Here is a 46,384-nt window from a genome sequence, read left to right on the forward strand (position 1 = left end):
TGTTTATTCCTCCTTGCTGTTGTTTTATACAGCTCTCTTAAAATGTATATTTTACCTTCCTGGTTTTCAATCCATTAGCTTTTGTATATCCGCTTTTTCCGCACCCATACCGATAAGCAGCAAGGTACAATAGCCGATGATGTCTGCCACATCATTGACGCGTGGAAGTTGATCATTGTTTTCCATAACGCGGCTCAATTTATCGTCAAGCCGAATAAGAATTGAACTAACCACATTTCCTTTATGAAAAATACGCTTAGGGTGTAGCGCACTATCTCCGTATTTTTCATTTTTGTATAAAAGTAACTCGCGCATCGCGTCTGTTATTTCAATAATTTTCTGTTGTGTTTCAGTGCGTTCTGTCATGGTATTTCTCCCTATTTTGACCAAGTAAATTTTTCTCCGCAAAACGGGCAAAACTTAAAAAGTCTGCCTTTACTTTTTGCACAAGTTTTGTAAAAGATAGCGATGACCGGCGCATCTGCAATGCTGAATTGTTTAGAAAACATCATTTCCTGCGTAATACCGTGCAGCACTTTTATTCCTTTGCCACCATCAGTGCTGTCAATGGCATTGAGCAATTCGTCGCATAGTCCGTTTTTAGTACATTTATTTGTTTCTGTCATTTTTCTGCCTCCTATCTTACGTCTTTAAAATGGATTGCATAAACCGGTTTATCTATGTGTAAATCCGTATCTTTGCCGTCTACCACCTGAAGCAACGAAATATAAGCTGTCATTATTTTTCTGGTATATCCAAGCCGTAACGCACAACAAGGCATGGCGCAAGCATCAAATTGTTTTGAAAATCCCAAAGATGAAACTTTCTTAAAAACTTCTTCCGGTGAATATAAGCCGAACATCGGACAAAAAAAATTGAGCACTATTCGCTTTGTCCAATATGGTTTTACTTCACGATACTCTATTGTTTTCTCACCGCTTTTGATTTTTTCGTACCATTCTTTTTTCACTGGAAAGGTTAGCATTTCTATTCCCCCGTTGTTTTATTGTGCGTGCGAGCGTTTCTTACTTGGTGCAGATATGCCGTTGGTAAAAATATATGTTGAAGCATACATTCAGAACTGCAATAGTACAGAGAAATACGCAGCTTCCCGTCAGCTGGTACCCATTCGCCGCTTTCTTGTTTTCCTTTCGGAATAGGGCTACCACAGATGGTGCAATATCGTTGTTCCATCATTTTTCTTTATCCCCTCCTCTCTAAATCGCTTCCGCTTCCCGCAGCTTCGGGCGGTAGCTTTCCCAAAAAAAATTGAACGATTTCCCTTTTTCTGTTAGCCGGTCAATTACCGAGCTATCGAGTATAGTTTTTACCCACTCGTAATTACAGTTACCTGCAAGCCAGAGCGGGCGCTTCCGTTCATGCCGCTCGCGGCAAAGAAGCGATAAATAGCGCATCTTTGCGTCTTCATTCTTACCCTTCTCAACTTCATCGATAACAAGGAATGGAATGGTACAATAATGAGTAATAAGCTCGTATTCTGTTTTCTTTGCTGCGAAACTATTAAATGTTGAGCGAATTTCCATGTCTAAAAATTCCCATGTCGTATATATTCCCTTGTTGAGCATCACCGCTGCACTTGCAAGGTGGCTTTTGCCCGTGCCGCTTTTCCCATAGAGCAATACGAACGTATCGCGCGGATTTTTAGCAAGCTCATACAGATCATGAAGGTATTGCACTGCTTTTTCATTTTGAGGAATGTAGTTTATAAAACTTGCATTTAAATATCTGTCACGGATCCCCATTGCTGTGAGCTTTTGCGCTCGGAGCGCTTCACTTTTTTCCCGCTTTTCTTGCTCTTCCTGCTCTTGGATACACACAGGGCATTCAGGCGGCTTGGTTGATCCGTCTAGGTGCATAACCTTGACATCCCCGTGCTTTTCGCAGTGAAAGATTGCCTCTTTGCCGTGAAAGGCAGGCACATACCTTTTTGATTGCTTTATTGCACACGTGCGCATAATTCCTCCTTGCTCTTAAAACGGCATTTCTTCTTGAGTGCCGGTTACGTTGTAATCAAACCGTTTATTTTTCCCTTCCGGTGGGGAGCGGCTGTGTTGCTGCCGCTCTTTGATTTCCCAAGTACGGATAGCAGCTTTCCAGTTTTTCATTTTGTTTTTCCCAACATACCAATCCTTGCTTTCGTAAAAGTTAAAGAATGCGTCAGGATCAATAATACTGCTGATTGAACGACAATACGCAGCTATTTCTTCTACGGTCGGTTTTATAAACCGGGAAGATTTTTTTTCATGCTGTATTTTTTTAGGGGAAGGTTGCGCCGGTCCTTCCGGCGCAGGCGGCTTGTCCGCCGTTTGTTGTTTTTCGCAAACGCCCCCTCTCTCTAGGTGAGTTGATATATCTAAGCTATTTAAGCTATCTCTCTCCAAGTCTAAGTCAAAGTCCAAGTCGTGAGCCGATTTTGACGGAATTAAGGGGTGCTGGGTGGGTACTCCCCCCACTTCTGGGGGTACCGCCTCTTGTTGACAATGCAAGTCAGGGGTGCTTGTATTGTTTTGCATGATAGTTTTTTGCGCTGGTATATCGCTTGATCGAGTATTACCGGCGTTATTTTTATCAGTATTTTTGTCTTCCGTTGCTGGTTGCACCTCTTTCGTTTTTATGCCGAGAAAAATATCAACATCATAATAAAAATGATGCGGCTCTCTTAAAAAGGCGATGATATGATCCGGCAGCGCTTTTAATGCCCGTATGGTGCCGAGTCTTACGCTTTCATTATTGAGGTGCTGATGCTTGAGCCAATTCGGTAAAATAATATATTCATCCACATAATACGCTTTTTTATCAGCTGCAAACTTTTTTAAAATATCAGTAATTTCTTGCCGTGAAATTCCCGTATCGTCTTTAATTCGCTTGACCGTTAGTTTATACACCCCACAAATTGAGGTACTATCATTCGTAAGAAGATATACGTATACGAGCTTTTCTTTCACGTTTAAACCATCAACCCAATCATCACTCCAAAATGAAGATGATATATATCGCTGTACTGCCATTTCTTTTCCCGCCTTCTTTCAGTGACTTGCGTAATTATCTTTGTAAAAAGTTTGTAATTGTTTCTTTATGTCGCGGTGTATCTGCCAAATTCTCGACTCAGATACTCCAAATACTTTACTAATAGCTCTGAACGTCATATTGTGATAATAGTACATGATGAATATTTTTCTTTTTCGTTTCGGAAGTGTACGAATGAATTGTTTTAGGCTTTGTATTATATCGTCTTGTATTACTGCTTCAGGATCACAGTAACCATGTGCTTTTAAGCGATCCTCAATAGATAAGCGATACGGCTTGTCTTCTTTAACATCTGTGAATAAAACTGTATCTGACCGTATGATATGTATACAAATTTGTTGAAATATTTTGTCGCTCATTCCCATTTCTTGAGCGACTTCTTTTTGTGTTACCGTACGCCCAAGCCGCGTTTCCAATACTTCACGTGTTTGCTCAATTTTTTTTGAGAGCCTTCGAGTCCTCCTTGAAGCATAATCGTAAGCACGAATACCGTCAAAAATCGCACCTTGTATGCGATAGAACGCATACGTAATAAACCGGTTGTCTTTTTCAGGATTGTATTTGTTGATTGTGTCAATAAGTCCTATTACGTCATAATTAAAAAGATCATCGTTTTCCATTCTATGCGTTTTCTTGGTGCCAATTTTGCCGATGATATGTTTAATAATCGGGCTATGTTTCATCACCAGAAAATTGCGCAGTTCTAGGTCTTTCGTTTTTCTATACTCATTAAATAGTTCTTGTTCCGGCATCTTTTCAAAATCACTGTACTGCATATGTTTTATCCTTTATCTCGTGTCATGGTCTATTTACAATCCAACCACACAACAATGCTTGCTTATTGCCGCATACGCCGCTGCCGCAATGTCATACTGCGGCAGCGCTCCTTTTATGCAACATCATCGCCAAAGGGAAGTTCAGATGCTTTTTCTTTTGCACGTTTTGCCGCCTGCTGCTCTTTGACGTTTTTCCAGTAGTACAGCTCTTTAATCTCAGTCTTTATCCATGTAAAGCCGCGGTGCCAGCCGCGAATCCAGAATAGATCACGCGCTGATTTTGCTTCGCTGTACAGAAAATCCTTTTTTGCCCTGATACTACTTTTTATTATTTCTTCAAGTTCAGTATAGCTGTCGCTTGTCGTAAGCAAATCAAGAGTACGAGAAAATTCAATCAGCACATCCAGCTCAAGGGTACATTCCATATCGCCGTCATCTTCTTCGCTATCGAGTCGCCTTATCCACGGCTCCATTCTATTTGCCGTGTCAAATAACGCAGGAGGCACCACAAAGCCTGCCTTATTCGCCGTGCTTTTGAAGTTCCGGATTCCGGCGCAGAATCCTTGAAGCTCTGCAACGCTATTGCTTTTCTCTTCTACTTGCAGATGCGCCTCCGCTTCATGGGCGGCATGATTTGCTTGCTGCAAAAGCTGATTAAACATACTCTGCATGTCCAGCATATCCGTGTCTGAGTGCTCTCCGGTTCCCTGCTCACTAACAGCCGGAGCGACACTTATTACCAATCCTTTACTTACATCATTGTTCATATATTCCTCCTAAAAAAATTATGATGTTATTCCGATACCACTTATATGAGTGGTAGTATGAATAACAAGATGCCAAAATGTCCGTCTTGCGGAGAATCCGTTTTTAACGCAACACGTCATCTCGTTCCTAACAGCTTTATGGTATATTTCATCACTTGTACAAGCTGCGGGACTGTTGTCGGTACTGTCGACAAAAAAATAGATGAAATATATCGAAAACTTATTCACTCCTGATAATTCTGTTCTTCATCGCCAATCGGCTCTGCTTCTATCATAAAATGCTTTGACGAAGGCATTAGCTCGATGAAGAACGCCCTATATCCAATCTTTTCAAGTGTCTCTCTGATAACTGCTTTTTCATGCTTTAATGCGGCATCAAAGGTGGTAAAGGCTTTTTTTATTTCTTCTGTCATACATTCCTCCTAAAAATTTTATTTCCGGCTGCACAGCCGTTTGAGGGCTTGTGCCGGGCGGAAGCGGACTGTCCGTTTTGCACAAACAGTACCGACTCCCGGTAGATTGCTTTTATGCGCTTGCCTTTCAACAATATGGAAGGTACCGAATCCCCGCAGCTCTACGCACTCCCCTGATGCAACTGCGTTTAAGAGCCACTCAACCGCATAGAGCGCACATTGCTCTGCCTCTTGCATGGTACCGCCGGTACGCTCACGTATGTACGCTGGCATATCGGATCGAGTGTGCGTCATAGACTCTCCATTGCAATTTTCTGTTCAATCATCGCCTTGACTTCGTTTGAGTGGGTGATGATTACCGTATGACGGAGCTGTGCCGCTTCGTGGCTTGCTTCAAGCATTCGGCAGTAGGCGGTCTTCGCTGCTGCGTCAAGGGCACCGTCTGTCTCATCCTGAAAGCAGGTAAGGAAGGCAAAGCCGGTGTTACGTCTGCGGATCACTGCAAAGGCATCGTAAATAGCCCGCTTAATCCACACCGCCTCACCACCGGACTTATTCTCTAACGCAGTCGCTTCCCCGTCTGTGCTATCCGTTACCATAATTTTGAAGTCTTCAATCTGCTTGCGGGCTTTACCCTGCCCACCGATTCGGGTGGTTTCGATACTGATACAGAACCGGTCTCCGTATGCGCTTTCAAGCAGCCGGTTTGCTGTCTCGGAAATACCGGGCGCAAGCGCATCAAGTTCAAGCGCCTGTATACCGTCGCGCCCGAACGCCTTAGCAAGGAGCTCCCATTCAGTAGCCTCGATTTTTGCCGTTGTACTTTCTGCCCGTGCAGATACCAGCGCCGATTCTTGCGCTGCAACTTCGGCAAGGTTTTTCTGTGTGCTTTCAATCGTTGCCTCTATTGCAGCAATAGCCGACTTAATCGCAGTGTATTGTTCTGTAAGCAAATCAAGCTTTGTTTGTGCCGCACTCAGCGCGGATAACGCCTCAGTATCACCGTGTGCAGCAAGCGCGGCTGCTTCTTTTTCTAAGGCGCTCATAAGCGCTCCCTTATCCGTAAGCTGCGCATTGATCCCTTCAATACGGATTGCCGCTGTCTTTGCCGTTTCAAGCTCCGAACGGGCACGGGCAATATCAATGGTGTGCAGCTTTGCGCTTGCACTATTTTCAATATGAGAATCAAAGTGCTGCTGCGTGGGTTTTGCAGGCTCTTCAAAGGCGAGCGCTGCTATTTCCCGTGTAAGCGCTTCAATGTCCGCATCAACAGCAGTCAGGCGCTTTTCACATTCTGCAAGAGAGCTTTCACTTTCTTTCATTGTCTCAAGCGCCGCGGATCGTTTGTTTTCAAGCTCTGCGATTTTGTCAGCGGGGAGTTTTTGCCCGCACGTTGGGCATACATCGTTTATTTCTGCTGCGTCGCGTTCGTGTAGTTTTACCGTATTTTGTGCAGTCAGTATTTCGCGCTCAATGATACTGCGCTGATCTGCAAGGCTATCACGCTGTTTTTCAAGTGCCATAACTTTCTGATCAAACGCTGCTTTGTCTGCAAGGTATACACCCATCCGTGCGCTATTTGCCTCGTTTACTGCGTTGCGTTTTTTCTGCTCTGCATTGATAATATCTTGGAATTGTTCATACTCTTTGATACACGCTTCGTTTGCTTCACGGCTGGCTGCTGCTGCCTCGTTTCGTGAACGCTCTTGCTCAAGTGCAGAAATTTCCTGCCGGACGGTACCTATGCTTTGCTGAGCTTCCGCATACCGGCGGGAGCGCTCACGTTCTGCATGAGTTCTTTCTTGCGCTGTATTCAATTCCACGCGAGCTGCCTTACCGCCGTCCGTTACCGTTACTAATTCGCTCTGTTTTTCGGTGAGCTGTTTTTGCGCATCGGTAAACGCTGATTCAAGTTCCTGTTTCCGCGCTATAGCGCTTTCTAACAGCTGTACTTTTATTTCCGCATCATGCGCTGCTTGACTGTTGAGCTTTGCGCGTTCATTTGCAGCATCAGAAAATTTTTGGAGATAGTCGATACCGGCAAGTTCTGCAAACAGCGTTTTTTTCTCTCCTGCCGTTGCATCCGTTAAATCGGGGAGGTTTTTTGTCGAGCGCTGAGTAATAAATGCTGTACGCAAAAACAGTTCCATTGCGCCGAACGTTGCCGCGACAAAATCCTCATACGGCTTGCTGTTCTTATCCACGCTGGGTACCGCTTCCCAAGAAGCACCCTTGTCATGCGAGGTAAACGCAAAATAGTTACACGAACCGCTCTTTGTTGCACCGTCAATCTGGATCAAGCACTTTACCATCCGCTCAGTTTCACGGTCTCGATAGATGACTTCACGGAAACTATCCCGCAAACAAAAATGATCCTGTAGTTTCCCCTTTCGTGTTAAAAGCTGCGGATACGGATGACAGTTTTCAATCAGCGTTGTTTTGCCCTTTCCGTTTTCCCCCGTCAGTGCGATAAGCCCGCTATCGTAGCTGTCAAAGTCAATGGTAATTTCATCTTTGCCAATACCTTTTTTAATACCCGTAGCTCCGCGGAGTTTCAAACTGACAAGCTCCCATGCACCGTGCGCTTTTGCACTATCGGCTTTAATTTCCACATCAAGAACCGCGACTTTCCGTATGATGGAATCTTTTACTTCAATCCCGGAATTATCAGCCCACACCTTGTATTTTTCGCTTACGCTTGCAGCTTCCGTAATTTCCGCCGCACGGACTGTTTCAACAGGAAGCGCAGAGACGGTAACACGGGAGGATTCTACTGCTCCTCTTTGCAGTAACGCAGCACGGAGTGCCTCACTATCAATAAAGACCTGCTCTTCTTTTGTGCAGGTAATATCCAACCAAACCCGCTTCCCGGCAACATCATAGGTTTCAAGGTTGCAGTTTGTACCTGCTTCAATTTTGATATTTTGCGGATGAGGAAAGTTTACGCGCTCAACACGGGCAGGGCTTCCCGCCCCGTCAATTTCTACCACATTGAAGCCTGCCTGATGGGTTTCTCCAAAATCTTTCGGATAGATGCTTCCTACATAATAGGCAGGCAGTGTGCCGATTTGCTGCGGTTTATGGATATGCCCCAGTGCATAGTAATCAGCGCCGATATCCGCAAGATCGTTGATGGTAATACTGATTCCAGTCCCGCGCTCTATTGTGCGGTCATTTTGCAATGTGCAGCCTGCAACCTCTCCATGATAGAGCATAACACACGGAAGCGCGGCATATTCACGCCGTTTTGCTGCAAGCAAAAAGCAGAGTTTTTGCATGGAAGTACGCAGCGCCGCTTCCGTTTCATCTTTACCCGCCGTGCTATTTGCAAGCAGGTACTTTTTACGCGGTTCGGGAATACCGAAAAGTACCGCCTTTGCCGTCGCAGGAACGCTGCCTGAAGCAACGGCTATTGTTCCGCTGTCAAGTAACATATAGGCTTGCGCAGCATCTAAAACTGTGATAGAATGTTTCGCAGTGATTTTACGGAATACCTCCAGCGACCCGTCGGTATCATGGCTCGGTGTCCCGTAGATCATGGCGACAGGGGCTGTGTTTGCGATGTCTTGGAATGCGTCGATGAAGCCGTTGAAGCCGCTTGCTTCGGTGTTCAGCATCGAGGCGTCCCATGTGTCCCCCGCTATGACTGCTAAATCACAGGGGGACACTTTTATATACTCAGCAAAGTACCGCAGCGATTTCATCGCCACTTCTTGGTGTTCCCTGCAACAATGCAAGTCTGCAATATGCGCTATCCTTATCATATTCTCACTCCGTTTGCTTCAAGATATTTTTTAATACGCACAATCATTGCCTTACGTGTTTCAACCGTTGCGGCAAAGTTATTGGCATCTAATTCAGCCTGCGCCAGCTGGTAAGGGTTTGATCCGTTTTTAAGCGTTACATTCAGCAGCTCTCTATATGCCTCACACCATTGATCAAGCGCTTCGGTAAGCGTTTCAAATTCACTGTTACCGTTTGCTCTTTCTGGGGCTTGTTCAGCCGAACCGGCAGGATCAAAAAGCTCTTTTTCCTCAGAACCGTTTGTACCCTGCATATCTGCTGTATAAGAAGATTCGTCAGCGGAGGTCTGTGCCTCCAGCAGATACGTCTCTTCGTTTTCAGCTTCACCGGCTGCACTCAGCGCTTCCGGCACCGGCTGAGCGGACACAAGGGCTTCCTGCTCAGCGGCGGGAAACTTTCTGCCGCCAAAGAGCGCCGCGACATCAATACCAAGTGCTTGCGCAGAAGCCATTGCGCGACCTTCCGGTGTTTGGAGGATGTAGTCCGTATTCTGCGCAATTCGACCGAATATAAGCGGCTTTGCCGCGTCTGTTTTTGAGAACGCCGTCGGCATATTGGTAAGCTCACGGATGACACGGAGCCGTGCGCCTGTTTCGGCACGTTGGCGGGCAACCTTGGTGTTTTCAAGGATAGTCTGCGCAAGGGTCTTGCCGCCGTCGCGCAGTTTCGTTTGCTTGGTCCCGGCGTTCAGTTCGGTTACGTTAAAATCGACCATTGCACGAAGTACGGGGTCAAACTCATAGGTCTGTACGCTTGAGGTACGGAATGAACCGTCACTCAGCCGCTTTTTTGCCTGCTGTTCACTCATAAAGACCGTGCGCTTTCCTGCAATGTCATCTTCTCGCAGTTCAGTCCATGTCCTGCAGCCTTCGCGGATAAAGACAAGCCCTGTTGCTTCTCCGATCCTGTCTACAATCTCACGTTTGGGCATATATTTTCCCTGAATGTCATACACATCAGCGTCATTGTCATACTTTGCTTTGGGAAGCCGGAGATTGATAACGGTTACTTCCGGCTTATAAAGCGGCGTTACTCCGACACAATCCTCTCTGGTTACAAAGACGAGCGCCCCTTTCTGCTGTGCGTTGTCGATAACTGCAATGGCTTTTTTTGCACTTTCTGTCATGCGGAAACCTCCTTGAGTCCTTTTTCTGCAATAACGGCGCGTGTAGCATCGATCGCTGCCGATAATGCCGCCTTCGTTTCTTCTACCGTTTCACATTCAGCGGTAATGTCGAACTGAATAAGTCCTTTTGCCGTTTCTGAGAGGTTAATTCTCACCCGTTTGTTTGTTGCCTGTTCTGTAGCCATCATCGTACTCCTTTGCATCCGTGCTCTGTTAAACTGTCCGCGGTGTCTCTTTTTATGATCCTTACAAACTGACGTTTGTAGGTTTAGCCTTTGTTAGTGGTATTTCCGCCGTATTGTGTGCGGAGCCACATCCATATTTTTTCAAGCTCACACTGCCGCATCTGCGCAAGCGGCTTTTCAACCACCAAGCGCATCCTCCGGTAGAGCATCTTACTGTATGCCTGTTTACTTCCTGCATTCACAGAGTCAAGATAGGCGCTAATAATCCCGTTGATATTCTTGCGCAGTATCTTTTCTGCTTCGCTCGGTGTACACGGCGGTATCACCGGTCGTAATGGACCCGCTTGCGCTGCTCCTTCCGCACTGGAGGACAGCGGGATGATCCACGGCTTTGCCCCGTTTGCCCTCATGCCGCCATCACCGCCCTTGCCGTTATCTCCGTTAAAAAGCGTTTGCTGCCCATCCGATAGCGGTACGAGTTCTTCACGCTTAATCATTGCAACGGCTTTTTTGAATGCCCAGTCTGCAGGGGCAAATACCACCGCGCGGCTTTTCCCTTGCGCTAAGCGGTTTGCCCGTGCAAAGCACTGTTCAAGCCACGGCACACTCCGTATATGTGAGAGGCAGCAGATGACCGATACCTCCGGTACATTTAAACCTTCATAAGCCATTGCAACCGTAACAAGTATGCGGTATGTACCCCGCTTAAAGTCTTCAAGATTCCGCTGTGCAAGCGGTGTGTCTTCGCTTGTTGCAATACGCGATACGTACCCAGCCGAGTCAAGATATGCGTGGTATGCTTTTGCAATCTCGATATTCGGCGCAACTACCAGCATTTTTGCCGGGGGGTATTCTTGCAGCAGTACTGCAAATTCCGAAAGGGACGCATCCAAAAGATTATGAGCAAAGCCCGTCCGCAGGGCGGTAAACAATGCTTTTGCACTTTCTTCTCCGGAAAGCATTGATGAGCCGGCAGCGCCGTCTTGTTCTTCCCATGAAGCTTCCCCGTCTATCGTGCGGAACTCCACCGGCAAAATTGCGCCGTCGGTAATCGCCTTTTTTCGTCCGTATACAATGACGCGCCGCTGATCCGTGTTACTGACCGCAGGGGTTCCCTCCGTATATTCCATAAAGGCTATTTTCTGCCCGTCCCCGCGTGAAAGCGTTCCGCTTGCCTTTACCACAAGCGCTGCCTGTTCAACCATTGACCTCAGCGCCATATCCCATAAAGAACCGTCTGCCACGTGATGACATTCATCCAAAAACAGGATATAACGATGCCTGCCAAACTCTGCGGCGTGGCATTCGGGATTTATGCCCACTGCTTGGTAGGTTGTTACATACCCGTCAAGTCCGCGCGTTAAATCCATACCGTTATCCGCAGCACGGACCCGCTTGAGCGTTTCCCAGCGCGGATCGATAAATTCAGCCTCCCCTTGATACTTTAAGGCGTTCCGCGGCACTACCCAGCAGATTTTTTTCGCTATTGCCGGGATGAGATTTTCTGCAAGAATAACCGGTACGAACGACTTACCGCCGCCGGGGGTTACCGACAAAATTATCTCCCTGATAAGCGCACCATCCAGTATTTCGCGGCACACATCGACAATAGCCTGCTGGTGATAGCGCAGCCGAAACGCTCCTTTCATAATAGCCCCGCCGCCTTCAGTTGGGTTTCAAGACTTTCGATACCGTTTACTACGATACCAACCGCGCCGTTTCGGTTCATTGCGTCAAGGAATTTCCGTTGACCAGCTGAAAGTTTGCCGCCAACGGGGCGCTTGCATTCAATCCAAATTGAAACCCCATTTTTAATTGCGTAAATGTCCGATACACCAACAACCGCACGACCTAAGCAGGTAAAACTACGCATAAACCGACCGCTTTGTGCCTTGCCTGCTGCATTGTTGCACCGCATGTGCCATATCTGCTGCGCAGATAGCCATTGTTCAACCTGTTTGAGGATATCTGCTTCCCGTACGATGCGGATAAACCCGCTTTTTTCGCGCGTTCGCATTCTTCGTACCGCTGCCATTACATCCTTCCCTCTAAAATTTTATTAGCTTGTTCATACAGATCACTGACCGAAGGGGTGAAGCTTTTCATTATCCACTCTGTTACTTCACTCTCAAAAAATCGAAGAGTGCCTTTGCTACCGGCATCGCCCCGCTTATGAAAGGGTATTTTTCCCCTGTGTACGAGCTGATAGATATAGTCCTTTGAATAGCCGGTCAGATCCGCAATGCGGGCAACTTTGACCGGACGCTCATTTAATTTGACGCTGCTGTTTACCATCGCTTATCTCCTCGTATGCCAGTACGGTTAAAAGCTAAATCTACCAGACGGCGAAACGTCCATACCATATCTGAGACCGCACCCCTTACCAAAAGACCACACCAGTCAATGCAGTCTTTTTTGATAAGCGCCGTTACACCACGGTAGGTAATATACATGCCGAGGGCATTTGCCGTTATTTTGCAGTCATAGCTCATACCGTGGACTTTTTGCCACCCGGAAAACTGCGTGATAAACTCAGCTCTGGTGCAGTCCCCTTTCGAGTATGCGCCAAAAATCCCCATCGGAAAGTCTCCTGTTTTTTCTGTCATCTGGTACCTCCTTGTCCCCGCTTGTGCGCTCAAAACGCTTTATGCGCCGATCGTTTCCTCTGGAGCATCAAGCAAGGGATGTTCAAAGTATTCAAACAAATCTTTTTCGAGCACAGCATACAGCACGCCAATCCTGACTGCATTGCGATGTTCTCCCCACATCCCCTTACTCTCTGCGATGTACTTCTCAGCCATCCGCTCGGAATACTCCAGAATTTGCTTACCCAGCGTTTTTAAGATTTTGCGTTCGTTCTCGGTCATTTTTTCCTCCGTGTGGTAAAAAAAAAACCATAAAACAAGGGGCTGGTTGACGAGACCTTGTTCCGCACACTACTAGCGGAACACCCCTTGATTTATGGGTTCTTTATGTAGTGTATATCCACGCTTTGCAGTCGTCACTTTGCAAAGAGCAGGATACCTTCCTGCCAAAGGGTAAAAAAGCGGCTTCATCGAAACCGAATGTCGATTCTCGGTACACTGTAAAAACAAGAAATGGCTTGTCCCTGCGTACTGGAACAAGCCATTAAAGGCTAGCCTTTTGGCTAGAACCGACAAGCGGTTTAGAAAGTACGCTCATCTAAACCGCTCGTCCGAAGCGCAATTTACGCTTCCCAAGTTGCTTAGAGATTAGCACTTCATAACAACAGCCGAACCGATAGACTTGATGGGTTTAGATATTTCCTATTATAATAAACCTGTTCGGAAACTTCCGTTTCTGAACAGGTTACCTTGAAATGCGATGTTCTAAATCGTGCTATTTGTGCGATTTAGAACTCGTCGACCTGTTCGACAACGCAGTTATCGAACAGGTCTAATCATGTATAAAAAGGCTGCAATAATCCTTGCCCTTTATAGCGTAACGTGGTAGAGTATTAAAATAAGCCTGTTCGGCAATGAAGCTATCGAATAGGTCTAGTCTCTGTGACAAAAACGAAATTTACAGGGGCGTTACGGCGTGCTCTGTATAGTGAAGTAATGGGGAGGTTGGATTATGTCTTGTCAACGATATATCAGGGTAGTGTTATCGGCGGCAGCGCTGTCTGTTGTTGTGCTTTTTGCTGCAGCATGCGGACTGCAGCCTGTTTCAAGTATTAGAATTAAAACGAGTCCGGAGCTGTATGTGCCTCTGTCTGCAAAAAGTTTTTCTGCAAATGAGTATATTTCTCCCACAAGTTTTGCAGATATGCTCAAAAGCGGTAATTCTTCCGGTCGCAAGGGGCAAATATATTATTATAATCCGCCTAATCTTAAAGAGGAAGATGCCGGTCAGCTCCGTTATTTGATCCATTATCCGCTGCAATCCTTTACCTTTGATGTGAGTAACTATTTCGGTAAAGAGCGGGCAGATTCGGTACTATCCCGCAGCTTCGACACCAGTATTGATATTCCTAAGATAGAAAAAACGGTTTCTACTGCAGTAGATTCAGGTGAAATTAATACAAAATTACTGAAGGTGTTTAATGAGCGCTATTCTCTGCCTTCTCCTTCTCCATCCCTACCATCAGGAGGACCTATTGGTGTCCCCCTTTTGCTACCTGTAACTATCAAATTCGGCGGTTTTTCCAGGTTAATCTTTGAAGACTCTCCCGATTCCGCTCTTACAATTTCCACAGTATCTAGTGCTAACTATGTGATAGCAAGCGGAACTTTAACAATCAGTGGTATCCCAATCGCTGGTGTGCCGAATGGCAAAAGCATCCGTTTTCCGCTTGCCGGCCGTACTATTATCGGCGATCAGGAGATGCCGTTACAGATTACTATTCGGCGACAGGATACAACAGGCGGGAATGTGATTATTACACCGAAGCTCGAAGGAACAATTGCACAGGTTGAGGGGGTAACTGCCGACTTGGATGTTATCAGTTTGGAAGAGAAGCAGATGGAGATTGCATTGCCGGAGGGATTCCGCAGTGCAAAGATCGATACCGGTTCACTCAATCTGGATGTGCTGCAGCCGGCAGGATGGTCGGGGATTAGTATTAGCCACAAGACACATATTAAGCAAGAGGGAGCAGCCGGGCTTAATCTTGCACCAGTAGCTTTTACTGCTGTGGGAACATCGATTGATCTTGCAGGGCAACAACTCAATAGTAATCGCCAGTTTACATATGAACCGGTTCTGAAAGTAACACTTAACGATGCCACCTATACGAGAAGTGATACGCCGATACAGGCTGAATGTAGTGTTTCTATCGGAAAGTTTGAAACGGTAACACTTGCCAATAGACAGGATTTTACGAAAGCGCAGAATGAGCCTGTTCCTTCGGATATGAAAAAATGGGTGCAGAGTATTCGTATAAAAAAAGTTACTGCGAAAGTAGTGCTTACGAATAATTTACCGGAAGGTAACCCGATAAATATTAATCTTAAATCAACTGTTTTCGGAATTGACGGAACGGATACGCACGGCGCGAGCGGAGAGTTCCCGGCACAGGTGCAAAACAAAGAGGTGAAATACCCCGGTGAGGAAAACTTTAATTTGCCTATAACGCCTGAAACAAAATTCGATCTTAAGAGTACGGTACTGCCCGGTTCTTCTGTGGGAAGTGATGCCTACACTTTGAAAAACATCGAGACAGGAAAAAAAGTGGAGTTTTCCGGTAAGGTGGAGTTTGATATTGACTGGGAATCGATGGTTGTAAAAGCCGATGGAGGTAAAGGCTCTTCATTTCCGGAAGGTGATCTGCTGAGGTTGCCGATGCTTTCCAAATTGAAAAAAGCAGGTATCCAATTAGATAAAATGCCGATGTATTTTTATGCCGGTTCCGATTCTAATCTCTTTAGAGATACGGAAGTAAAGCTTGATTTGTCGGTTGAGGCTCTCGATGAAAATGGTATATCTACCGCTACGTCTTTACTGAATAAGTCTCATAAGCTGGTTCCGCTGCCGGCTGATGCGTTCAAGGATGCCGAAGGAGAAGAAGGAAAGACAAAAACGCTGAAAACAGCTGTTCCTGAGCCGATGTTTACCGTTGACACCCTGCACAAAACGCTGAACGGCTATCCGGAAGGTATACGTTTTAAGTATGCTATTTCCATGGAAAATGGTGTTACCATTACCCGTGAAGAATATAAGAGCGCAAAAGCAAAAAATGACGGCGATCCTGCAATCAATGTTGATCTCTTGCTGGAAATACCTATCGGCTTTACCGTTAGCAGCGGCGGTGAACTGGAGCTTTATTCTGCTACTGAGGCGATTGACCTGAAAGACTCCTTTAATAAGCTGCCGATAGGTGAGGAACAATTTAAGCTGCGGAAGCTGCAGCTGAATGCAAATCTGGAAAATGAATCCGGTTTTACCCCGGCTTTCATTTTACGCATAAAGAATAGAGGGGATAAGGGAAGGCTCTTGGATGATAAAGAAATCTCTTTGGCACCAGGTAATCAAGAGTTAAAATTTACCTCAGAGGAATGGGATAAGCTCAAAGAAGCCGGTGCGTTTATACCGGAGTTATATCTCAAACTTGAACCGGATAAATCGTATGCTATTAAGAAGGATGCCGAGTTAAAGGCGAATCTTTTCGTTACTGTTGCTGCGGATGTTGACTATAAGGTGTACTAGGCGGCAGGTTAAATTGACTCTTTATGGGAGATAAAAATGAAAAAGTTATATGTTCTTCTATTAGTTATGTTGGTAAGCAGTGCAGCTGTATTTGGTCAAGAAACAGGTGCAGTTTCGGATGCAAGCAAGGGTGAAAGTCCGGAAGCCCCTATTGAGCAAATCAGTACGGAACAAAGCAATGCCGCACCGGTTTCAGCCGTCCAGCCGGATGTACAGCAGCCGGTCGCAACGCCGATTAACACTGAAAGTACTGCTGATGCGGTAGTACCTGATGCAGCAGCGCCTAACGCTCCGCGCAATGTTGAAAATCCTGCTGATACGGCGTCTGTTACTACGGCGGAAATTGGTGCCGCACATGGAGGAGATGCTGTAAAAGCCGAAGATAAAGATGCGCTACGATCTCAGGTTGAGACTGGTGCACAAGCTGAGTCTGTGAAGCCTTCTGCTTCCGGCTCCATTACAAAGGTGGAAGCGGAAACCGTTGAAATGGATGTGGAAATGAATGAGCCGACACAACGAACAAAGCGGCGTGCATTTTCCATGCATACAGGCTTGTCCATTGAGACATGCGCTGCTACTAATGCTGTATCGCTTACAGATTTTTTTAAAAAAGAAATGGTGATTGATCTCCCTGCTTTAGCTAAGCGCACAATCCGCACAGGTATTCATGCGGGGAATACTGCCGAGGTAGGACTGTTCTGGCAGTTTACGGTACTCGAAGAACATACGGTACGGTTTTCAACAATGGTGAATCAAGATTTTTGGTTGAATATTCCAAAGAGTTTTCTTGAGCTTGCTGCAAACGGAAATGCTGCGAATGCACAGGGGAAGTCCATCGAAGGTGATTTTAACGCAAAATTAAATGCTTTTGTTGATACCGGTATTCTGTATCAGATGAAAAAGCCTAAATACAGCATTTCTGCACGGCTTGCGTACTTTCTGCCGGTTGCCTACATGGAAAACCCAAAGATACACTATAGTATTAAACCGGCGGTAAACGATAAAACCGGTCAGACTGACGGACTTGTTTTTGAGGCAAAAGGGACAGCGCAGGTATACAGCTCAATAGCATCAGGCGCATATGATAGCAATTTTCCTTCGGTTCCCGATATTCTCAAGGCGGGCGGGCTTGACTTAAGTCTTTCGGGATCATACCGTCTTGCGAATTGGGTCAATCTCACCGGTGGTATTGACTACTTGCCGCTGATGGTTGTCACTACGAATGAGGGAATACAAGCAAAATTTAAGGTGTCAGGGAAGATGAATACTATTCTTGATAATATAAACGGTGAGCTCCTGTCATGGTCGAAGCCCTTTGACTACTCTCTTTCTTCAAAAGATTTACCGAAAAAAAAGATTATGCGTCCCGGGAAGATACGAATCGGTGCAGATTTTCACCCGTTTGGAAATAATTATCTGATACTGTCACCATTCATTGCATTTCCTTTTATCAATGCGAAGCCGTATTATGCTGATGGCGGTTTGAAACTGGAAAGCCGTTTTGCAAAAGTATTGGGTGCTTCGCTTAGTACTGCTTGTATCGAACGGATATGGCGGCATGAACTTGCGCTCTTTCTCGATTCTCGCTTTTTTAGTTTAACGTTTGCTGCTTCAGCCGCCTCACAAAGTTTTACCCGGACGTTCTATACCCTTTCAGGACTTGGCTTTAGATTCGCTGTTGGTATAGGGTTCTAGCGGGTAGTACGGGGCGTGGGCGGAAAATCCCTCGCTCCAAGCCTCCACGGTTAATTAAAAATAAAACCGCTAAGACGCAAAGTTCGCAAAGGAAGCACCGAGATAAGTTCGCCTCATCCCCCGCCCAAAAAACTCTGCGTTCTCTGCGTCTCCACGGTTAATTAAAAGTAAAACCGCCAAGACGCAAAGAACGCAGAGGAAGCACCGAGATAAGTTCACCCCATCCTCCTCCCAAAATCTATGCGTCTCCACGGTTAATTAAAAGTAAAACCGCTAAGACGCAAAGTTCGCAAAGGTATTCACGAAGGTCAGGTCAACTCACCACCCTCACCCCAAAAAGCTCTGCGTCCTCCGTATCTTCGCGGTTACATTAAAAAATAGAGTTTCTTAGCCAAAACTTCATCCACCGGCTATATAGTCTATAGAAGGTATGAAAATGAACAATACACTCACACTCAGAAACGACTATTTGTTTAAGCTCTTGCTCGGTTCAGAAAAAAATAAAACTTGTCTGCAAGACTTCCTTGAATGTGTACTCGATATGGAAACAGATACTATCATAGATATTGAACTGTTGGATAAGGAACTCGCCAAGGATGCGGTAACCGATAAAACCGGTATTCTTGATGTTAAAGTCCGCTTAAAAGATGAAACAATGATCGATATTGAGATTCAAAACTCTTGGTCAACAGAATTTATCCCGCGAACCTTGTTTTACTGGGCAAAATTGTATACAGAGGGATTCAGAGAAGGAGCGCCATACACAAGTTTAACTAAGTGCATTACGATCAATCTTGTTTCTCAAGGCTTTCAGCTGAATACGCAAGTGCATTCTGTTTACAGTATCTTAGAACGAGAAAGCTATCAGCCGCTCACAGCCTTATTGGAAATACATTTTCTTAATCTTTCTCGGGCAGAAGAGATGAGCATACAGAAAGAGGCTATCGAAAAAGAGCAAAAACTGATAAACTGGCTGCGGTTTATTAACACTGATGATCAAAAGGAGCGCACCATGTTAGCAACGACATCACCGATCTTACACATGTTGAATGAGCAAATAGATGTATTAAGTCTAACTCCGGTAGAGAGGAAGCTCTATGAATCTCGGATGAAACTGAAAAGCGATATAGCAACTATTTCAGAGGTTCAATTTAAGTCAGGTCTTGAAGTTGGCTTTGCAGAAGGGCTAGCGCATGGCGAAGCAAAAGGACTTGAACGCGGTAAATCCCTTGGACGTGCTGAGGGTAAAGCCGAAGGATCTCACCAAAAAGCACTCGAAACGGCGAAAAATCTCTTGCACTTTGGATTGTCACGAGAAAACATCGCACAAGCAACAGGCTTAACGATGGCAGAAATCAAATCGCTATAGCGTCTCCACGGTTAATTAAAAATAAAACCGCTAAGACGCAAAGAACGCAAAGGAATCCACGAGGAGAAGCTAACCATCCCCCTCCCAAAATCTCTGCGCCTCCACGGTTAATTAAAAATAAAACCGCTAAGACGCAAAGTTCGCAAAGGAAGCACCGAGGAGAAGCTAACCACCTCCGCCCCAAAAAGCTCTGCGTCCTCCGCTTGGCATACAATACGCTGGGTTAACTTTAGCAAGTGCTGGCAGGAGGTTGTCGGTGAAAAAGCGGTCTTCAATCGGTATATTGTGTGTTGTCCGCCCTAAGTGCACATCTTTTCGGTTTGCTCCGTGAAAGTCGCTTCCGGCAGTAACAAGCAGCCCTAATTCTTCTGCCAATGCTTCCAGCCGAAGGCATTCACCATAACGTGCTCCTGAATGCCATGCCTCAAGACCAATGAGACCTTCTTCTTTAAAATGAGCAATAGTTTCCGGCAGCTTCCCCCATGAAAGGTAGAGAGACATTGGATGTGCTAAAACCGGTATTCCGTGTGCGGCTTTAATTGCTTGTATTGATTCTGCAAGGGTCAAACATTCTTTTTCAATATAGAAAGGTCTTCCTTTTGCAAGGTAGTTCTGAAATGCCTCTTGAATGTTCTTTGCTTTTTTTTCCTGTACTAAGTACTTTGCAAAATGGGGTCGCCCGATTACCGCTCCTCCTGCAATGCCTGCAAGTTTTTTAAGATCGATAGGAATGCCGGCTTCATTAAATCTTTCTATTATTTTGATGTTCCGTTCTTGCCGTCTTCCTTGTGCATAGGTCATTAAATCTTGTAAGGTCTTGTTTTCAGGATCAATTCCTAGCCCAAGCAGATGTAATTCCCCCGGCTGCCATGTAACGCTGATCTCTATGCCCGGCAAAACACGAATACCAAGCTCCTTACCTGCTTGCTGAGCTTCCGCCACACCGGCAACAGTGTCGTGATCGGTCAATGCAAAGAGAGAAAGCCCGGTTTTGTGAGCCTCTGCAGCTAATTCCGCCGGAGAAAAAGTTCCATCGGATACAGTGGAATGTGTATGTAAATCTATCATAACAAATAGTATACTCAAAATTTATAAATGCGTCTGCCTTGTAAAAAAGATGTAATGCACTAGGTTTTTTCTTGGAGATGTGATATACTCCTAATATGCAGTTCTTTTTTATTTTAAAATCTGAAGGGAGTTCTAAAGGCTTTTGTTTTTAGATGCTGTCCATCAATCTTTGTGAATAGTTTTGGAAACTGCATAGTGAACGGAGGAGAAAATGCCAAAGGCTGTTCAATACAGCGCAAATTCGGTCATTTATTTTTCAGGCGACTTTGATGCCCGTGTATTTTTGTTACACAGCGGGCATATTGCGCTCAATTCGCTTGATATTGAAACCGGCGCACAGGTAACAGAGTATATTAAGACCGGTGAGTTTTTCGGGGTGAAATCTGCCTTAGGAAATTATCCGCGGGAAGAAAGTGCGATGGTTCTGACTGATTCGCTTGTTTATACATTCTCGGTTGCGGAGTTTGAAGATTTTGCTCAAAAAAATACCCGTATTATCCTTCAGATGTTGAAGGTTTTTTCACGGCAGCTGAGAAATGTGCATCATCAGCTTGAATCCTTAATGGATAGTAAGCAGCAAACAAATAACGAAGACGGTTTATTCACTGTTGCAACGGCGTTTTATAAATCTCAGCATTATCAGGCGGCAGCACAGGTAGCAGCACGTTATAGAGCATTGTATCCTGCGGGTAAGCATTTGGCTGCTATCGGTCCGATTATTACAAACTCAGCACAGATGGCTGGACGCAGCTTTGGAGAAGCCCGGCAGCCCGGCGACGCAGCCGGAAATCCTTCCAGTCAGCCGAGTGGAGCTGCTCACCCCCCAGCAACTGGTCCTATACAGCCTGCTCCGCTTGATGAAGCTTCTTTGGATTTGAGTTTCCAGCTCGCGGAAGATTTAGCAAAACAAGAAAAGTGGGCTGATGCATACAAGCAGTATCATACGATTATCGAAATGAAGCAGGGTACTAAGGTCGAAGCTTCTTATCTAGGTGCTGCACGCTGTTTATACAAGCAGTCGGAATTTGTCCGTTGTATCCAGCTTGGAACCAGTTTTATCACACAGTTCCCAAAATCCTTGAAACTTGCGGAAATACTGATGTTCCTCGGATTGTGCTATCAAGGTATGGATCGTCCTGACAAAGCGCTGCCCTTCTATGATAAAGCGTTGATGATGGCAGGACCTCTGCTCGTGCCTAAGATTAAAGAGCTGCAAGCTGCATGTGAAGGAGCTATTCATGCCTGATTTATTTGCATCATTTGCCCGTTTTGCCAAAAAGTTTCCTAAGGGATCGGTCATTTTTTCAGAGTTTGAACCCGGTGCTTCTTTCTATTTAATACAGAAAGGTCGAGTTCAACTGATTAAAATCATCAATGGAGCGGAAAAAAACCTCGATATTTTGCAGCAGGGTGAAATATTCGGAGAAATGGCAGTATTAGATAATTCGCCGCGTTCGGCATCTGCTATTGCCTATGATGATGTGGTTGCCCTTGAGTTTAACAAGGAAAATTTTGAAATCCTGTTGACCGGAAACCCCGTTATTGCAATGCGCCTCTTAAAAACATTTGTAAAGCGTATTTATGTACAAAAGCGCCGGTTTATGATTTTAACTATTCAAGATTCGATTGCCCGTATCGGGGATGTTTTCTTGATGCTGGATGAAACCCAGCCTGATCTTGACCGTTCAACGCAAATGCGTACCTTTATCATCACGCCTGAAGAAGTAGCCCGCTGGGCAGGGCTTTCTGCGGAAGCAACGGGTGATGCGCTGCGTAAATTTGCCGATCAAGGACGGTTAGAGGTATACGGAGACCGTATTATCGTTAAAAACATTGTCGATCTTGCCCGTTTTGTAACAACCCGCCGCTCAAAAGATAATAACTTCTTCGGCTAATCATACGCAATGAAAGAACGCTCATTACAAGAAAGCATTCATGCATGGCAAACCATGCGGAATGCTTTTTCTCATTTAGAAGAAAACCGTTTTCCTTATCATATCCATGGATTATCCGGCGGGATTTTTGCATTTTTCCTTGCTGAATATGTTCGCCGTTTTAAAACCGGGCTGTGTATTGTCGTTCCCACGGAAAAAGAAATAGAAGAGCTGCGTGCAGACCTTGATATTGCAGGGCTGCAAGCGCGTATTTTGCCGTGGTGGGGCAATATTGCATACCGTCCGGTACAAAATTCCGCACCGGTATTTGCCGAACGCGCACAGGTTCTTGCCGAACTATGCGAACTGTGCTTGAGCGGAGACGACAGGGCATCGCAAGCAGGGCGGGAGGTAGCGGATAATGCAAAAACCGTTACCATTATGACGCAGCGGGCATTCTTAACGCCGGTACCGCCACCGGAGTACCTAAAAACACTCACCTGTACCTTGCAGAAGGGAAAGGATATTGACACTGAAAAAATTGCTGAACAGCTGATACAATGGGGCTATACACGGGTTCCGCGGGTAAGTGTCCGCGGCGAATTTGCCCTGCGCGGCGAGGTACTCGATATTTGCGCCGCTGCCAATAAGGGTTCTCAGCATACTGCCTACCGTATTCAGTTTGATTTTTTCACGGTTGAAAAAATCAAATCCTTCGATATGCACACACAGTCCTCAGTGGAAGAGTTTGACAGCCTCACCCTCTATCCGATGAAGGAAGTAATCTGGGATGATGAGCGGATTGCCGGGCTTGAAAAAAATATGGGGGTACTGCCGGAATTTACACCGGAGGGGATAGAAAAACTCATCGCACACTTAAAAGAATACCGTTCCTTTGACGGTGAGGAGCTTTTTTATCCGCTCTGCTTTGAAAAACCTGCAAGCATTCTGGATTATCTGGGGGAGACTGCTGCCGGCGCTCATGCGGAACCGCCTGTGCTGTTATTTATGGATTACGACCGGCAGCGCAATGCGGTGGATGCATTGGAGCGGGAATATCAGGGCTTATACAACAAAGTTACCCGCACCATTGATGATGACATCAAACACAACCTTTTGATCACCGAATATCCCATGCCGCAGCGGCTTTTACTGTCGTTTACGGAGCAAACTGCTGCCTATCCGTACAGTCTTTTCTTGAGAACACTGAAAGAAACAGATGATACGGTAGAATCCATCGTATTTAATTGCGATCCGCCGCGCAGCTTCTTCGGCAATATCGTGTACTTAAAGGAAGAGTTAGCGCATTTGCAGCAGGAAGGTTGGCACATCTTTGTATTTGCAGAAAGCGAAGCTCAGGCGCTCCGTATTGGAGAATTACTGAAAGACATCGATGCGGAAATTCTGCCGCTTACCCTGTCGTCCGGATTCGGCATCCCTGAACTTAAGATACTCGTTATCCAAGAGAACGAAATTTTCGGCAGGCGCCGGCGCATCCCGAAATCGGTGAAGCAGGTAAAAAGCTCCGTTATCGACACCTTTGTGGAGCTCAATCCCGGCGACTATGTTGTACACGTCAATTACGGCATTGGGCAGTTTAAGGGAATTGAGCGCGTAAAAGCGCTGGGACACGAACGCGATTATATCAATCTCCTCTATGCGCAGGATGAAACCGTTTTTATTCCGATAGAACAGGCGAATCTTGTGCAGCGCTATATCGGCAACGAAGGTGAAGCTCCCCGGCTTGATATTATCGGTTCCAAGGCATGGGAAAACCGGAAAAATAAAGTAAAAAAATCGGTTGAAGATATTGCCGATAAGCTCATTGATCTCTATTCCCGCCGAAAAGCTGCTGCCGGTTTTGCCTTTGCCAAAGATAATGAATGGCAAACCGCCTTTGAAGCTGCCTTTCCTTATGAAGAAACGGAAGATCAGCTCACCTGTATCAGCGATATTAAGGCTGATATGGAAAAACCGATACCGATGGATCGGCTGGTATGCGGCGATGTCGGCTACGGGAAAACGGAAGTTGCGATGCGTGCAGCTTTTAAGGCAGTAATGGGCGGCAAGCAGGCTGCGTTTTTAGCGCCGACTACCATTCTTGCAGAACAGCATTTTGAAACATTCCAAGAGCGCTTTCAGAAATTTCCGGTTAAACTTGCCCGTCTCTCCCGTTTTGTGTCCAAGGCTGATCAAAAAAAAATACTGACTCAGCTGAAAAACGGTGAGCTTGATATTGTGATTGGAACCCACCGTGTTATCCAAAAAGATGTTCAGTTTAAAGATTTGGGTTTGATGATCATAGACGAGGAACAGCGGTTCGGGGTAAAAGACAAAGAGCGGCTCAAGCAGATGAAAACCAATATAGACTGTCTCTCGCTCAGTGCAACGCCTATCCCGCGTACCCTACATATCAGTCTTTTAAAAATCCGCGATATGAGCCTTTTAACCACCCCGCCGCAGAACCGCCGTCCCGTAGAAACCGTTATTTCTCCGTTTGATCCTGAAAAGGTTGCGCAGGCTATCCGCTTTGAGGTTGACCGCGGCGGGCAGGTGTTCTACCTGCATAACCGTGTGGAAAGTTTGGAAGAAACGCGGTACAAAATTCAGCAGCTTATTCCTGAAGTACTGATCGACATAGCACACGGACAGATGAGCGCTGCTGAGCTTGAAGATATTTTCCGCCGCTTCAACATGGGCGGTTTTCACGTACTGATTGCTACTACTATCATTGAAAACGGTATCGACATCCCGAATGCCAACACGATTATTATTGACCGTGCGGATATGTACGGTGTTTCGCAGCTCTATCAACTACGCGGCCGTGTTGGACGTTCCGACAAAAAAGCGTATGCGTATCTCCTCTACCCGGAAAACAAGGCGCTGACTGAGGTTGCAATGAAGCGGCTGCAGGTTATTTCGGACTTTACGGAACTCGGCTCCGGCTTTAAAATCGCGATGAAGGATATGGAAATTCGCGGCGCGGGCAATCTTTTGGGAAGGGAGCAGTCCGGTGATATTTACTCCGTCGGATTTGATCTCTATCTCCGGCTGTTGGAAGAAGCGGTAGAGCGGTTGCAAAACGCCGGCTACGAGCCGGAAACCGAACCGGTTATTGAGCTTGAGTATTCAGGCTTTATTCCCGACAGCTATATCCGTGTGCCTGAAACCAAGATGGAAGTGTACAAAAAGATTGCCGGTGTCCGCACCGCAGAAGAACTCGATCGGCTCTATGCAGAGCTGTCCGACCGCTTCGGTCCCGTGCCGGAGGAAGCAGAAAGCCTGCTTGCCCTTGCCGAAATCAAAATAACCTGTGCAAAGCTGTCCATTGCTTCACTGAAGGAGCGGCAAGGCACGGTACGGATCACCTTTGCGAAGGTTTCAAAAATTTCCATTGATAAGCTGCTCCGTATGATCAAAGAATCCGCCGGGCGGGTAAAACTCGATGCAAAACAGCCCAACGTAATTATGCTGCAAACCGGTTCTATCGGCTTAAAAGAAAAGAGCGAATTTATCAGCGAAAAACTCAACCAGTTGTGCTGATGAAGCAGGTTGCTCTGGCTGTCTTTCTATGGCAGTCTCATCAAAGATATTCTGAACGGTGCCGTTTATCAATGGCTAGACCAGATCACGAAAGTAGGGTACACTAGCCCTTACATTTTTAAAATTTACAATCCGTAGGAGTTCCCATGAATCATTACCGCAGGAGTATTATATGGAAGATCATATTGATGTGCCTTATAATAACCGATCTTTTTGGTTTGAATAATCCTGACACTCGTACCTTGCTCGCCGCTAAAAGTACGGCAATATCGGTTGCATCCGGTTCAGGCGAAGCGGCTGAAGAAGTTCCGCCGCGTGTTATTTTCGGCGAGCAGCTGAGTTTCTTGCTCAGTGAACAAAAATGGGACGAAGCGGTATCTCTTTTTGACACATTGCCCGATGAAGATCGTAATTCTCTTGCTATTCAGAATTTAAAAGCTGCTGTGCTGATTTCTATCGGACGTATTGCCCAAGCGGAGACTGTGGCAAAAGCGCTGGAAAAACGGTACCCGAATGAGTTGGATGTACTCTATACGATGGCAATGATTGCACAGGCAAAAAACGATAAAAAGATGCGGAGTACCTATCTCAAAAAAATACTCAAACTGGATCCCGATAATATTCAAGCGCTGCAGGAAGAAGGACTCGATTTATATAATCAAGGGAGCTATAAAGAAGCCGGCGAAACCTTTATGAAAATACTCAAGAAGCAGCCTCGTGATGTTTCTGCACTGATTTGGTGCGGGAAGGTTCGTTATTTGGACAATAAACTCAAGGAAGCGGAACAGTACTATCTGACGGCATTACAGTATGAACCGAACAACAGTCTAGCCATTGCGGAACTTGCACGGATAAAGTCGGAAACAAACCGGATGGCGGAAGCAATTACGGATATAAAAAAAGCGATTGACTTGGAGCCTGATGCAGCGCCCCATTGGACGGATCTCGGCTCATATAATTTGCAGATAGGCAGACGGGAAGAGGCATTGGATGCGTTTAATCATGCTGTGGCGCTGGTACCCGATTCATACTTTGTTCATATCTATATTGCAGGGATTTATGATGACCTCGGTAAAAAAGATGATGCAATACGGCATTATCGTAAGGTAACGGAGCTCTATCCTCAGTATTACTTTGCTTATGAAGGGCTTGCAATCCTCTTATTTGAAAAAAAAGACTGGGCAGGTTCCCGGAATGCCTTTATCAATGCACTCCGGTATGCTCCGGATAATACGTACTATGCCCTTGCTGCAACACTATGTAGTTATAAAATGGAAAAAAAGACGGAAGCAAAGGATTTTATTTCAAAATATTTGAAAACAGTTGACCGCTCACAACGAGAAACCGATTACTATTTATGCAGACTTTTTAATGATTTTGCCGGTGATAGTGATGTTTCAAACCGGATTATGAAAGAAAAAGACGAAACGGTTCGGCTGCGGAAATTCTTCTATTTAGCAGAATTTTATCAGCTTGCAGGAAAGGGGCATTTGGCGGAAAAATATCTGCTTGAAATTAAAACAACACAGTATCCCTCCTTTTTTGAATACCGGCTTGCCATAGCGGAATTGGAAACGGCAGAAGTATCATCTGCTGCACAGAAATAGTATGCCCAAGGATAGACCATGAATCAAATAGTAAAACAAATACCGCTCAAGGATCGGGACATTATCCTAGTAGGAACTGCTCATATTTCACGGGAAAGTATTGAAGACGTTGAACGGAGTATTCGTGAAGAGCAGCCTGATTGTGTGTGTGTAGAATTGGATGAGCAGCGTTATAAGGCGCTCACCAATGAAAAACAGTGGCAAGAGCTTGACATTATTGAGGTACTCAAAAGCGGTAAAGGTTTTTTGCTGCTTGCTAATCTAGTGCTGGCTGCTTTTCAGAAACGGATTGGTGCCGATGTCGGAGTTAAGCCGGGGGATGAGATGAAAGCTGCTATTACCGCAGCCCAATCTCTTGCCATCCATACGGAGCTTGTTGACCGTCCTATTCACACTACGCTCAAGCGGGCGTGGGCTAAAAATAATCTCTGGGGAAAGTCTAAACTCTTGGCAACACTGTTGAGCAGTGCGTTTTCTACGGAAAAATTGAGCGCAGAGGAAATTGAGGCTTTAAAAGATAAGAGCGAAATGGATGGTATGATGGCGGAGATGGCAGCATATTTACCGCAGGTAAAAGAAGTGCTGATTGATGAACGTGACCGCTATCTGGCAACCAAAATATGGAATGCGCCCGGAAAAAAAATCGTTGCGGTTTTGGGTGCCGGGCACCTTGAAGGGACGCAAGCATATCTTGAGAAGCTTGAAAACAGTACTGCCGCAAGCGATTTAAGTGATATTGCAGAGGTTCCGCCGAAAACCAAGCTTTCAAAACTTGCAAACTGGTTCTTTCCCGCACTGATTGTAGTGTTGGTTGCTGCAGGTTTCTTCAAAGGAGGTGTGACAGCATCGACAGCACTGCTGATCCGCTGGATATTGTGGAATGGTAGTCTTGCTGCACTCGGTACCCTTGCAGCTCTTGGGCACCCTTTGAGTATTATTGCAGGCTTTATAGGCGCTCCGTTTGCAACACTTAATCCGTTTATCGGGGTTGGTCTGTTTACCGGAATAGTGCAGGCATGGGTACGCAAGCCGCAAGTTTCCGATATGGAAAACCTCGCAACTGATGTAACTACTATCCGGGGCTGGTATAAGAATAAGATTGCACACATACTGCTCATCTTCTTTTTATCAAGTCTCGGCGGGGCGATCGGGAACTTCATTGCAGTTCCTGCATTGATCGGGGGACTGCTGTAGCCGAGTCATTAGACCTGTTCGATAACCGCGTTGCCGAACAGGTTTATTCGTGCGGAGTGTTTAATACCCCGACGCTCGCGTCGGGATATGTTGATTCATGTGCGCCCTCTGTTGCCATTTATTTTTTGCATAGAGCGCAGAACTATAGACGCTTTATCCGCTTTTTCTAACTCTGCCGCTCAGGGCAGGATAACAGTCTGTTACTGTGCTTGTTTCAATTCTGTGAGTTTCTGTGCGGCATCCGTATGTCCATTATCTGCTGCTTTTTTGTACCAATCGAGTGCTGCTTTTGTATCTTTTGGAACACCGATCCCGTTCCGATACATTTCCGCAAGTGCAAACTGACAATCAGCATATCCGGCATTGGCTCCCGCCGTATACAGCTCAAGCGCTTTCTGATAATGTTGCGGTGTTCCTATGCCGTGATAATAGCACTCAGCAGCGGCAGATGCTGCATACATTCTGCCTGTGTGGAATACCTGCTCAAAAAGTCTGAGTGCTTCCGTATCATTTTTTGGAACACCGTATCCGTTTTTATAGCAGAGCCCAAGATTATATGATGCATCATAGTTTCCCAGCTCAATTGCTTTTTGATAGCACGCAACGGCTGCTTTATAATCTTGATCTATCCCTCGCCCATCATAGTAACAAAGTCCTAGCCGATTAAAGGCGCGCGGTTCATCTTGCTCAGCAGCTTTTTTGTACCAGTACACCGCTTGTTTCTCGTCTTTTGTAACGCCGCGCCCTTTTTCATACATCAGACCAAGATTACATTGCGCCATTTCATAATCCTGTTCCGCAGCTTTCGTGTACCAGTACACAGCTTGTGTATCATTCTGCTCGATGCCGCTGCCTATATCATACCGATAACCGAGGTTGTTTTCTCCGGCAGATAATCCTTGCTCTGCTGCTTTGCGATACCAATACACGGCTGTTTCCTGATTTTCCGGCACACCGTGCCCAAATGCATAGCAAATACCAAGATAATTTTCTGCATTCGGTTCGTCGTACAAAGCAGCTTGTCGGAAAATTTCCGCTGCAGTGTCATAATTCTGTTCTACACCTCGACCCTTGTAATAACAGGCACCAGTACGCCAAAATGCAGGGATATATCCGAGCTTTGATGCTGCAGAAAAATACTCGAACGCTTTGAAATCATCTTGCTCTGTTATATCGCCATAGTAATAGGCTTCTCCCATGCGCAGCAGTGCCGGAGGATAATTCTTTTCTGCTGCATCACTGTAGTAGTCTGCTGCCAATGCTTCATTTTTTTCAACACCGTATCCGTATTCAAAACAGCAGCCGACGGTAAATAATCCTTCCGTATACCCATAGTTTGCTGCTTCATTAAAAAAGGAAAATGCTGCTTGCGGGTCAGCTTCGCAACCCAATCCATTCAAGGCATACATACCGAGCATATAGAGTGCAGGGGCATAATGCAGATCAGCAGCTTTTTTTAAGAGCGCTGCTGCCGCTGCATAATCCGGTGTGTCTGTTTCACTGTTGTGGATGATCTGAGCTTGATTAAAATAGTCTTCTGCTTGCACAAGTTTACTTTCAGCATAAGCTTGCGTGTATATAAAGGTAGAAAATAGGACAATACAGATAAAAAGATGATTAGGCTTTTGCATAATCAGCATAGTATCATCCTAAGGGTAAAACAACAAGCTACCTCGAAATCTTGACACCATCTCCAAAATCTACTATTTTATTATCAATTTTAATAATTTATTATTTATTAAGGAGTTTTATATGAAAAAAAGAGAGGTATTGCTGCTTTCTATCGCAGCAGTGTCATTTTTCTGGTTTTCCTCTGCCGGAGGAAAAGAGGTCTCTGCTAAAATTGCTGAGAAGTCCGATCAGATCACCTATGCAATTAGCGCGGCACCTGTGGGCAAATTCAATCCGCTCATTGCAGACACCCAGTACGATGAGTATGTGAACGGACTGGTATATGCTTCTATGCTCTGCCTGAATGCGAAAATCGAGCTTGAACCGGCATTAGCGGAAAAGTATGAAGTCAGCAAGGATAGCACAATTATCACGTTTACGCTGCGGAAAGGACTGACCTTCCATGACGGTAAGCCGCTCAGTGCCGAAGATGTTAAGTTCACCCTTGAATCGCTTGCCAGTCCGCAGTATGACGGAGAGCTGCAAAGCTATGTTCAATCTATTAAAGGTTTTAAAGCTTTTAATGAAGGAAAGGCTGCGGAAGTTTCCGGGATTGCAGTCAAGAATGCAACTACGGTAGAAATCACTTTTAGCGAACCGTATGCACCTGCGCTGATCAATATCGGAACTTTAGGAATCCTGCCTAAACATATTTGGAAAGATGTTCCGGTCAATGAATGGGCAAAAGCAGCAGAGCTCCTTTCAAAGCCGGTCGGCTGCGGTCCGTATCGGTTTGAAAGTTTTACCAGCGGTTCCTATGTTAAGCTGACTGCATTCGATGCCTATTACGGCGGAAAGCCGAAAACAGCGAACTTTATCCTCAAAGTAGTCAACGAAGCAACGGTACAGGCGGAGCTTATCAATGGTACTGTTGATATAGCCGATGTGTCTGCGATTAAAAATGCCGATGCAAAACAGCTTGCCGCAAAAGGCGTAACCGTTGTGCGCTACCCTAATTCAAAAGTGCAGTACATGGGCTTTAACCTCCGCGATGCTCGTCTTGACCGCAATGTCCGCACCGCTATTGCGTATGGGATTGACCGGCAGGCTATTGTGAACGGTTTAATCGAAGGAAATGGTGTTGTACTTGATACCCCGATGGTTCCTTCGCTGTGGTCATATCCAAAGTCAGGTTTAACGCACTATACATTCGATGTACAGAAAGCAAAGGACTATCTGAAAAAAGCAGGCTACCAAGATACGAACGGAGACGGTTTTGTTGATAAAGATGGGAAAAATTTACAGCTGACGCTCACTATTCCGAAAGGCGATAAAATCCGGGAGCAGACGGGACCGATTATTCAATCTGATCTGAAAAAAATCGGCATTGATATTGTGCTTGAACCGATGGACTTTAATGCCACGATGCAAAAAGTTGTCGGTAACCATGAGTTTGAACTGTACCTCATGGGCAATACCCTAGACCCCGATCCCGACCCGACCCCCTACTGGTATTCCACGCAGGCAACCGACGAAAAAGGCAGCTTCGGTTGGAATATTGCGGCATTCCGCTCCAAGCAGGCTGATGAGCTTTTGGACTTAAACCGCAAGCAGCTCAATATGGCAGACCGCAAAGCAACCTTGCAGAAATTCGGCATTCTTTTGAATCAAGAACTCCCGTGGGTTCCGCTCTATGCTGCCGATATTGCAAAGGCATACCGCTCCGGCGTTACCGGCTATACACCCAACACCTTTGTTGACTTCTACGACGTACAAAACTGGGAAGTAGCGAAATAATTGGCAATGGGGAATTGGTAATTGGTGATGAGGAATTGGTGATGGTTTTCAGGTGATAGCTGTTACCAATTCCTTTTTCTCTCAATTATGAATTATTATTAGGCATTATCAAGCTTGAGATTCTTAAACGCTTGTTTGTATAAAAACCAGCAGCCCATAATTGCGACCCCCGCTATTGCAATGTTGATGTACGGCGGAAATAAATCGGTAAGGAGACCGAAAAACATATTACCTAACGGAACTGCAATCATCGTAAGCATCCTTGAAACGGAGAGTACCCTACTTCGGTATGCATCGGGAATAGTATTGTGATACAGCGTGGCGACAGATATATGCACAGGCATCATCACTGCAATGGTAATACAGTCTAAAACCGTAATAGCAATGATAAAAAAGACATAAGTAGATGCCCCTACCATAAAAACATATTTAGTCAGCACTGCAATAAAGAATAGAGCGATTGATACTATCAGTGCCGAATTGATCACAAGTTTACTTGTTTCTACTTTCTTTACAAGCGGAACGACAAAGAACGGAACAACTATGACCATTGATGCCGTTACTGAACGGTATAAACCATACCATTCTTCACCAATCGGAAATGATACGAGAAACAAATAGGTAACAACCACGCTAAACACCGATGAAAAGAAAAAGCCCATTATCGGTGAAATAAAAATAAATCTGCTTAAAAACGGATGGTCTTTAATAATATGCAAACCGGCGGTAAAATCGGTAAGAAAACTGCGCTGTTCTTTTTTCTCCGGAGTTTTATAATACGGCGTTTGTATACCATAATTTAAGAAAAACGAAATACAGAAAAAAAATGCCGTGATCCAAAGACCGCCTTGTATGCTAAACCATTTATACACCACCGTACCGATTGCAGGAGCCGCCACAAAGACAATACCGTCATCCAACTTTGCAAGAGATACAGCTTCAGCTAACAAATCCTTCGGCACAATTTCAGGTACGATGGCAGATTCCGCCGCTTGATAGAATACTTCAATCATCTCCAGCAGAGTGACCAGTACATAAATCAACGCGACCGGCAGCGTCCCGTAAATACTCACACCGATAGAAAAACACAGTAAGCACAGCGTTGATAAAAACATAATAATTTTCATCATTTTTAATCTGCGCATTCTGTCGCCCTGAACTCCGGCGATCGGCGTGAAAAAAATTCTCGGCAACACGATAATCGACAGCATCGTTGCAAAAAGCGTTGCCGATCCCGTCTTCTCCAAAACATATAACGAGAGGACATATTGAATAATATTACTTGCTGCCATCGAAAAACTGGTAGACAGCCAGAAAAATATATATCCTGAATGATGGAGCAGCTTTTTAAGTTCCACCTTTTTCTTCATAGTTATTCCTTATGAGCATTTTGATAAACAATATGCGGTTTCCCATTATTATTATCGACGCTATCTACCGAGACATTAAAAACCGTTCTAAATATATCTATTGTCAGAATATGTTTCGGAGATCAAACACAGTACCGAGTTTTTGTAAAGAACCCGCAGTCAAAAATGTACACGGATGTATATTTTTAACGAGGTGGTTGCAACCGGCTTTCACTCCCTTTATTCGTGCGGAGGGTTTAATACCTCGACGCTTGCGTCGGGGTTGTTGATTACGACGCGGTATATGAGCAATTAATCATCCGCACGAATCAGGGTTGCGCTACTTTGTTTCTCAAATAATTGTCCTGCCTCCCATCCTTTGAGTTTCGATCTTTCTACTTGCTGTATTTGCCTGCCTCAAAAAATAATACACGAAATATAGTACGTTTTTCAAAAATATGCTATTTTACCGTGAAGGAGGGAGTATATGCCCTATCTTGATGGTCGACAACTTTGATGAAACGCCCGAATGCTTAAATATGGTATAGTAATATGAAAGGAGAGCTGCAATTATGACTATTACATTAAGGAATGCAGATGAGCGCTTTTTGCAAGTACTAGAAAGCCTTTTACCGTTTAAAAAAGATATTGAAATATTTACCGACTATGACGAAATTCCTAATGAAACGACTGCACAGATATTAAAAGAATCCCAAGAAGGAAAAAACTTGAGTCCTCTATATACATCCACTCAAGAATTGATGGATGCGTTAAATGCTTAATGTTCGATATACAGTTCAGTTTAAAAAAGATTATAAGCTCGCCATTAAGAGAGGTTATAATCAAAAAGAGCTTGAAAAAGTAATCGACTTCTTAAAAACAGGAGAACCGTTGCCGCAGATATACAAAGATCATCCGCTTTCCGGTGAGTGGAAACATTACCGCGACTGCCATATCCGTCCTGATTGGATATTGATTTATAGAATACTCGAAGTTTCTCTCATTCTTGAGTTAAGTAGAACCGGTACTCATAGCGATTTATTTAAGAAATAAGTATTTTATGACCTATCCCCCTCTGTTCCGCTTTGCCGCTAAACGGCTGATCATTTCATTTATTCTCCTCGTCGGTATCACCATGCTGCTCTTGCTGCTGTTTGAGCTACAGCCGGGGAATCCGTACCTTAACTTTATTAAGCCCGGAATGCCGCCCGAACGGATTGAAGCGATGCTGCGGGAAAAAGGCTATTATGACCCGTTTTCAGTAAAATGGACAAAGATGATTATGTCGCTGTTGCGTTTTGATTTCGGGTATTCGCTGCAGTACGGGGTGCCGGTTCATACGCTCATTAAGCTCCGGCTGCCTAATACGCTTGCATTGACCGTGCCTGCTTTGCTCATTGCCATTGTACTGTCCGTGCTGATCGGCAGGCGCATTGCATTTTATCCGCACAGTTTGTTTGCAAAAAGCATCGATGTTATTTCGGGGATCGGTATTTGTACGCCGGCATTTTTTATTGCGCTCTTTTTAATCAAGCTTTTCGCATTTGATATACCGCTGTTCCCGATCTCCGGTATGGAGGACATTGGTAAAACGGGTACTGCACTGTTGGTGAGCCGGATTCGGTATGCAGTGCTGCCGGTTACTACCCTGACACTCATGCAATGCGCTCCGCTCGTGCGGTATGTCCGCGCTTTTATGCAGTCGGTTGCGCAGGAGGATTTTATCCGCACGTATGAAGGGTTCGGACTCACGCGGTATGCAGCATATAAGACCGCCGGTTTCCGCGCCGTTTTACCACGGCTTATTACCATGGTGTTTATGGAAGTACCGTACCTCATTTCGGGAGCGCTCATTACGGAAAGCATTTTTGTGTGGCCCGGCATCGGTAAGCTCAATTTCGATGCGGTGCAGTTCCGCGATTATCCCGTACTCCTCGGCATTACCGCAATGACGGCGGTCTGCGTACTGCTCGCAAATCTGGCAGCCGATCTACTCAATTATTTTTTTGATAAACGGATGGGTGTGTAATGGATGAACAATCAATGGGAATCAATATATATCTTTTATGGCGGCATACAACTTATTCTTACCAATTCACTAAAAACTATGCTATAATATGCCGCGGAGGAAAAGATGAGAAAGCCTTTTGAAGATTTAACGATAGTTGATGATTATATATTTTGTTTAGTCATGCAGGATAAATCGATCTGTACAGCGGTATTAAATATGGTACTTGCTGATTCGATTGGACAGATCGTTGATATTACGTATCAAAAAACATTCGACCAAGCAGGCTATGCAAAAGGCATCAGGCTTGATGTATGGGTTACCGACAGCAACGGTAACGTTTATGATGTTGAAATGCAAACAACCAATAAGCACGATCTCGCCAAGCGTCTGCGTTATTACCAATCAGTCATCGATGTCAGTAGTCTTGAAAAAGGACGCTATTATACCGATTTACCTGATTCGTTTATCTTATTTTTTTGTCCATTCGATTATCTGGAGAGCGGTTTGCCAGTGTATACATTCAAAACGATATGTAGCGAAGATAACACAATCACCTTAGCAGACGGTGTTATAAAGGTTATTATTAACAGCGCTGCAGCACATAAGGAGACCGATCCTGAACTGAAAGCTTTCTTGGAATACATGAACGGTATTATGAGTGATAGACCATTTATCCAGAAAATAGACCGATTTATCAGACAATTGAAAGAGAATGAGGGGAGAAGAAAAGAGTATATGATGTTAAATTTAGTTGAAATGGATGCACGAAATGATGGAATACAGCAAGGATTACAACAAGGTAAGTCACTTGGTCTTGCTGAAGGTTCCCGACAAGCAAAGCTCGAAACGGCAAAGCTGTTAAAGCAGCTAGGAGACTCCATCCAAAAGATAGTGCAAGCAACAGGATTAACAGTACCGGAAGTCGAAGCTCTATAACTAACTCGTAATACAGTCATTCATAATGAGTAAAGAGCAGCGATTTTTACTAGCCGTATACTACTGGCAATCGCGACACTAGTTTCGATCTTTAGCCAGTTGTACTGACCTGTAAAATGGTTTCCCAATGCCTACTATAAAACCAATTATTCCAATCACTCGAAAATTCACCGTAGGGATAAGCCTCTTTACGGGACTTCTCCTGTTCATCTTTTTGACTCCGCTTATTGCTCAAAAAGATCCGAATGCTATCGATTTAATGCAAATAGAGCAGCCACCGTCGCCGGAACATTGGTTCGGGACGGACTCCCTCGGACGGGACATCCTTGCGCGTACTGCTGCGGGCGGAAAAATTTCACTCGCAGTCGGGATTGCTGCAACAAGCATCCGCACGCTTATTGCTGTACTGCTGGGCTTTGCCGCCGGATTTTCCAAAAAAGCGGATGCGGTTCTTATGCGGATAATCGATGTACTGCTGTGTTTTCCGTTTTATGTTTTGGCGCTGTCAGTTATGGTATTCCTCGGCAATTCACTTGTAAACCTCATCATGGTTATCGCTTTTTTTACCTTTGCTCCTTCCGCCCGCCTTATCCGCACGGAGGTACTGGCAATAAAAGACCGGGAGTTTATTCAGATATGTAGAATAAACGGAGAAAACAGTGTACGGATGTTGTTCGGACATATTGTGCCGCTTCTGCGGAATACCATCGCCGTAATCTTTACTACTTCTGTTGCACAAGCAGTACTGATGGAATCTTCGCTCTCCTTTCTTGGTATGGGGATTCAAGAACCGCAGGCAAGCTGGGGCTCTATGCTGTCCGTTACACTCGATGTTATGAATATCGGCAGCAAATGGTACATCTGGCTGCCGGCGGGCTTATGTATTATCCTAATGACCTATTCGGTGCATCTTATCGGGGAAGGCATCACTTCAGCAGCTAATCGGGAAGGCGTACGTGACTTGTCTTGATATTAAGCATTTGAACATCAGCCTGCAACGGACAACTCACTGTGCCGGCAGACAGAACCGCAGCTGGAGGAACGGCAAAGTTCTTGCGGGCAATACCGTAGGCTCCGGCAGTGAAAGCAGCGGCAGAGAACAGCTTGTCAGCGATATAAGCTTTTCCATTGAAGAGCAGAGTACGCTTGCCGTCATCGGTGCATCCGGTTCGGGGAAAACGCTTACTGCGATGGCTATAATGGGCTTGCTTGACCGCTCGATCTTTTCCGTACAGGGTTCCTGTTTGTTTTTCGTGCAGCACCCTGCACACAATGCTCAAACGAACAAACAAGCAGGCTGCACCATAGCCCCAAACAGCAGCTCCGGCTCAATGCAACTGGAGAATATCCAAAAGACCAGTCCACTCACAATGAGTACCGTCGCCATCGGCAAAACGCCGGACATTTCACTGACAAGTACCCAAACAGCGCTATACAATCCGGTTGATCTTTTCACCCTATCCGAACACGACCGGAAGCGGTACAGCCTGGAGCATATCGCGATGATCTATCAAAATCCCTTCCGCAGCCTCTCTCCGGTAGAAAAAATTAAAACGCATATCAACCATATCTGCAAGATAAAACAGCAACAGGCTGATCCCGGATGGCTGCATACACTGTTTGATGCGGTACAGCTCGACCGGAAAGAAATACTGAACAAGTATCCGCATGAGCTGTCCGGCGGCGAACTACAGCGTGTTATGATGATTCTGTCCCTCCTGTTCAAACCGCAGCTGCTGATCTGCGATGAGCCGACTGCCTCGCTTGACTATCAAACAGGACTGCGCATCATTTCGCTATTAAATACACTGAAACAAAGCACCGGTATGTCGCTCCTCTTTATTTCCCACGATATTTCGCTGGTACGGGATATTGCCGATACGGTGATCATCATGAAAGATGGGCAAATCGTGGAAGCCGGTACCGCTAGCCGGATTTTTGCGCAACCGGAAACAGCTTATACCCGGCAGCTTATGCAGGCAGCGTATCTGGAGAAACAATGCTAAGTATACGACATCTTTCAGTCAGCTATCACAAACCGGTACTTACGGATATAACGATAGACTTTGATCAAAAAATATACGGCATTCAAGGCGAATCCGGTTCGGGGAAATCAACCTTCATCAAAGCGATCCTCGGGCTAATACCCTACAAAGGACAAGTTCTCTACAATGGAAGAGAATTGAAGAAGCCGAAAGACCGGCACGGGTTTCAAGTGATTTTTCAAAATCCGTTTTATTCATTTAACCCGCAGAAGACGATCCGGAGCGCTTTTGTCGAAATGCTCCGTTGGCATCCCCCCGCCACCGAACAGGCACTAGAACCGCCGCAAAATGAGCATATATTCCGCAATACCAGCCCCGGATGGTTTACAGAAGGATTATCCCGCAGGTATTTCCATAACAGGACAGCTTCCTCCCGGCAAGCAGCGGTATTGAGCCGTTACCTCGAGCCGACCGGATTGCCGGAATCGGTACTGGATAAATATCCTTCCGCTTTTTCAGGCGGAGAGTTACAGCGGCTTGCCGTTGCGCGGGCATTGGCAGGCAGCCCGAAGGTACTTATTTTAGATGAACCGACTTCCGCACTCGATGTGATAACGCAAAAAAAGCTCTTGGACGATATGCTGCCGCTCCTGAAAGGTAAAACCGTGCTGCTCATCAGCCACGATACCCGTATTATCAATTACTGTACAGATATGGTGATAACGCTGTAAGATCGGCGATTGGTATAATTTGTAAATTTGCCACGGAGGTAAAGTCTATAAAACTTGCAAGTCTATTGTATGGCTCTCTTTTGTAAGCCGCACGGAATAGATATAATCGCTTTATGGAAAAACACGATGAACTGCTAAAACGCGCGCATGCTGTGCTTAAAACAACATTCGGTTACAATGAGTTCCGTCCTATGCAAAAGGAAGTGATTGCCTCCGTGCTGTCGGGGCGCGATACGCTTGCCGTTATGCCTACCGGCGGCGGAAAATCGTTGTGCTATCAAATCCCTGCGCTTTTGTTCGGCGGCATTACGCTTGTTGTTTCTCCGTTGATTTCACTCATGCAGGATCAAGTTGCCTCCCTTGTAGAAAACGGTGTGAGTGCTGTTTTTTTGAATAGCTCGCTTGAATGGGGCGAGTATCTCGATTCAGTGCAGCGTATTAAGTCCGGAAGTGTCAAACTGGTATACCTTTCTCCGGAAGCGCTTGCGGCGGATCGCACGCAGTCTATACTGCATGATGCAAACCTACCGGTCAGCTGCATTACCATTGACGAAGCGCATTGCATTAGCGAGTGGGGGCATGATTTCCGTCCCGACTACTTGGCAATTTCCAATATCCGTGCGCAGTTTAGGGATGCAGTTTTTCTTGCGCTTACGGCAACTGCAACCGCGCAGGTACAAAAAGATATTACGGCAAATCTCCGTATGAAAGTGCCGGAAGTTTTTGTCGCCGGTTTTAACCGCGCAAATATTTTTCTTGAAGTACGTCCTAAGCGGAATGCGCTGCGCGAGGTCATCGCCTGTCTGGAACAACACAGCGGTGAAAGCGGAATCATTTATTGTTTTTCCCGCAAGCAAGTTGATAAGCTCACCGAACAGCTCACGGATTTAGGCTACTCGGCGCTCAATTATCACGCAGGGCTTTCCGACGAAGAGCGCAGAAATCATCAACAGCAATTTATCCGCGATAAGGTACGGATTATGGTTGCGACGGTTGCATTCGGTATGGGAATTGATAAACCGAACGTCCGCTTTGTTATCCATTATGATTTACCCAAGTCACTCGAAGAATATTATCAGGAGATTGGACGAGCAGGACGCGACGGTCTTGCCTCTCACGCCCTGCTTTTATACAGCGCAGGCGATGCACATAAAATTCGTTCGTTTTTTGAAGAGGCAGCGGACAGCGCCAACTCCGAACGGCTCTTGCAGGCAATGCTCAAGTTTGCCTCCGCCAAGACATGCCGCCGTCATTTTCTGTTGTCGTATTTTGGAGAGCTGTTTGTTCCGGCGGCAGCGAACGAGAAACCCGAAAACGCTGACGCAGAACCAGAAGACATCGGCAGTGAATCCGGAAGCGTTTACGGACAAAGATGTCCCTTTCCATGCTGCGATGTGTGTTCCGCGCCTCCGCCTCCGCTGACAGATGTTACCATCCCTGCGCAAAAGTTTATGAGCTGCATATACCGCACGCAATCGCGGTTCGGGCTTTCGTATATTGTCGATGTGCTGCTCGGCTCAAAGCAAAAGCGGATTATTGAAAACGGGCATGATAAAGTTTCAACATGGGGAATCGGGAAAGAGCTTTCAAAAGAGGATTGGTTTGCGCTCTCCGATGCGCTCATCTATGCGGGACTTATCGAAAAAACCGGTGATTACAATGTACTTATTATAACCGAGAACGGTAAGCAGGCACTCGCATCCCGCGCAAAAGTCGAACTTCCAGTAGAGCTTATCGGGCAGAGCGGATTGAATCAAGCAGAATCTAAAAAGACCGGCATTGATTCTAAAAAGAATGATGCTGCACATAAAAGAAGTGAATATAAACGAGGTGAATTTTTGCGCACGTTGAATGAAGATGACGTAGCGTTGTATGAAGCGATAAAAGACTGGCGCAGACATGCTGCCGAGGAAGAAAACGTTCCGCCTTACGTTATATTCGGAGACAGAACAATCGAAGATATCATCCTCAAAAAGCCGCGCACGGTACGTGAACTGCTGAACGTATTCGGTATCGGCGAAATAAAAGCGGAAAAATTCGGTTCGGCCCTTTTGCAGCTGGTGGAAAATACGGGGGTCTAAGGAGGATGCCGTATTTTTTATTTTTACATAAGCTCAACTTTATATGGAAACATCGCATCTAAATCTAAGGAAACTGTCCAAAAACTGATTGTTTTTGGACAGCCCCCGATGCTGTGCATCGGAGGACAGTACTCAATATTTTGTGCTGTATATTGTCGTGGTATTTAGTTTACTGCAGTTTAGAGTGCTGCGTCATCAATGCTGTTCAGCCACTCTGTACATGCCGGTACAACCGACGCAATACATCCGTCTTCAAAGGGATTTTTGAGGTTGGCTAATGCTACAAGCCGGAGGAAGGAATCCTTTCCGCCTGCTTTGCAAAGACGGAGGTAATCCGCCCATGCCGTTTTCCGGTCTACAAGACTTTTTGCCCAGAATTGCAGCGCACACACTTGTGCAAGGGTGTAATCGATATAGTAAAACGGGGTATTAAAGATATGCCCTTGGCGCATCCAATAACCGCCGCGGTTTAAGAAATCATTATCGCCGTAATCCCGTTCCGGCAAATACTTTTTTTCGATTGTGCGCCATGCTGCCTTCCGCTCTGTGGGACTTGCTTCGGGGTGCTCATATACCCAGTGCTGGAACTCATCGACTGTAACGCCGTAGGGTAAAAAGAGCAGCGCTCCCGATAGATGGGTAAAGCGGAATTTATCGGTTTGCTCTTCAAAAAAGAGATTCATCCACGGCCAGGTAAAAAACTCCATACTCATCGAGTGAATTTCGCAGGCTTCGTAGGTAGGCCACACGTATTCCAGCAGACGGGCATTACGGCTCTGATATGCCTGAAATGCGTGACCTGCTTCATGGGTCATTACTTCCACATCATGCTGCGTTTTGTTGAAATTTGCAAAAATGAACGGCGCCTTATAATCGGGGATTGTTGTACAATAGCCGCCGCCAGCCTTACCTTTTTTTGAAAGGACATCAAGCATATTATAGGATGTCATAAAGGTAAAAAACTCATCTGTTTCAGGGGATAGCTCCGCATACATTTTTTTTGCATTTGCTAGAATCCAATCAGGGTCTCCATGGGGAACAGCATTACCGGTAGTATATTTAAGCGCCTCATCATAGTAATACATCCGCTCTAGTCCCAGCCGTTTTGTTTGCCGCTTGAGTAAGCTAACAGCAATGGGAACAATTTCACGGTAAATTTGACTGCGGTAAGCGGCGCTCATTTCTGCATTATAGTCGGTTCTGCTGAGGCGGTCATATCCTAATTGCACAAAGTTTTTGTACCCCAGTTTTTTTGCAATCCGGGTACGGACTTTGACTAAATTATCGTAGATGGAATCAAATTCTGCCTCATGTTCTGCAAAAAAACCGTAGTATGCTTCTGCTGCTTGCTTACGCACCATGCGGTCTTTATTTTCCATGAAAGGAGTCAGCTGAGAGAGTGTCCGTTTTTCTCCGTCAAAATCGATTTGCGCCGAAGCAATCAGCTTATCATAGCTGCTGGTCAGTTTGTTTTCTTCCGCTAAGTCTTCCATAATGGATGGATCGAATACTTTCATATCCATCTCAGTCATTGCAAATATATGTGTGCCGAGTTCTTTCTCAAGTTCTTTACGGAGAGGGGACGCAAGCAGTTTTTTGTTAAAGCTATTTGTCATTTCGATATAGAGCGGACCTGCTTCATCAAAAAAAGTATTTTCACCATCGTAAAAACTATCACGGGTATCTATGCTGTGCCGGATGGAGGCAAGCGTTGACATAGTTTGATAGTGAGATTTCAGCTTTTGTACCTCATCGATGATGGTCAGCTGTTCAGCCGCCGAATGCGCAGCTTCAAACTGCTGCTCTGCTTTGCTGAATGCTGCCTTTAAGGCATCCATATCGGGACGGGTATAGGGAAGATCAGGGAATGGTATCATTTCCGGTGCTGTCATGTAGGCTCCTTATAAAAATTGTACAAGTCGATTAACCCTGTTCGGAAACTTCCGTTTCTAAACAGGGTATCTTGAAATGTGATGTTCACGCATCGTGCTATTTGTGCGATTGAGAACTCGTCGACCTATTCGAGAACGCAGTTGTCGAATAGGTTTATTATACCATAAGGATTCTATTTAGGAAACGCTGTATCTGTAATAGTTGTTTGTAATTTTTATATTTTATGGAGGTTTATTCGTGCGGAGGGTAAATGTTTACAAGCTGCGCCACGGGTGTTGATTTTCAGCCACTAAAATGGCACATTCATTACACAATGTACAGCTCTGTACTCTTCCTTCCGACATACATCCGTGTATGCAGGGTGGAGACGAGTTTTGAGAGTACAGAACTCGCTTCTGATTAACACTTCATCCATCTATGGACGCATTAGCGGCGAATTTTTACGCAGCCAACATATCGCTGCTGCTATAACCGCCACCATCCGTATCAAGTTCAAAAATTGACCTCCTTGTCAATTTTTGAACGCGAGGGGCTGTCTAAAAACTTCAGTTTTTGGACAGCCTTGTCACTGCTGCGTAGAAGCGCCTCCATCCGAGGCGGTCTTGTTAACTGCCGCAGTTCCGGTAAGACTATTCAATAACAGCGATAATATCGCCTGCTTTGAGGATTAAGTGATCTTCTCCGTTAATCTTAACCTGTGTACCGGCATATTTGTCATGCATTACTTTTTGACCAACTGATACCTTGATCTTTTCTTTATCGTCGCCTACGGCAATGACAACTGCGGTTTGCGTCTTTTCTTGTGCAGTGGCAGGGATAAAAAGCCCGCCTGCGCTTTTTGTTTCTACCTCGTCAATTTTTACTAAAACGCGGTCTGCTAATGGTCGTACATTCATCTAAGGATCTCCTATACTATGATTATTTTTGCTACACAAAATAAACCCAATAGTGATTGGGTAGATTTGAGCTGTATAGAGCTGTGTCAATTTAACCCAGTTTAAATGTTTTATAGACTGAGTGTGTCATTTCAGCCATATACAAGTACAATAAATATACAAACAAAGTCTTAAAAAGGCAAGTTTTTTAAGCGCGTTTTGTGTATTGGACGTAAATATGGAGGAAAAATTCAGTAAAATAGCTCTTTTTTCAGTAATATATAAAAAGATTAAAAAATATGTCAACTTGGCACGGTTCTTGCTGTATTGTTAGTGTTCAAGCAGCAAAAAAGCTTAAGGAAAACTTCTAAAAAACTGGAGGTTTTAGAGGTTCTCATAAAAATATGCGCTTGACCGGCGAACGTCGAAGACCATGTGCTTCGGAATATCGTAGGGGTATTTTCTAAAAAGTAACATTTTCAGAAGCCCCGCTATCTATTTGCAAGGAGTTTGAAATGATGGAAAAAACACAAAGAACAAACGCTGATAATAATGTCTTTGCAACCTATTTGAGAGAAATCAATAAGATACCGCTGCTTTCCGCAGAAGATGAGTTGAAATATGCAAAAGCAGCTGCCGCCGGAGATGAAAAATCAAGAAAAATTTTGATAGAATCGAACTTACGCTTTGTCGTAAATGTTGCAAAGCAATATCAAAATAAGAATATCCCGATTATGGATTTGATTAGCGAAGGCAATATCGGTTTAATGAATGCAGCAGACCGCTTTGATCCTGATAAAGGGTATAAGTTTATTTCCTACGCAGTATGGTGGATCCGTCAGGCAATTCTCAAAGCTATCTGCGAAAAATCCCGTATGATCCGGCTGCCGCTTAACCGGGCAAATGAATTGGTACAAATAGAAAAAGCCCGAAAGCTGATCGGCAAAAGCGGTATGGAAGGTGAAGCACAAGAGTTGAATACCATTGCAAAGGAACTAAAGATCGAACCCGATATGGTGGAAACGATTATGAATGCAGCCCGTGATCCTGTTTCGCTTGATGCACCGGTATTTAACGACAATAGTACTGCAAGCGCTGGGGACTTTATTGAAGATACCCGCTACATGCAGCCTGAAAGTTATGCACTTGACATTGATTTGCGGGAAAATATTGATGCAATGCTTGCCCTGCTGACAGAACGGGAAGCAGAAATTTTGCGCTACCGCTTTGGGCTCAATGGGTATGAACAGCTCTCATTAAAAGAAGTGGGAAATAAGTTCAATTTGACAAAAGAACGCATTCGGCAGATTGAAAAGAAGGCGCTGGAGCAGCTCCAGTCCATTGGAAAGCAGTATGAACTGGAGAGCTTTGTCGCGTAGGTCATGCTTTTGCAGCGGGGATGCGGTATTCGGCATAGCGGACACGCTTGTGTTCTATCGCATCACGGAGCGACTGTTCCGGTTTTGATAGCCGAGAATTCCCGGTTTTGACTTCGATAAAGAGCACTTCGTTAATGCTGCTGCTTGAAAGACCGGAAAAGGCAATAAAATCAACCGGCTTTCCGATAAAGCGGCTTTCTGTGGGATTTGCAGGAAAATCCGGGAAAAAAGGGGCGAACTGCTCTGAAAATTGTCCATTTAAAACTGCTCGGGAACGCTTTACTGCATCTTCCCGGGCTCTTCTTATCTCTTCTGCAAGGTGTTTACTTGCAGACAGGTTTCCAATCTTGATTCCAAGAAAAAAAGCAATAATAATAAAGAATATACCGGCAACAGCTAAAATCAATAGTAAAACTTTCATTTCCATCATAGTTTTCCTCCTTGCACAAGATACGGTCTAAAAAGTATTCAACATACTTTTAAAGGTATAACGCAGCTGTACCGGTGATCTCGTAAACAGATTCTGTACACCTACATAAATTTTTAAAATGTATCTATCAGTTTGCTTTTTCTATGAAAAAAACGTATACTACGCGATTGTAACAACTACCGTAGCGGAACTCCCTACTGTTTATATCGGTTGGCTGTATTGTTTCTAAAGCCGGAAATGCTGACAGACAATATAGGTTCAGGGATTCCGCATTATAAAAAGTGTCAAAAAAATAGTAGCTCACACGGTACAAAAGATGGTAAAATGTTCTTGGGGTGAAACAATGACATTACAAGAATCATTTAAGAACATTAAAGACGAAAGAATTGACAGATGCAAGAAACACAATCTCGTCGATATACTGATGATTGTGTTTGTGGGAGTATTGTGCGGCTATAAAAGTATAGAAGGTATAACTTCGGCAGCCGCAATAAGGCTGCCTCGTTAACCGATGAGTTTGCCTTTCAGCAAACATCACAGATTATAGGTACGCTATCGCGTACTAATTCAGCATCCTCTAAAATGTATATTTTATTCGGCTGCTGAATTTTAAGGAACAAATACAGTTTTATGCGACATTAAGCGAACAAACCCTTAAAAAATATCTGA

General features: G+C 45.1%; 43 protein-coding genes. 20 read left to right on the forward strand and 23 right to left on the reverse strand.

Annotated elements, in window-relative coordinates; genetic code table 11:
* Nucleotides 1–66 precede the first annotated feature (66 nt).
* The 17 genes from ACTTJ8_RS03465 to ACTTJ8_RS03545 form a co-directional block, all read right to left on the reverse strand.
* The gene (locus ACTTJ8_RS03465) at nt 67–366 is read right to left on the reverse strand and encodes a hypothetical protein (RefSeq protein ID WP_442716038.1); all 300 of its coding nucleotides are present in this window, start codon (nt 364–366) and stop codon (nt 67–69) included.
* A gap of 11 nt (nt 367–377) precedes the next feature.
* Nucleotides 378–626, reverse strand: coding sequence for a hypothetical protein (locus ACTTJ8_RS03470; RefSeq protein ID WP_442716037.1), 249 nt, complete (start codon nt 624–626; stop codon nt 378–380).
* Between the two features lie 11 nt (nt 627–637).
* Nucleotides 638–970, reverse strand: a complete 333-nt coding sequence (locus tag ACTTJ8_RS03475) for a hypothetical protein (RefSeq protein WP_442716036.1) — start codon at nt 968–970, stop codon at nt 638–640.
* A 247-nt stretch (nt 971–1,217) separates the two neighbouring features.
* Nucleotides 1,218–1,976, reverse strand: coding sequence for an ATP-binding protein (locus tag ACTTJ8_RS03480; protein WP_442720313.1), 759 nt, complete (start codon nt 1,974–1,976; stop codon nt 1,218–1,220).
* Nucleotides 1,977–1,991: 15 nt separating this feature from the next.
* Nucleotides 1,992–3,029 (reverse strand): hypothetical protein, encoded by a 1,038-nt coding sequence (locus tag ACTTJ8_RS03485; protein ID WP_442720314.1) that lies wholly within the window; start codon nt 3,027–3,029, stop codon nt 1,992–1,994.
* An 18-nt stretch (nt 3,030–3,047) separates the two neighbouring features.
* Complete coding sequence (locus tag ACTTJ8_RS03490; RefSeq protein ID WP_442720315.1) at nt 3,048–3,824, reverse strand: sigma-70 family RNA polymerase sigma factor; 777 nt, start codon at nt 3,822–3,824, stop codon at nt 3,048–3,050.
* A gap of 113 nt (nt 3,825–3,937) precedes the next feature.
* Nucleotides 3,938–4,591 carry a hypothetical protein gene (locus ACTTJ8_RS03495; protein ID WP_442720316.1) on the reverse strand — a complete coding sequence of 218 codons (654 nt, stop codon included), beginning with the start codon at nt 4,589–4,591 and terminating at the stop codon, nt 3,938–3,940.
* 224 nt (nt 4,592–4,815) lie between these two features.
* Nucleotides 4,816–5,004 (reverse strand): hypothetical protein, encoded by a 189-nt coding sequence (locus ACTTJ8_RS03500; protein WP_442720317.1) that lies wholly within the window; start codon nt 5,002–5,004, stop codon nt 4,816–4,818.
* An 18-nt stretch (nt 5,005–5,022) separates the two neighbouring features.
* Nucleotides 5,023–5,298 (reverse strand): HU family DNA-binding protein, encoded by a 276-nt coding sequence (locus tag ACTTJ8_RS03505; protein WP_442720318.1) that lies wholly within the window; start codon nt 5,296–5,298, stop codon nt 5,023–5,025.
* Entirely contained in the window at nt 5,295–8,768 is a 3,474-nt protein-coding gene (locus tag ACTTJ8_RS03510) for a hypothetical protein (RefSeq protein WP_442720319.1), read from the reverse strand. The genes ACTTJ8_RS03505 and ACTTJ8_RS03510 overlap by 4 nt, the downstream gene beginning before the upstream one ends.
* The gene (locus tag ACTTJ8_RS03515; RefSeq protein WP_442720320.1) at nt 8,765–9,934 is read right to left on the reverse strand and encodes a hypothetical protein; all 1,170 of its coding nucleotides are present in this window, start codon (nt 9,932–9,934) and stop codon (nt 8,765–8,767) included. The genes ACTTJ8_RS03510 and ACTTJ8_RS03515 overlap by 4 nt, the downstream gene beginning before the upstream one ends.
* Complete coding sequence (locus ACTTJ8_RS03520; protein WP_442716028.1) at nt 9,931–10,122, reverse strand: hypothetical protein; 192 nt, start codon at nt 10,120–10,122, stop codon at nt 9,931–9,933. The genes ACTTJ8_RS03515 and ACTTJ8_RS03520 overlap by 4 nt, the downstream gene beginning before the upstream one ends.
* A gap of 80 nt (nt 10,123–10,202) precedes the next feature.
* Entirely contained in the window at nt 10,203–11,768 is a 1,566-nt protein-coding gene (locus ACTTJ8_RS03525) for a DEAD/DEAH box helicase (protein WP_442720321.1), read from the reverse strand.
* Complete coding sequence (locus ACTTJ8_RS03530) at nt 11,765–12,154, reverse strand: VRR-NUC domain-containing protein (RefSeq protein ID WP_442716026.1); 390 nt, start codon at nt 12,152–12,154, stop codon at nt 11,765–11,767. The genes ACTTJ8_RS03525 and ACTTJ8_RS03530 overlap by 4 nt, the downstream gene beginning before the upstream one ends.
* Nucleotides 12,154–12,414, reverse strand: a complete 261-nt coding sequence (locus ACTTJ8_RS03535; protein WP_442720322.1) for a helix-turn-helix transcriptional regulator — start codon at nt 12,412–12,414, stop codon at nt 12,154–12,156. Before ACTTJ8_RS03535 ends, ACTTJ8_RS03530 begins: the two co-directional genes overlap by 1 nt.
* On the reverse strand, nt 12,408–12,725 hold the full coding sequence (locus ACTTJ8_RS03540; RefSeq protein ID WP_442716024.1) for a hypothetical protein: 318 nt from the start codon (nt 12,723–12,725) through the stop codon (nt 12,408–12,410). Before ACTTJ8_RS03540 ends, ACTTJ8_RS03535 begins: the two co-directional genes overlap by 7 nt.
* 39 nt (nt 12,726–12,764) lie before the next feature.
* Nucleotides 12,765–12,986 carry a hypothetical protein gene (locus ACTTJ8_RS03545; protein ID WP_442716023.1) on the reverse strand — a complete coding sequence of 74 codons (222 nt, stop codon included), beginning with the start codon at nt 12,984–12,986 and terminating at the stop codon, nt 12,765–12,767.
* Nucleotides 12,987–13,716: 730 nt separating this feature from the next.
* On the opposite strand from ACTTJ8_RS03545, the gene ACTTJ8_RS03550 reads away from it, so the two are divergent.
* From ACTTJ8_RS03550 to ACTTJ8_RS03560, 3 genes are all read left to right on the forward strand, one after another.
* Complete coding sequence (locus ACTTJ8_RS03550; protein WP_442720323.1) at nt 13,717–16,287, forward strand: hypothetical protein; 2,571 nt, start codon at nt 13,717–13,719, stop codon at nt 16,285–16,287.
* A 36-nt stretch (nt 16,288–16,323) separates the two neighbouring features.
* Complete coding sequence (locus ACTTJ8_RS03555; RefSeq protein WP_442720324.1) at nt 16,324–17,982, forward strand: hypothetical protein; 1,659 nt, start codon at nt 16,324–16,326, stop codon at nt 17,980–17,982.
* 430 nt (nt 17,983–18,412) lie between these two features.
* Nucleotides 18,413–19,351, forward strand: coding sequence for an Rpn family recombination-promoting nuclease/putative transposase (locus tag ACTTJ8_RS03560; protein WP_442716020.1), 939 nt, complete (start codon nt 18,413–18,415; stop codon nt 19,349–19,351).
* A gap of 165 nt (nt 19,352–19,516) precedes the next feature.
* Here ACTTJ8_RS03560 and ACTTJ8_RS03565 read toward each other — a convergent pair whose 3' ends face one another.
* Nucleotides 19,517–20,419, reverse strand: a complete 903-nt coding sequence (locus tag ACTTJ8_RS03565) for a PHP domain-containing protein (protein ID WP_442720325.1) — start codon at nt 20,417–20,419, stop codon at nt 19,517–19,519.
* Between the two features lie 211 nt (nt 20,420–20,630).
* Here ACTTJ8_RS03565 and ACTTJ8_RS03570 point away from each other — a divergent pair, with 211 nt between their 5' ends.
* The 5 genes from ACTTJ8_RS03570 to ACTTJ8_RS03590 all read left to right on the forward strand — a co-directional run bounded on the left by ACTTJ8_RS03570 (nt 20,631) and on the right by ACTTJ8_RS03590 (nt 28,637).
* On the forward strand, nt 20,631–21,665 hold the full coding sequence (locus ACTTJ8_RS03570) for a cyclic nucleotide-binding domain-containing protein (protein ID WP_442718738.1): 1,035 nt from the start codon (nt 20,631–20,633) through the stop codon (nt 21,663–21,665).
* On the forward strand, nt 21,658–22,314 hold the full coding sequence (locus ACTTJ8_RS03575; protein ID WP_442716017.1) for a Crp/Fnr family transcriptional regulator: 657 nt from the start codon (nt 21,658–21,660) through the stop codon (nt 22,312–22,314). Before ACTTJ8_RS03570 ends, ACTTJ8_RS03575 begins: the two co-directional genes overlap by 8 nt.
* 9 nt (nt 22,315–22,323) lie before the next feature.
* On the forward strand, nt 22,324–25,836 hold the full coding sequence (mfd, locus tag ACTTJ8_RS03580; protein ID WP_442720326.1) for a transcription-repair coupling factor: 3,513 nt from the start codon (nt 22,324–22,326) through the stop codon (nt 25,834–25,836).
* Between the two features lie 146 nt (nt 25,837–25,982).
* On the forward strand, nt 25,983–27,443 hold the full coding sequence (locus ACTTJ8_RS03585; RefSeq protein ID WP_442720327.1) for a tetratricopeptide repeat protein: 1,461 nt from the start codon (nt 25,983–25,985) through the stop codon (nt 27,441–27,443).
* Nucleotides 27,444–27,461: 18 nt separating this feature from the next.
* Nucleotides 27,462–28,637, forward strand: a complete 1,176-nt coding sequence (locus ACTTJ8_RS03590; protein WP_442720328.1) for a TraB/GumN family protein — start codon at nt 27,462–27,464, stop codon at nt 28,635–28,637.
* 200 nt (nt 28,638–28,837) lie between these two features.
* Here the strand turns inward: ACTTJ8_RS03590 and ACTTJ8_RS03595 are convergent, their stop codons facing one another.
* The gene (locus tag ACTTJ8_RS03595; protein ID WP_442716013.1) at nt 28,838–30,277 is read right to left on the reverse strand and encodes an SEL1-like repeat protein; all 1,440 of its coding nucleotides are present in this window, start codon (nt 30,275–30,277) and stop codon (nt 28,838–28,840) included.
* 112 nt (nt 30,278–30,389) lie between these two features.
* On the opposite strand from ACTTJ8_RS03595, the gene ACTTJ8_RS03600 reads away from it, so the two are divergent.
* On the forward strand, nt 30,390–32,045 hold the full coding sequence (locus ACTTJ8_RS03600) for an ABC transporter substrate-binding protein (protein ID WP_442716012.1): 1,656 nt from the start codon (nt 30,390–30,392) through the stop codon (nt 32,043–32,045).
* 98 nt (nt 32,046–32,143) lie between these two features.
* Here the strand turns inward: ACTTJ8_RS03600 and ACTTJ8_RS03605 are convergent, their stop codons facing one another.
* Nucleotides 32,144–33,415: an MFS transporter gene (locus ACTTJ8_RS03605; protein WP_442716011.1), complete on the reverse strand. Its 1,272-nt coding sequence runs from the start codon at nt 33,413–33,415 to the stop codon at nt 32,144–32,146.
* A gap of 551 nt (nt 33,416–33,966) precedes the next feature.
* Here ACTTJ8_RS03605 and ACTTJ8_RS03610 point away from each other — a divergent pair.
* The 8 genes from ACTTJ8_RS03610 to ACTTJ8_RS03645 all read left to right on the forward strand — a co-directional run bounded on the left by ACTTJ8_RS03610 (nt 33,967) and on the right by ACTTJ8_RS03645 (nt 41,138).
* On the forward strand, nt 33,967–34,176 hold the full coding sequence (locus tag ACTTJ8_RS03610) for a hypothetical protein (RefSeq protein WP_442720329.1): 210 nt from the start codon (nt 33,967–33,969) through the stop codon (nt 34,174–34,176).
* Nucleotides 34,169–34,447: a type II toxin-antitoxin system YafQ family toxin gene (locus ACTTJ8_RS03615; protein WP_442720330.1), complete on the forward strand. Its 279-nt coding sequence runs from the start codon at nt 34,169–34,171 to the stop codon at nt 34,445–34,447. Before ACTTJ8_RS03610 ends, ACTTJ8_RS03615 begins: the two co-directional genes overlap by 8 nt.
* A gap of 7 nt (nt 34,448–34,454) precedes the next feature.
* On the forward strand, nt 34,455–35,423 hold the full coding sequence (locus tag ACTTJ8_RS03620) for an ABC transporter permease (RefSeq protein WP_442720331.1): 969 nt from the start codon (nt 34,455–34,457) through the stop codon (nt 35,421–35,423).
* A gap of 105 nt (nt 35,424–35,528) precedes the next feature.
* Nucleotides 35,529–36,341, forward strand: a complete 813-nt coding sequence (locus ACTTJ8_RS03625) for an Rpn family recombination-promoting nuclease/putative transposase (RefSeq protein ID WP_442716633.1) — start codon at nt 35,529–35,531, stop codon at nt 36,339–36,341.
* Between the two features lie 127 nt (nt 36,342–36,468).
* Complete coding sequence (locus ACTTJ8_RS03630) at nt 36,469–37,311, forward strand: ABC transporter permease (RefSeq protein ID WP_442720332.1); 843 nt, start codon at nt 36,469–36,471, stop codon at nt 37,309–37,311.
* Nucleotides 37,298–38,347: an ATP-binding cassette domain-containing protein gene (locus ACTTJ8_RS03635; protein WP_442720333.1), complete on the forward strand. Its 1,050-nt coding sequence runs from the start codon at nt 37,298–37,300 to the stop codon at nt 38,345–38,347. The genes ACTTJ8_RS03630 and ACTTJ8_RS03635 overlap by 14 nt, the downstream gene beginning before the upstream one ends.
* Nucleotides 38,341–39,057: an ABC transporter ATP-binding protein gene (locus tag ACTTJ8_RS03640; RefSeq protein ID WP_442720334.1), complete on the forward strand. Its 717-nt coding sequence runs from the start codon at nt 38,341–38,343 to the stop codon at nt 39,055–39,057. The genes ACTTJ8_RS03635 and ACTTJ8_RS03640 overlap by 7 nt, the downstream gene beginning before the upstream one ends.
* 113 nt (nt 39,058–39,170) lie before the next feature.
* Nucleotides 39,171–41,138, forward strand: a complete 1,968-nt coding sequence (locus ACTTJ8_RS03645; protein WP_442720335.1) for a RecQ family ATP-dependent DNA helicase — start codon at nt 39,171–39,173, stop codon at nt 41,136–41,138.
* A 179-nt stretch (nt 41,139–41,317) separates the two neighbouring features.
* Here ACTTJ8_RS03645 and ACTTJ8_RS03650 read toward each other — a convergent pair whose 3' ends face one another.
* The gene (locus ACTTJ8_RS03650; protein WP_442720336.1) at nt 41,318–43,030 is read right to left on the reverse strand and encodes a M3 family oligoendopeptidase; all 1,713 of its coding nucleotides are present in this window, start codon (nt 43,028–43,030) and stop codon (nt 41,318–41,320) included.
* Nucleotides 43,031–43,405: 375 nt separating this feature from the next.
* Between ACTTJ8_RS03650 and ACTTJ8_RS03655 the strand changes: the two genes are divergently transcribed.
* Nucleotides 43,406–43,534, forward strand: coding sequence for a hypothetical protein (locus tag ACTTJ8_RS03655; protein WP_442716627.1), 129 nt, complete (start codon nt 43,406–43,408; stop codon nt 43,532–43,534).
* 126 nt (nt 43,535–43,660) lie between these two features.
* Here ACTTJ8_RS03655 and ACTTJ8_RS03660 read toward each other — a convergent pair whose 3' ends face one another.
* Nucleotides 43,661–43,927: a co-chaperone GroES gene (locus ACTTJ8_RS03660; protein ID WP_442716626.1), complete on the reverse strand. Its 267-nt coding sequence runs from the start codon at nt 43,925–43,927 to the stop codon at nt 43,661–43,663.
* A gap of 494 nt (nt 43,928–44,421) precedes the next feature.
* On the opposite strand from ACTTJ8_RS03660, the gene ACTTJ8_RS03665 reads away from it, so the two are divergent.
* On the forward strand, nt 44,422–45,285 hold the full coding sequence (locus ACTTJ8_RS03665; protein WP_442719835.1) for a sigma-70 family RNA polymerase sigma factor: 864 nt from the start codon (nt 44,422–44,424) through the stop codon (nt 45,283–45,285).
* 1 nt (nt 45,286) lies between these two features.
* Here ACTTJ8_RS03665 and ACTTJ8_RS03670 read toward each other — a convergent pair whose 3' ends face one another.
* A complete protein-coding gene (locus ACTTJ8_RS03670) occupies nt 45,287–45,715 on the reverse strand; it encodes a Holliday junction resolvase-like protein (RefSeq protein WP_442720337.1) in 429 nt (142 codons plus the stop codon).
* A gap of 316 nt (nt 45,716–46,031) precedes the next feature.
* On the opposite strand from ACTTJ8_RS03670, the gene ACTTJ8_RS03675 reads away from it, so the two are divergent.
* Nucleotides 46,032–46,223: a transposase family protein gene (locus tag ACTTJ8_RS03675; RefSeq protein ID WP_442720338.1), complete on the forward strand. Its 192-nt coding sequence runs from the start codon at nt 46,032–46,034 to the stop codon at nt 46,221–46,223.
* Nucleotides 46,224–46,384 lie beyond the last annotated feature (161 nt).

Source organism: Treponema sp. (genome assembly GCF_052169735.1).
Lineage (GTDB): Bacteria > Spirochaetota > Spirochaetia > Treponematales > Treponemataceae > Treponema.

Coding starts and splice junctions, on each gene's coding strand:
- ACTTJ8_RS03620 (WP_442720331.1), top strand. CDS start 34,455: ATGACCTATCCCCCTCTGTTCCGCTTTGCCGCTAAACGGCTGATCATT.
- ACTTJ8_RS03670 (WP_442720337.1), bottom strand. CDS start 45,715: ATGATGGAAATGAAAGTTTTACTATTGATTTTAGCTGTTGCCGGTATA.
- ACTTJ8_RS03605 (WP_442716011.1), bottom strand. CDS start 33,415: ATGAAGAAAAAGGTGGAACTTAAAAAGCTGCTCCATCATTCAGGATAT.
- ACTTJ8_RS03615 (WP_442720330.1), top strand. CDS start 34,169: ATGCTTAATGTTCGATATACAGTTCAGTTTAAAAAAGATTATAAGCTC.
- ACTTJ8_RS03490 (WP_442720315.1), bottom strand. CDS start 3,824: ATGCAGTACAGTGATTTTGAAAAGATGCCGGAACAAGAACTATTTAAT.
- ACTTJ8_RS03665 (WP_442719835.1), top strand. CDS start 44,422: ATGATGGAAAAAACACAAAGAACAAACGCTGATAATAATGTCTTTGCA.
- ACTTJ8_RS03555 (WP_442720324.1), top strand. CDS start 16,324: ATGAAAAAGTTATATGTTCTTCTATTAGTTATGTTGGTAAGCAGTGCA.
- ACTTJ8_RS03565 (WP_442720325.1), bottom strand. CDS start 20,419: ATGATAGATTTACATACACATTCCACTGTATCCGATGGAACTTTTTCT.
- ACTTJ8_RS03515 (WP_442720320.1), bottom strand. CDS start 9,934: ATGACAGAAAGTGCAAAAAAAGCCATTGCAGTTATCGACAACGCACAG.
- ACTTJ8_RS03640 (WP_442720334.1), top strand. CDS start 38,341: ATGCTAAGTATACGACATCTTTCAGTCAGCTATCACAAACCGGTACTT.
- ACTTJ8_RS03465 (WP_442716038.1), bottom strand. CDS start 366: ATGACAGAACGCACTGAAACACAACAGAAAATTATTGAAATAACAGAC.
- ACTTJ8_RS03560 (WP_442716020.1), top strand. CDS start 18,413: ATGAAAATGAACAATACACTCACACTCAGAAACGACTATTTGTTTAAG.
- ACTTJ8_RS03485 (WP_442720314.1), bottom strand. CDS start 3,029: ATGGCAGTACAGCGATATATATCATCTTCATTTTGGAGTGATGATTGG.
- ACTTJ8_RS03600 (WP_442716012.1), top strand. CDS start 30,390: ATGAAAAAAAGAGAGGTATTGCTGCTTTCTATCGCAGCAGTGTCATTT.
- ACTTJ8_RS03675 (WP_442720338.1), top strand. CDS start 46,032: ATGGTAAAATGTTCTTGGGGTGAAACAATGACATTACAAGAATCATTT.
- ACTTJ8_RS03495 (WP_442720316.1), bottom strand. CDS start 4,591: ATGAACAATGATGTAAGTAAAGGATTGGTAATAAGTGTCGCTCCGGCT.
- mfd (WP_442720326.1), top strand. CDS start 22,324: ATGAAAGAACGCTCATTACAAGAAAGCATTCATGCATGGCAAACCATG.
- ACTTJ8_RS03545 (WP_442716023.1), bottom strand. CDS start 12,986: ATGACCGAGAACGAACGCAAAATCTTAAAAACGCTGGGTAAGCAAATT.
- ACTTJ8_RS03590 (WP_442720328.1), top strand. CDS start 27,462: ATGAATCAAATAGTAAAACAAATACCGCTCAAGGATCGGGACATTATC.
- ACTTJ8_RS03505 (WP_442720318.1), bottom strand. CDS start 5,298: ATGACGCACACTCGATCCGATATGCCAGCGTACATACGTGAGCGTACC.
- ACTTJ8_RS03525 (WP_442720321.1), bottom strand. CDS start 11,768: ATGAAAGGAGCGTTTCGGCTGCGCTATCACCAGCAGGCTATTGTCGAT.
- ACTTJ8_RS03500 (WP_442720317.1), bottom strand. CDS start 5,004: ATGACAGAAGAAATAAAAAAAGCCTTTACCACCTTTGATGCCGCATTA.
- ACTTJ8_RS03625 (WP_442716633.1), top strand. CDS start 35,529: ATGAGAAAGCCTTTTGAAGATTTAACGATAGTTGATGATTATATATTT.
- ACTTJ8_RS03470 (WP_442716037.1), bottom strand. CDS start 626: ATGACAGAAACAAATAAATGTACTAAAAACGGACTATGCGACGAATTG.
- ACTTJ8_RS03530 (WP_442716026.1), bottom strand. CDS start 12,154: ATGGCAGCGGTACGAAGAATGCGAACGCGCGAAAAAAGCGGGTTTATC.
- ACTTJ8_RS03595 (WP_442716013.1), bottom strand. CDS start 30,277: ATGCTGATTATGCAAAAGCCTAATCATCTTTTTATCTGTATTGTCCTA.
- ACTTJ8_RS03660 (WP_442716626.1), bottom strand. CDS start 43,927: ATGAATGTACGACCATTAGCAGACCGCGTTTTAGTAAAAATTGACGAG.
- ACTTJ8_RS03480 (WP_442720313.1), bottom strand. CDS start 1,976: ATGCGCACGTGTGCAATAAAGCAATCAAAAAGGTATGTGCCTGCCTTT.
- ACTTJ8_RS03650 (WP_442720336.1), bottom strand. CDS start 43,030: ATGACAGCACCGGAAATGATACCATTCCCTGATCTTCCCTATACCCGT.
- ACTTJ8_RS03540 (WP_442716024.1), bottom strand. CDS start 12,725: ATGACAGAAAAAACAGGAGACTTTCCGATGGGGATTTTTGGCGCATAC.
- ACTTJ8_RS03520 (WP_442716028.1), bottom strand. CDS start 10,122: ATGATGGCTACAGAACAGGCAACAAACAAACGGGTGAGAATTAACCTC.
- ACTTJ8_RS03575 (WP_442716017.1), top strand. CDS start 21,658: ATGCCTGATTTATTTGCATCATTTGCCCGTTTTGCCAAAAAGTTTCCT.
- ACTTJ8_RS03570 (WP_442718738.1), top strand. CDS start 20,631: ATGCCAAAGGCTGTTCAATACAGCGCAAATTCGGTCATTTATTTTTCA.
- ACTTJ8_RS03550 (WP_442720323.1), top strand. CDS start 13,717: ATGTCTTGTCAACGATATATCAGGGTAGTGTTATCGGCGGCAGCGCTG.
- ACTTJ8_RS03585 (WP_442720327.1), top strand. CDS start 25,983: ATGAATCATTACCGCAGGAGTATTATATGGAAGATCATATTGATGTGC.
- ACTTJ8_RS03510 (WP_442720319.1), bottom strand. CDS start 8,768: ATGATAAGGATAGCGCATATTGCAGACTTGCATTGTTGCAGGGAACAC.
- ACTTJ8_RS03610 (WP_442720329.1), top strand. CDS start 33,967: ATGACTATTACATTAAGGAATGCAGATGAGCGCTTTTTGCAAGTACTA.
- ACTTJ8_RS03535 (WP_442720322.1), bottom strand. CDS start 12,414: ATGGTAAACAGCAGCGTCAAATTAAATGAGCGTCCGGTCAAAGTTGCC.
- ACTTJ8_RS03645 (WP_442720335.1), top strand. CDS start 39,171: ATGGAAAAACACGATGAACTGCTAAAACGCGCGCATGCTGTGCTTAAA.
- ACTTJ8_RS03630 (WP_442720332.1), top strand. CDS start 36,469: ATGCCTACTATAAAACCAATTATTCCAATCACTCGAAAATTCACCGTA.